Source organism: Oceanobacillus neutriphilus (assembly GCF_014645515.1).
Lineage (GTDB): Bacteria > Bacillota > Bacilli > Bacillales > Amphibacillaceae > Oceanobacillus > Oceanobacillus neutriphilus.
Genome location: NZ_BMLW01000011.1, coordinates 173,014 through 218,033, shown reverse-complemented (window position 1 = coordinate 218,033; position 45,020 = coordinate 173,014). Strand labels below are relative to the sequence as shown.

Below are 45,020 nucleotides of genomic sequence, written 5' to 3'. Positions count from 1 at the left end.
GTAAAGATTGTTTGCAGGATAAATATATCGATGATGAAGGGGTGCGTGTTGGTGAAAACCCTAAGACTAATACTCTTAGGGTAAGGTTTCCTAACGATTTAGTTTTAGAACTTGTTTTTTTAAATCTTCATCAATATAATCCTTGAAACGGTATCTTTTTAATGGAATCCTTCTAGATTTAATAAGTTTAACTGGGCGCTTAAAAACAAAAGAAAAATCACTAAAAATGGCATCGAATTGAACTTCTAGCCAGTCAGTTGTAATATTTTGATATTCACTTTCCAAAATTAAAAAATTAACACGTTCTTGAGAATTTGCTTTTAAAATAATATCATCATTTAAAGTGGGAAAAGTTTCAACAATATTATCTAAATATACTGTATTGAAGCTTTGGTTTACTTCAATAAAAACTTGTCTTCCTCCATTTATGTATTTGAAATTATTAACACCTATATCGTGAGGTGATGGATTGATAATATTGAATGAAACAATAATACCTTTTTGATTTACTGTTGGTCCATCATGTGCAAATTTTAATTCGGAAAATTTTGCTAATCTTAGTACATTAGAAATTAATAACCTTCTTCTTTGAGTATAAGATTGGACGAATAAAACACTAACGGAAAATATAAACGTGAGTATCGACACAATCGGAACAATAACTTCTCTGATAAATTCTGCAGACATATGTAATCACCTCCTTTTATATAACTAATTCGACAGAGAAGGATAATTTCCTTTATAAAATGTAAAATAAAAGAATCATTTAGAAGGATTTTCCTGTTTCATTGTCGAATAGTATTAAAATTAAGATGAAAAAGGAGGAGTTTAAAATTAAAGTTGCATTTAAATTTAAAGATGGATTAGAACATGTGGTGGATTACGGGGAAAACCCAACTGGCGGAGGTGACTTTTTAGGATACATCACTTCTGTAAAAGGAACTAAAACGCCAATTGAAATAGTGCATGATGATGAGGCGATAACCAAAAGAACCTGGGATGAATTGTCATCTATAGAATTTATTCTTTCATAAAAGACAATATTTTTAAGACATCTCATAATGAGGTGTCTTTTTTCATGCAATAAAAAGAGAAATAGAAGGGGGACAATTAAATATGGACAAGGAGATGATTAGATGGGTGGTTTTAATTTGCAATATTTAGAGGCAACGCATATGTATTTATTTGGAGGAGTAAAGTTTCTCCACTTTTTATTATTATTAATGGCATTGGATATTATCACAGGTCTTTTCAAAGCCTGGAAGAATGGTAACTTATGGAGTAGAAAGAGCCTGTTTGGATATGCACGTAAGGTGCTTGTATTAGTTGTAATCGTATTGGCTAATGTAGTAGATCAGATACTCGGTTTAGGTGGAGCGGTAGCTTATGCTACGGTTCTTTTTTATATCGCAAATGAAGGCATTAGCATCATTGAAAACCTTGCTGATATGGACGTAATAGTACCAAAAGCATTAGCAGAGAAGCTGCATAGCATTGATAACTCTGACAAGTCTATTGGCAAGGAAATCAAAGAAGAATTTACAAGCAAGGATAAAGAGTAGCTGCGGCTGCTCTTTTTAATTTATAAGGAGGTTTTATATATGGCAACATGGAGAAACGATTATATCAAAAAGAATCAATATTCCCGGCCAGGATTAAAATTGACTAATCACGCAAAGGGAATTATCCATTATACAGCTAATCCGGGAGCAACAGCTGCGAATCACTGGAATTATTTTAATAATTTAAGTGATAGGTATGCTTCTGCTCATATTTTCGTAGATAAAAGTGAGGCTATTTGCATTATTCCTTTGGACGAGGTGGCATATGCAGCCAATGATGGAACATATAGAGGTGTTCCGGCACTTAAACCCAATGCTAATTATAAATCAATCAGCGTAGAGATGTGCCAGGAGCCAGATGGATCTTTCCATCCAAATACGATTGCTCGCACAGAGGATGTTTTTGTGGAACTTTGTAAAATGTATGGTTGGGATCCAATTAAGGATATTGTCAGACATTACGACGTAACGCATAAAAACTGCCCGGCGCCTTGGGTATCTAATCCAAGTGAATTTATTAAATTTAAAAAGCGCGTTAATGACAAACTTGGTGGTAAAAAGGTTTCCAAACCAAAGAAAACTCAAACAGGATCCAAACAGATTATTAATTCTAAAGCCAATCTGTCTGTAGATGGTAAGTGGGGCAATTCAACTACTCTTGCATTACAAAAGGCGCTAGGTACGCCACAGGATGGATTTATTAGCAAACAACCTAGAAATTCTGTCACTCAATCCTTGTACGGCAGTACAGTGCAATTTGGTAGTGGTGGAAGTAATGTGATTGTAGCATTGCAAAAGAAAGTTGGCGCTACGGCAGATGGGAAACTTGGACCTGGTACTATAAGATTGTTACAAAAGGCGTTAGGCACGCCACAAGATGGCGTGTTAAGTCGCCCGTCTATGGTTGTTAAGGAATTACAGCGTAAATTAAATGCTGGCACGTTTTAAGTATAAAAATAAGCCCTCATTCGAGGGTTGTACATAGTTCCAGTATATGCTATAATTTAAATTACATATCCCCCTAGCTTTTTAAGGCAGTCGCGAATGTCTTATCGCAAAGCGAAATGCGTCCACCGGAGCGCTGAGGGACTTTATAATTTGTGGAGGAAATGATCACTCTGAAACAGATTATTAAGAATTTCCGGTGTACATAATAAGCCCTTCACTCTTGTGAGGGGCTATACATATTAAATGTAACAAGCTTCTTCGCAAAAGGCATCCGCGGTTTCTTCGTCGTTTGCAACAGCATATAACTTCCAACCCATAGTTATTTTTTCAAAAGCTTCTTCTTCCCAACACCAAATTACATCTGTTGAATTATACATTACATAGTATTTATTCATTTTAATTCTCCTTATTTAAACAATTTCCTTATCGTCTTTCCTGCAGCACGACCTGTCACACGCCTGCCAATACGTTTCCCGACCTTACCTTTTCTTACACTATCAACGTCATTCCAGATACGGAGAAACTTATATATGCTTGATTTTAGGCTCATGATATCACCTCTTGTATATTAAATGTTCATTATGCTATAATCTAGGTGTAGTCGCTCCCGGCTAGGGGAGCGTGGATTGAAATATTTTTGTGAAAAGGCACTCAATAATGGGTGTCTTTTTTTATATGCTGATTGTGTTGCCCATGCCGTCTTCCCAGCCGTCAACACCATTACCATTATCTAAATCCTTAATGATTCTTTCTTGATCTTCAAGATCAACAGGAGATATTGTTGCTAAAACATCTCCCGTATTCTCGCTATCATATTCAACAACAGTAAATTCATGCAAATCCCCATCAAATGGAACTTCGACCACTTCATACTTAACGCCATTTTCTTCTCTTTGCCATACTTTCATTTATAACATCTCCTTTTAGTTTTTGAGGATGTATCTTAGCCTCTTAATTATATTATAACCGATAACGGTTATTTGGTCAATCACCTTTTGTTATTTTTTTAGGATTTTCTTGATTTTTATCTAAAATCCACGTCTTGCCAATCTTTACAGCTTTAACTTTACCATCCCGACAAAGTTTTTTAACGTGATCGGGAGAAAATCCCCATAATTCACCTGCTGTTTCTACGCCCATTATTTGTTCTAATACATTTTGATTTTTCATGTTGCTACTCCCTCCGTATCGTTATAGATAAATGTTAACCGATAACGGTCTAGCAGTCAATGATAAATAAGTTAACTGATGAATATCATTTCCGTTTATTATACCAAACCAACGGATCCAGCATTTCGATATTTCTTATCTCTTCAAGACTGCAACTTGCTTCTCTTCCATCTATTATCTGCAGGTGTATCTTGTTGCCGCCATATCCAGCCACTTTACAAATTACGTCGTTATAAAAGCTTCCGTTACGTAATATGTTAGCTTGTATTGCAACGGGATAGTCTGATGCAAATGCTCTATACAGCACTTGAGATATTTCTACTTCAGACATTTCCTCTTTGCCTTCAATTTCAGTAAGTTCACTCTCCATCTTTTTTAGCGCATCCGTCTGATCAGCAAGTATCATACCCTGCCACTTTAAAATACCTCTGTCTGTATATCCAAACATTTCAGGTGTGAAGCGAGTTATAGCGAACTCTTCCACTTATATTCATCTCCTTTATTACTAAAAAATAACAGTACATTTGTTCTTGTTTTGTGTTATATTAATATTATAACCAGAACAAACATTCGTCAAACGGTAATTTATGGAGGTGGGTCAGATGATTGGATTTTTGATTAGTGCGATGGAGAATAAAGAAAAAGTTATGATTTATTATATGGACTCTGAAGGCGATGTTAGCCAAAGGATTATTAGAATAGTGGATATAGGTGATGCGAAGGTTCTTGCATATTGCTATTACAGAAAGCAAGTACGTAGCTTTAAAATAAATAATATTTTATCATGTGGTCAGCCGAAAAGGAGTGTTGGAGCATAGTGGAAAAGCCAGCGTTAGATTTTGACCAAATAGAGCTTAAAGGGATTAGGATATCGGATGCTTACGAGTGGGGAACAGAAGTACAAATTAAATATTTTAATGATAATGAGTTTAAAGAAATCACCTGTAAAATAGATGAACCAATAAACATCTGGGATATGATTATTAAATGTTCTAACAGTGATGGGAAATTAGAAATTCCATTCAATTGGATAATCCAGGTAGAAAGTGTATAAAAAAAGAGGGGATAAACCCCTCTTACTGTTCTTCCATTTCTTCTTTACTCATAAAAATCATTTCAAATTCTGTATCTTCCCCAACTTTACCATTAATCGGATCGACACCTCCATTTATAACTTCGTACGGAGCTTCAAACGTCAAGTTAATGCTTTCTGGAAGGCTATCATCTTTTAATGGTACAATGAAGTAGCCCTCTTGCATTACCTGTCCATGATAAGTCATAACAGCCTCGTTTTCAGACATTATTCCGTACTCTGGATATACTTGTTGTTTGTCACTAGTTACGATATGTGAAGTCCCGTTAAAATCAATCTCCATATCTGTAGTGTTTTCAGCCTCTGTAAAAATAAGTAATGCTCTTGAGTGTTCTTTCCCAGCAAAACGTTCTTCCCATTGTGCTTCTTCACTTAATTCAATGTCGACAAGAGAGACGGTCATATTTAAAAGAAAACCATCAAAGTCAATTTTATAAAAACCTGGCTCTTGGTCTTCGTCTTCGCTGTAGTACATACCAACTAAGTCAAACGTGCCATACTCATTTTCGAAAGAATATTCATCTTCTTCAATTGTTTCATTTTCTTCTGTTTCATTGTTTGCTTCTTCTGTATTATCATTTTCTGCTTTTTGGTCCTCTTTTTGTTCTTCCTTTCCCGATTCTGCGTCTGATTCATTCCCGCAAGCAACCAAAAACAATGATAGTAATAATACAAATAGTAATTTCTTCATTTCTAAAATCCCCCTTTTTTATATGTATAGGAAAATTATACCTTATCTTTGTAAGGAATAATATACCTAGTCATTTTCATCCCAATAATAAAGGTCATCTACTTTGCAATCCAATAACTTCGCTAACAAGAATAGATTTTCTACAGATGGCATGCTTTTATTATTAACCCATCTGGAAATAATGTTCGGACTGACATTTAGTTGATTCGCAACCCATTTATTTTTTAATCCCTTTTCCTGTATTATCTTATTAATGTTACTTTTTAAATTCATATGCATCATCCTTATATAAAATTCATCAATTTAGTTCAACTTATATCGAAGTATTTTTGTATCATTTCTCCAACGTTTGCATATAGTTTATTGTACACCATAAATAACAGTTTGTACCACACAACATTTAAGTTGATTTAACAACAAACGAATATACGCACGAACAGTTACCGATGTGAATAGCAAAGCGTATATGCGTACGAATAGGGGTGCGAATATGGATTTATTAGTAGGGGGAGGCTTGGCTGCCTTTACGATTTATGCAGCTGCGAAATGGAATAAATCTGATAAAGATAAAATACAGCACACATTTAGGAATTTAAATTATAAAGTTAAAGACAGGGAACCAAAACATTTTAAAACCCATAATACAGATAAATACACACTATACAGCTATCATGTGCCTTATGGTCTTGTGGATGATGATAAGCTGCAGGTACTGGAGAAGGTGCTTAATAAGCCAGTAAAAATTATCTTCGCTAAAACTAAACTGCATATCAAAGTTTATAAGCAGACTTTGCCTGCGAAGATTGATTATGACTGGCCGGAAACGGAAGGGTGGACTTTACCTATAGGAACATCATTAGATGGCCCCGTAATACATGATTTTGATAAGATACCTCATATGACAATAGCTGGAATGACCAGGCAAGGAAAAACTGTTCTTCTCAAATTAATAACAGCACATTTAATTAATAATCATCCTGATGATGTTGAATTTTATGTGATTGATCTAAAAGGTGGATTGGAGTTTGCACAGCATAATTATAAACAGATTAGATCAATTGCAAGTAATACATTGGATGCATTTAATTTACTGGATAGTTTATCTGATGAAATAGAAAGAGATATGGCATTTTTTAAATCAAAAGGGTACACCAATGTATTAAATACAAATATAAAAAAACGTAAATTTATCATAGTGGATGAAGGCGCAGAGTTAGTACCGCACAAGTACATGGATAAGGATGAAAAACTTGATATAGATTATTGCCAGTACGCGTTATCCAACATCGCAAGAGTAGCTGGGGCCCTTGGATATCGTTTAATCTTTGCCACTCAATACCCCACAGCTGATACTTTGCCCCGTCAAATTAAACAAAATGCTGATGCAAAGATTAGCTTTAGATTGCCCACAGAGGTTGCAAGCCGAGTAGCATTAGATGAGCAGGGAGCAGAAGCGTTAAATAATGTTGGGAGAGCTATTTATCGCACTGCTGACAAACACGTAATACAGGTGCCATACGTGGCTGATTCAGATATCAAAGGGAGGTTTGTTGACTATGTTAGCACAGATGAAAAGGCAACAGAGAGACGAACAGATACTGTTATCTTTGGATAGTTTGACATATGCCACTCGGGAACAGCTACAGGTAATAAATAACCTTGGTGGTGATCGTAATGCACAACGCATTTTATCCAGGATGGAAAAAGATAAATTATTGCTTGTTTCACGGATGGAGAAAAATATTTATTATTTGTCCAATAAAGGAAAACAAATTATCGGTTCAAATCAGGGACAATTAAATAAGAAAGAAGTTGTTCATGTTCTTATGCGGAATGATTTATATATAAAGTTAGGGATGCCCTCTGACTGGAAAAAGGAAAGGCCAGTTAAATGGGGAAATAATAAATTAATTCCAGATGCTACTTTTAAAAAAGCTGGGGAGTATCAATTTGTCGAGGTAGATAATCAGCAAACAATGGCAACTAATATCGATAAGATAAAAAAGTATAAAGATCTTTCTCAAATGATATTTAAGCAATACAATCATCGTCCGACTGTTATTTGGTGTGTTGCATCTGAATTGAGGAAAAAGAAGATAAAAGATCTATGTGAAAAGCATGGATTGAAGTTTCAGGTGTATTAAAAAAGAGAGGGATTATCCCTCTCTCTGTGATACCATAAATGATACTGAACCATTAAAAATATATGTTTATCCAATCCTTTTATCTATTGATTAAATGTATATAAATCAATATTAATGATACATTTTAAATGCATTAGATTACTGCTTAGATGTATCCCTCCGTCTCCATTTTTTAGAATGCTTCATGCTCGAAGTAAGAGTTAGGTAAAACATTTCTTGTTGTTCATTAAAGCAGTGAATAATAAGGAGTGTTTTTTTGTTGCTTATCATTACCAAAAGTATCTACAGAACGTCACAAACATCGAAACTATAAATGCCCCATTTAACTTGCTTTAGTTTACTTTTTAATGTGTTAAGTGTAATATATAATTATAAAAGTGCATATACTATTATTATTTATTCACAAAGGTGGTAGTTGTATGTGCAATCATGAGGAGGAAAAAGATATGGTTATGCCTCAAGAACAACTAAAAAGAAATTTAAATGACGATAAAACAAAAGACAAAATTAAGAATGCATCCAAATATCTCTCCAAAAAATATGAAAAATCTATAGAAAAATTAAGTAAGAGTTGATTCCAAGTTGAAAAAAGAATTTATTCAATTAGATTTTGATGATATAAGGTGTTTACACGATGAAGCTATTCAAGTTTTCGGAGGGGTATACGGAGAAAATGAACCGGGATATATTGATTATATGGCTGAGAAACCTTTTTAGTATTCGTATGGTCAAGAATTATACCCCGGTATTTTTATGAAAGCGGCTTGTTATTTAGAAGGATTCGCAACACATCAATATTTCTCTGATGGAAATAAGAGAACTGGCGTTATGTGCTGCATTACTTTCTTACTTATTAATGGTTACGAAATTGATGTAGATGATGAAAGTTTAGAACTTTACCATGTAGCAATGAAGGTATGTGATGACAGTATACCCCGTCAAAAACGATGGGGGATAGAGGAAGTAGCAGTATGGCTGCAAAAAAACTGTATTAAGAATATGGACTTTACATAGGGCTGTCTATAGGATGGCTTTTTATTTTGTAATGAGAAAATAGTAACAAAAAGTAATTTGATAAATACAAAAAAACCAGAAACAATTCCTTTAATTCCAATACTCAAGTTATATTGTTAAATAAACAATTTAAAAATAGGATGGACTTTTTTGCATTGCCTTGGCTCAAAATCAGGCTGAGAAGGTTATCTTAAACTTTAAATAGAAAAGAGGAGATATGTTGAAAGTCAGATTAAGTCCTTATAATCCCGAATGGATAAATGAATATAAAAAAGAATGTAAGCGGTTAAAAGAACTGTTTGGAGAACTTGTTATTCAATTTGAGCACTTTGGCAGCACCTCGATTGTTAATATGAAGGCTAAATCAGTAATCGATATGATGGTTATTGTTAAAAATATTGATAAAGTTGATCAGTTTAACTCGCAATTGAGGAAATTAGGATATGATATAGCTGGAGAATGGGGCATTGAAGGCAGAAGATTATTGCGAAAAGGTGGCGAGGACAGAACACACCATATACATATCTATCAAGAAGGCAATAGGGAGATAGACAGACATTTGATATTTAGAGATTATTTAAGAATACATAAGGATGAAGCTATTAAATATAGTACATATAAAGAGCAGTTAGCAATGAAGTATCACGATACAAAAGAATATAGTAAAGCAAAAAGAAGCTATGTAAGTGAACTGGAGCAGAAAGCTTTGGAATGGCATAAAAAAGAGAAAGAGTACGAGTGATAAAATTTGGATGAGGCACAGGAGCTTATGGTGGGGACTATATGGTTAATATTAGAGAGATCATCACTTCTAATTATCTGCACGCAGAAAGCTATAAAGAATTAAAAGCAAGGTACTCCTCTGCAAAAAAATATAAACTCTATGCATCTGAAAACAATCCGGCATATCTATTGAAAATATATGATATTTGGAAAAAAGATAGAGTTAAACATGAATTTGAGCTATTAAACAAACACTATCAGAATAAAGTCTTATGCCAAAAAGCAAAGCTGTTTGGATACAGCGAAAAAGAGCAGATATGCTATCTGATTCTGCCTTATATTAAAGGAAAAAGCGGTGATGCAGCTTTACCTGAACTGGGGGAGCATTCACAGTATAAAATCGGCTTGCAAGCCGGGAGGGAATTAAGAAAAATTCATTTATTAACACCGGACTCTACATTTAACTGGTAACAAAAAAGATTGCGCAAATATCATGATAAATTAAAATCCTGTGAAGAATATGGCTTGACCTTTTACAAACAAAAATGTATAGAGGATTATATCAATATAAATATCTATTTGTTAAAGGACAGTCCAGTCGTTTTCCAGCATGATGATTTCCACCCTCAAAATATTATTATTAAAAATGAAAAGTTAAACGGAATTATCGATTTTGATTCATTCGATTGGGGAGATCCATGGGAAGAGTTTTTTAAGCTGCCGAAATATACAATACAGACAAGCACTTATTTTGCTAAAGGGCAGGTAAAGGGATATTTTGATCATAAAATTCCAGATTCATTCTGGAGGAAGTACAATTTATTTGTTGCTTTAAACCAGCATGCAAGTCATATAAGCGGTTACTTGAGAGGTGATTTAAAAGCTGTGCAGGAGAGAACGCGATTTATCGTTGAATCACATGATTTTAATAATAATAATCCGCCCGAATGGTTTGTGAGATGCCGTATTTGACATTCTGCTATGGACAGAGTTTATTAGAAAACTTGGTTGTCACCAAGCTTTTAGATGACAGCCTTCGTTACACTTATGCAGTAAGAAAGTTTATGCTTTTTTAACTGTTAAAAAATCCTCCTTCTAACAAGGTTGTCAGCAGGAGGAAAATCCGTTTCTTAGGTTTCATTTGGTTATTCGATCCCTTTTGATGGTCCTGATAAAGGGATGTTTATTTTTTAAATTAATCTAAATTCTCAACTGCATAATCCGCTTCTTCTTGAGTGAATTTTTCACCGTAATCTGAAGTTAACTGGTCTCTGATTGCTTCATGTGACATATCCATTGTCTCTTGATAGCTTTTGGCCGATTCCAATGCGTTTTCATTCCAATTTGCTTCTATATTATCCACAGCGTACTGCGCTTCTTCAGCAGTGAATTGATCGCCGTATTCAGAGATTAATTGTTCGTATATACCTGCTTTAGACATATGCATAATATCGCTGTAGCTTTCTGCTGAGTTCAAGGCATTTTGATTCCAATCCGCTTCCATGTTGTCAATTGCATATTGAGCTGCTTCTTCTGGGAATTGATCGCCATACTCGGAAGTAAGCTGATCAAAAATGCCTACTTTTGACATACTCATTAAATCTGAATAGCTTTCTGCGGAATTTAACGCAGAGGTGTATTCGGTCGGAACATCATCTTCTGTATCTGTTTCTTCCTCTTTTTCTTTCTCTTTATGAGCGCTTTCTTCCGTATCTTTTGAATTGTTCGCTGCTTCGGTTTTTTCAGAATCCGTGCTCTCGTCGTCATCGGTGCTCTCTTCCATTTTGCTTGAAGTATCTTTTTTCTCTGAATCTGTATTTTCACCCTTATCTTTATTATCCTCTGTTAGCTTTTCTTCCTCGTTCTGATCAGTTGTTTCGTTTTTCTTATTTTCTGCTTGAACAGATTTTACCTCATCATCGTCTGCAGCAGTATCATCATCAAGAGTAGTGCCGATTGCTCCAATAACGAAAACAACGATTATCCAAAACCACCATTTCTTAAAAATAGGCTTTTTTCCTTTCTCTTTCATAATTAACTCCCCTTTTCTGATTAAATATTACCAGTTATATACTTAGCATAATCATATTTATTTAGGAAGTCTAGATAAAATTTAGAAAAACCTAGAAATTTTATGATTGGTTCGTTATACAATGAAGCGTTACGGAGATTGATAAGGGAGTTTACATTCTATAAGCAGCTAAAAATGTTCAGCTCTTCTAAAGTTCCGTAGGACTATTTAGCAAATAATTCCCCATGTTATCTATACTGTTCTCTTTCAAATTCAGTATAAAATTCTCCTGTTTCAGCATTAAACAGGATATATTTCATATTTTTTAATGCTTTGTCCCATCCAATCACTTTAATTAACGTTATTCCATTCCTGTCATCAGTTGTAATTCCGAAGTTGTAACCTTTTGCAAAAAAGTCACCTGGATATAAATCTCTTATTTCTTTTGCTTTTTTTAAAAGCTCAGGACTGTCATATTTGATATCTGATAAATCCATATAAAAATTTTCTGGGTAAATAACTTCTTCATCGGGTAGTTGTACATTTTCATTAATTTTTGCGTCATGTATGTTTACCAGATAACGATCACTTGTATTAGGTACTGCAAACGTTATGTTCCAAAATCTTCGTTTCCCATCACCCCGGTTGGTTCTTCATCATTATCAACACTGGTACCATCAATTAATTTAGCGTCTTCATTCCATTTCACAGCATCTGAATAAGCTAACTCAATCGCTTCTTTTATCGTTAAGGAATGGCCTGATTCTTTTGAAGAACTCACTTGGCTGTTGGAACTGTTGAGAATTAAACAAAGACAAATAAATAAAAACAGGCAGATTTTTTTCATGAGCTATACCTCGGAAGTTTTATTTGTTATATTCACTTAATATGAGATTAATCCTTTAATTATGAAATAAATCGTTCGATAAAAAATTAGGCAATACACTTGGCTGCTGACATTTATCAGATATAGTCCCGTATTCATAGAAAATGAATTCAAATCAGCAGTAAAATTGATAAAATAATGCAGTGAAATTCTGAATGTTGGAGATGCTTTTTAAGATTGCAGACTTTCAAAAATAATACTTATCTAGTGACTGGCCGGCATGTGTGGTAAAATAATTTAACAAGCATAGTATCTAAAGACAATCTAAGAGATCATCTGAACAACAAAAAATATATTTATTAAGGTAAAGGGAGGTATTTCTATGGATAAAAAAGTTTATGAAGAATTCGCTGAATCGCTCGTAAGTACGTATAAAATCCCGGGCGCAATTGTTGCATTGAACAATGATATATACGAAAAAGGGTTCGGTTACCGGGATAAGGAAAATGAATTGCCTGTAACGGCTGATACGGTTTTTGGAATTGGCAGTGTTACAAAGTCAATGACCAGTATCGCGATTCTCCAGCTGCAGGAAAAGGGAGAACTATCTGTCAACGATTCTATTAAAAAATATTTACCTGAGATTACGTTTAAGGGAAGTGATGAAATAACGCTTCATCACCTGATGACTCATACAGCCGGTATCCCGCCATTAGACTCGCTCTTTTATGCAAATAAGCAGTCAATGGAGAAGGATGGCTCGTTCGATATACAGATTAAATTAGGCATGCCTCTTGACTGGGAGCAGGACAGCATTGATACATATGACGAACTTATAGGTTATTTAAATAACCTGTCATTTGATCTGCTTGACCAGCCGGGGAAATCATTCAGCTATTCTAACGACGGCTATGCTCTGCTCGGTATCATTATTGAACGTGTTAGCGGGCAGCCATATGAACGTTATATAGAGAAAAATATCTTTGCTCCTCTCGGTATGGAAAGCAGCTTTGTTAATCCAGATCAATTGGATGAACAGGCAGCACGCCAATATGATATGGACCCGACCGCTGAAACGCCGGCAATTGAGTATTCACCTGAATGGTGGGATGCCCCGGCGATGTGGTCGGCCGGTTATGTTAAATCAACTGCGAATGATATGCTTCGTTATAGCGGTGTCTTTTTAAACAAAGGTAATGGTATTCTAACGGAAGAAAGTCTTACTGCTATGACTACTTCATATATTGAAATAGAGCCTGGCCGGTATTATGGCTATGGGGTGATGATTACATCTGACTATTTTGGTACAACACTTATTGAACATGGCGGAGGGATAAAGGGAGTAACGGCTCATTTCGCAGTGCTGCCTGATAAAAACGTTGCCGCTATCTGTCTCACGAATATTGCTGGCGCACCTGCAGAGGCTCTTTTAAGGGGAGCTTTGCAAAGTGAAATGAATATTGCACCTGATAAAAAAGCTGTCCAATATAACAATTACACGCTTAGCGAGACGGATCGCCAGGCCATTACCGGAGTCTATCAATCGAATGAAGGACAGAAAATTAAAGTCTATGAAAAAGATGAAGCGATTTTTGTGGAGACTCAAGGGGCAGAAATACCAACGCGCGCTGTTGGCAGCAAAGCAGTGACAATTACAATGCAAGGTACGGAGTTCCTGCTGCAGTTTAAAGACGGCCGTCTTCACTTTGGGTTTAGGCAGCTTGTAAAAAGTGAATAGTTTTATATAATATAAATCTAAAAGATACAGAATAAGTATTGAATCAGCAGGGTTGCCTGGAAGTTGAGGCAACCCTGCTTTGTAATAAAAAATGACGGTATCTACCTTACTGATTTATATCAAAAGCACTCATTTTGATATAAATACATCTTAGTCCAATCATTCAAAACCAGACACAAACTGTTCAAAAAATCAGTACAATTCAAAAAAATAATATGCTACACTAACAATAGAAGGAGTTACTTCTTAACTATAAGGTGACATAGCAAAATATTTTTTTAATTAGTATTGTGAATTTATTCACATTTTTATTTTTGTGATCTCTTGTGAATTGTTTCACATAAAATTGGAGGGCCAGACTATGAAAAGAAAACTTGTAATGATTGGTAATGGAATGGCAGGAGTCAGATGTATAGAAGAAATTTTAAAAAGAGATAAAGAAACCTTTGAAATGACGATTATCGGTGATGAACCTTATCCAAACTACAACCGGATTATGCTTTCACATGTTTTGCAGGGAAAGACAGAGGTCTCCGAAATTAATATGAATGATTGGAAATGGTATCAGGAAAATGAGATTGCACTGTTTACCGGAGAAAAAGTAACGGAAATAATAACAGAAGAGAAAAAAATAAAGACGGATAAAGACAGAGTTATACCTTATGATGAATTAATAATTGCTACAGGATCCAGTGCCTTTATTTTACCTGTGCCCGGAAGTGAACTGGAAGGTGTCATCGGCTTTAGAAACATTCAGGATACGGAGTTTATGATTGATACATCAAAGCGCTATAAAAAAGCTGCTGTTATCGGCGGTGGACTCCTGGGGTTGGAAGCAGCCAGAGGATTAATGGACCGTGGTATGCAGGTTCAGGTTGTACACCTGATGCCAAGGCTGATGGAGCAGCAATTAGATAGCCCGGCGGCAAAAATGCTTAAGAAGGATTTAGAAGCACAGGGAATGGAATTTTTAATGGAAAAGCAGACAGCTGAAATCTATGGAGAAGAACGTGTGGAAGGAATCACATTTTCAGATGGTTCTTCTATAGAATGTGATCTTGTAGTAATGGCGGTTGGAATCCGGCCCAATATCGATTTGGCTAAGCAGGCAGGGCTAAATATCAATCGGGGAATCGTTGTGAATGATCAGATGCAGACCTCTGTTCCTTCTATTTATGCAGTAGGCGAATGTGCAGAGCATAACGGCATCACTTATGGACTGGTCGCTCCGCTTTATGAGCAGGGGGTTGAGCTGGCGAAGCATTTAACGGAAGAGAAAACAGCAGGATATCGTGGCAGTATTTTATCTACACAATTAAAAGTTGCGGGCTGTGATTTATTCTCAGGAGGCAAGATTGAAGAGGATGAAAATACAGATGCAATTATCGTTCAGGATCAATTTTCCGGTGTGTATAAGAAGGTCCTTGTTTCAGATAACAAAGTTGTTGGTGTAGTGCTTTATGGTGATGCCTCAGATGGAACCCGGTTATTCAGTATGCTGAAGAGAGAAACTGATATCAGTGCTTTTACAAGTGCAGCTGTTCTGCAAAAAGCAGGAGAGGATGCAGCAGAAGAGATGATAGCTGAGATGAGCCCGGATGAAACTGTCTGCGGCTGTAACGGTGTCACAAAAGGAACGATTGTTCAGGCTATTCTGGAACAGGATTTAAAATCATTTGAGGAAGTAAAAACCTGCACCAAGGCTGGCGCTTCCTGCGGGAAGTGTAAGGGAGTGGTAGAAGGCATCCTTTCCCATACCCTGGGAGACAGCTTTGACCCGGCTGCAGTGAAGACTGGAATGTGTGGATGTACAATGCTGACACGGGATGAAGTTGTTGAAGAAATCAAAGAGAAGGGTCTGCAATCTCCGAGAGAAGTCCGTAATGTACTAGGATTTGCGAATGAAGAAGGCTGTCATGTCTGCCGTCCAGCGCTCAATTATTATATGAGAATGATCAGACCGGGAGAATATGAAGATGACAAAGCTTCCCGTTTCGTAAATGAGCGGATGAACGGTAATATTCAAAACAATGGTACATTCTCTGTTGTTCCACGAATGTACGGCGGTACCACAACAGGCGATGACTTGATCCGGCTGGGAGAAGTTGCAAATAAATATAATGTACCTTTAGTAAAAATTACCGGTGCGAGCAGGGTTGGATTATATGGAGTGAAGAAAGAAGACGTGCCACAAGTATGGGAAGACCTTGGTATGCGATCAGGCTATGCTTATTCCAAATCATTGCGAAATGTAAAATCCTGTGTCGGTGCTCAATTTTGCCGCTTCGGAACGCAGGATTCTCTGGGGCTGGGAATTCGTCTTGAGAAAGAGCTGGAGATGGTAGACACTCCTCATAAAATGAAAATAGGTGTGTCCGGCTGTCCACGTAACTGTGCTGAAGCATTAACAAAAGATTTCGGTGTTGTTTGTGTGGAAAACGGCTTCCAGCTTTATTTTGGAGGAAATGGCGGAACAGAAGTCCGTGAATGTGACTCCTTTACAACTGTGAAGACGGAAGAAGAAGTAATTAACATGGCAACGGCTTATATGCAGTATTATCGGGAGACAGGTATTTATAATGAAAGAACAGCGCCCTGGGTCGATCGAATTGGTGCAGAAAATATTAAGCTTGTTCTTTTAAATGAAAAAGAGAATGCTGCATTGGTAGAACGATTCCGCCATGCAAAAAATACGTATGAAGAAGCATGGAGCAGCACACTGAAAAATGGGAAAGAGATGTATCAAATTGTGAAAAAGTGAACAATGAATTGTGTGAGGGTATAGTACTTTTTACAAAGGGAGGTTCTTGTTATGGAAGCCAGTAAAGAGAAGATAAAAATTATCAAATTAGAGGATTTACCAAAACAAATTGGGAAGGAAATCCATGTGAATGGTGAGGCTATAGCTCTTTTTCATTTGACGAATGGAGAGGTTCAGGCAATCGGAAGCAGATGCCCGCATGCCGGCGGTCCTTTAGCGGAGGGAATTGTTTCTGGAGAGTTTGTATTTTGTCCGCTGCATAACCGGAAAATTTCGCTGGTCACCGGAGAAGTACAGGAGCCGGATGATGGCTGCGTAACTACGTATGAAACAGAAGTAATTGACGGTTATGTACACATAACGGTGTAGCTTATGGAAACGTCAAAGGGATTTGTTTCATTCGTCGGTGCAGGCCCCGGAGATACAGGGCTGGTGACTGAAAAGGGAATTCAATGTTTAAAAAAGGCGGATATCATTTTATATGATCGTCTGGCTAATCCGAGACTGCTGCGCAATGCGAAAGATTCCTGTGAATTTATTTATTGCGGGAAGCTGCCGGAGAGACATACAATGCGGCAGGAAAAGATAAATAAACTGCTCGTTCAATACGCGAGTGAAGGCTGTTATGTTGTCCGCTTGAAAGGTGGCGATCCTTCCGTTTTCGGAAGAGTCGGCGAGGAGGCGGAAGAGCTTGCCGCTTATCATATTGCATTTGAAATAGTTCCTGGTATTACTTCCAGCATTGCGGCAGCAGCCTATGCCGGAATCCCTGTTACTCATCGGGATTACAGCACCAGCTTGACCTTCAGAACAGGGCATACCTGTGAAAGTAATGCAGCTTTGCATGGTGATGGACAGCTGCTGGGAGATACGATTGCCTACTATATGGGTATGAAAAAAATGCTGGTTAATTGCAGAGAATTGATTAAACAGGGAAAGCCTGCTGACACCAAAGTAGCTATTATCCAGTGGGGAACGTTAGGAAAACAAAAAGTGGCCGAGGGGACATTGGAAACCATTCAATCGGTCATTGAAGAAGGACATATTGAAAGTCCGGCTATGATGATTGTTGGCGATGTTGTAGAGCTTAGGAAGAAGCTTATCTGGTTTGATAAGAAAAAGTTCAGTGGAAGAAGAATTCTTATTGCCAAAGCATCTGGAAATACATTTGCCTTGGAGGATTATTTTACAGAGCTCGGAGCAGAAGCTTATTCCTTTCCAATATGGAAGCAAAAGGTTCATACATTTTCGGAGGAAGAATTAAAAGCAATCATGAAGTCGGATCGGCTGGTTTTTACGAATGTATATAGTGTTGATATTCTTTTTGATCAATTCTGCCAGGCTCATTATGATATTCGTAACCTTCCGCGCAGCATCGTATATCAGACGAAAAAAACAAGAAAAGCATTGGCTGCAAGAGGGATTTTGGCAGTAAGTTCACAGGATAATGATATATCCTCCATAACAATTGGCTCGAAAACAGACACAAGTCATACAAAGGAAACATTTCCTACTCATGAATGGCTGGTTGATAAACGTTTTGATGAAATAAACAAACGAATGTTAACGGAGGATGATTGGGAAACAGTTATTTTTCCAAATAAAGCTGCAGTAACCAGCTTTAAAGAAGAGTTAAAGAAGCTTGAGATGTATCATCTATTGGATATTCAGTTTGCATATATAGGAGAATCTGTTAAGAAATACGCGATGGAGCAAGGGTTCAGTGTTATTGATGAAGCGGTTCAGTCGGAATTAAAACGAATGAATTGGAGGGATTAACATGTTTGATGCAGTAGTTTATATTGGTCATGGAAGCCGTCGTGAAGAAGGGAATACTCAATTTAAGAGGTTTATTGAATCAGTTATGGCAGATATCGATAATCCGAATCAGGAAATAGCTTTTTTGGAGTTAACAAAACCAACGATTTCAGAGACGCTTGAAAAATTAATAGCTCAGGGGGCGAAACGTTTTTTGATTGTTCCAGTGCTTCTTTTTTCAGCTCTTCATCATAAATTGGATATTCCGGAAGAGTTAGGCTTTATTCAAAGAAGGTATCCTTTTGTTTCGTTTAAAATGACAGAGCCCTTTGGTACGCATCCATATATGGTTGACCTTGTAATTAAACGCATTAAAGCTGAAAAAAACGAGCAGAATACAGCAATTTTGCTTGTGGGCAGAGGAAGCAGTCATCTTGGACCTATTCAAGGATTGCAGCAGATTGGAAGAAAAGTTGAACATAAATTGGGTATTCCTGTGTATGCAGCTTTTCTGAAGCTTGGCAAGCCAAGTATGGAGGAGGCAATGGCATTTCTTCCTTATAGATATAAAAAAGTCTATGTGATGCCTTACCTGTTATTTACGGGTCTGCTGCTTGAAAAAATAAAACAGACTGTCTTCTACTCAAAGGATACCTTTGATATTTGTCAAAACTTAGAATTTGATGAGCTGATGAAAAAAACATTAATCAAACGGATGGAGGAAGCACGAGATGGAGAAGCTGTATCCGGTAATGATGAACCTGAACGGCAAGAAGGCAGTGATTATCGGAGGAGGAAAAATAGCTCTGCGTAAAGCAAAAGGACTGGCAGGTACAGGGGTTAAAATAGTAGTAGTCAGTCCGGGTATACGGGAAGAATTATTTAAACTGCATGATGTGGTGTGGAAGCAGAAAGAATTTGAAGCAAAAGATATAAAAGGAGCACATCTTATTTTTGCAGCGACAGATAACAAAGCAGTGAATGAATATGTTTGTCAGTGTGCTGAGGCGAATCAGTGGGTCAATGATACGAGTAAAAGCGAACGATCTGATTTTATTACTCCTGCAGTGATCAGACGGGATAAGTTCATCCTGGCTATTTCCACGTCAGGTGCCAGTCCGGAGCTTGCCAAAGAATTGAAAATAGAATTGGAAAACCGCTATGACAACAAGCTGGAGTATACTGTAGACATGTATGCAAAGAGGAGGAATAAAAAATGATGGAGACAATAACCACTTTCAGTAACACCGCTGTTTCTAAGGTGAAACAATTGAATCATAGTAAAAGTAAGTATCTCATGATGACCATGCTGGCAGGCTTTTTTGTAGGACTCGGTATTATTTTGATTTTTACTATCGGCGGTATGCTTGCTCCAACAGATTTCGCCGGGACATCTATTGTAATGGGGTTATCCTTTGGGATAGCGTTGAGTCTGGTCATTATGGCTGGATCTGATTTATTTACAGGAAACAATATGATTATGACGATTGGCTTTTTAACAAAAAAAACAAAGATTTTAGATGTGCTGCGTATTTGGGTATTCAGTTATTTTGGTAATTTTGCCGGAGCGATTCTTGTGGCCGGATTATTCTTTTATTCTGGACTTGCAACAGGAGGAACGGCCGATTTCATTATTTCCTCAGCAGGAGCAAAGATGAATGGAGCGTTTATGGAGCTGTTTGTCCGTGGTATCCTGTGTAATATTCTTGTCTGTCTGGCAGTATGGTGCTCTGTGAAGCTGAAGGATGAAACGGCAAAGCTTATTATGATTTTCTGGTGTCTATTCGCTTTTATCACATCTGGATTTGAGCACAGTGTGGCAAATATGACCGTGTTGACTACTGCTTTAATGATCCCGCATCCGGAAACGATTTCCCTGGCCGGGCTTGCTGCAAACTTAATTCCGGTATCATTGGGTAATATTGTCGGCGGAGCTGTTTTTATTGGAGCTGCTTATTGGTATGGAATTACGCAGAAAAATTCAAATGTGCAATCTGAGTCTGCTGTTGATCAGAAATTTAAGAAAGAAGCATAGGTATTTAAGAAAAGGTATGTTGCCCATTGTAAAGTGAGTATCATATCTTTTTGTGTTGCAGGAAACGATAGATTATTACTTATACGTGTGCTGTTCAGGCAGGAGTTATAGCAATTATGTAGAAATGATTAAAGAGAGGAAAAACAGGTTGGCATACTTCTAGAATGGGAGGAGATAGCATTGATTAATGAACAGGAAGTATTGTTTAATCAGCTTTCTGCATATCGGGCAGATGTTTTGACGGCTGTGGAAGGAATGTCAAGTGAGCAGGCAGAGGTAATACCCGAGAATTTTAATAATAATATCCGCTGGAATCTCGGGCATATTTATTTGGATCAATTTCTGTGGATTGAGACATTAACGAAAGAGGCCTCTGAAGCAACAAAGTATTTTAATAAGTGGTTCGGTTTTGGAACATCTCCTGAGGATTTCACTTCAGAAACACCAGCGTTTGAACAGCTGGTGAGTTTATTAAGAGCGCAGCCTGATGTAATTAAAAAGCAATATAAAGACCGGTTGACCGAAGAATTCGCACCGATTGATATGGGGATGTTTACGATTGAGCAGGTACTAATTCGTACTATTTTCCATGAAGGGATGCATTTGCAGGCAATTATGGATATTAAAAAGTGTATCGGGCAGCATGATTAGCGAAGCATGATAAAGGCATTTCATCTATAAATACATCAGTTCAATAAAAAGGATATAGTATATTTTGAAGGGTTAATATGCTATATCCTTTTTAATCAGTTTAATGGATTAAGCTGTCTATTTATTATTTCTTATATAAGAAATAAACGTCTCAGTAAGCCGTTTTTTTTCGTTATTTTTATTAGCTAATCCTGCAAATTGAATTTCATCATTAAATGGATACCCTATCGGAACAGCAGTAATTGTTTTCGTTTGTATATATGGATCATCCTGCAGCATTAAATCAGAAGCAATGCTGATCCCGAGACCTGCTGATACAGAACGGAAAAGAACACTGGGGTTCTTTGTCGTAAACAAAATATTTAACGGCCCTTGGCTTGCTTCAAACTTTTCAATATTTACATTATAAAATTCCCGGTCGAATAAAATAAAAGGTGAATCCTGAATATCCTCCAGGGTTAATGACTCCCGAAAAGCCAGCTTGGAATCAATAGGTACAATTGCTTTAAAGCTGCTGGAGAGAAATAACGAATAGACCTCCATGCCGGAATCAATTTTATGGTAATCCATTAAAGAAAACAGACCGATATCAATCTTCTTTTTTTGTACAAGATGAAAAATCTCATCATTCTCAGCCTCGATAATATTAACCTCGATTTGGGGATTATCCTTTCTGAAGTTTGAGAGGGCGCGTGGAACAACTGTCATAAATAGAGAGGGAGTTGTTGCCACCTTTAACGTTCCCCGCAGTGTTGCCGATAAGGAGCTGGCAGTTTGTCTCAACTTTGATTCGGATTCCAGGATTTCTAAGATAATCGGGATAAGTTTTTTTCCATTTTCTGTTGGCACCGTACCGCTTCTTGAACGGATAAAAAGCTTATGGTCTATCTCTTTTTCAAAGCTTGCAATCGATTGGCTTAAAGCAGATTGACTGATATGCAGCGCTTCAGAGGCATGTGTGATGGACTCATATTCTAATACAGACTTGATATACTGTAATTGTTCAAAGTTCAATCTGATCATTCCTTTAATATAAGTTTTACTAATGTAAATATCATTAATTTTAATTATACAACAATATTTCTGATGGATATAATTAATATATACTGTTTTTTAAGAAAGTGGTGTTTGTTATGTCGGAGAAACTTTGGACAAAGGATTTTATGTTAATTACACTAGTGAATTTCCTTATGTATATTATTCACTATTCTCTTATTGTTACTGTGACTGTATTCACAATGGAAGAGTACCATGCAAGTGAAGGAATGGGAGGCTTAGCAGCTGGAATATTCATTATTGGTATGTTGGTTGGGCGTCTATATTCCGGTAAATATATTGACCAATGGCAGCCCAAATATATTTTAATGATTGGTCTGATTGCTTCCATTGCTACCATATCGCTATACTTCACCATTCATAGCCTGGCAATTCTAATGATTGTCCGTTTCTTACATGGAATTGCTTTTGGTATTTCATCTACCTCTACTGGGGCGATTGCTTCCAAAATTGTTCCTGAACCTCGTAAAGGGGAAGGAATTGGTTACTACGCATTAAGTACAACTGTAGCATCTGCAGTCGGACCGTTTGTTGGTATTTTAATTAATCAGCGTCTTGGATTTGAGATGAACTTTACTTTTTGCCTGTCAATTATTACAGCGGCATTTTTAATTGGCCTGACAATTAAAAAAATCAACGTGGCTCCTCTGCCGGAACACAATGATCAGAACATGTCTGCACCGGCAAAAGGGCTGGAGAAATATGTGCAGAAAGAAGCATTGCCGATCGCTCTCGTTGCAGTATTTGTAGGAGTCGCCTATGCAAGTGTACTTTCCTTCTTAACTGCATATGCGCAGGAAATTAATCTTGTTTCTGTTGCCAGTTTTTTCTTTATGGTTTACGCCGTAAGTACACTGGTTTCACGTCCATTTACTGGGAAAATATTTGACCGTTTTGGAGAAAATAAAGTCATGTATCCATCCTTTTTATCCTTTATTATCGGTTTAGGATTATTAGCAACAGCAACGAATGAGATCTTACTATTATTATCCGCTGTTTTTATCGGTCTGGGGTATGGAACAATCATACCAAGTTCTCAGGCAATTGCTGTAAAAGCTGCTCCAAAAGAAAAGATCGGTTTAGCAACCTCAACCTTTTATATGCTTGCAGATTTAGGAGCAGGATTTGCTCCATTTCTTTTAGGCATGCTGATTCCATTTTTAGGATATCGTAATTTGTATTTAGCGATGGGCTTATTAGTTGCCGGGATTATAGTTTTATACTATTTTCTGCATGGCAAAAAAGCAAAGCAGGCGAAAACGGTAAAACAAGAAACGGCAGCAAGCGAAGAAGGCTGGGCGAATTAATTTTTATTAATTATTTTATCCCCTTCATCATTTCAAAATGATGAAGGGGATTTTTAACTTTATTCTTTTTCAGGTTGTTTTACATAATACGTCGAATATGATTTTTCCAGATTAGGGTTTCCTGTCTTCGAAAATCGCAATGTTTTTTTGTTCCTTTCCCCCACGATTTATAGACAGTTACAGATGGCTTTAAATGATGCTCTTTGGCATATTTTTTTAAAACCTGCAGAAAGTTATTCAATTTTGACAGATTAAGATTAATCGCTCTTTCTAAATAATTTATTTTTTGAAACGCCAATCCTCTACTTGCTTAACTGTTAGCTGATCCATTTGTATCAAAACATTAATTGGACTGATATAACCTTTGTCAATGAGCTCTGCAGAGGCACTTTTATAAATTTTTTCTTCTAACTGGTCCCGATTCATTTGAAATCATCCTCCATTTATCCATTTAAATTATAATTGTTATTTTACCAAAGAAGAATTAGCCCAATCGAGCTTTTTATATTTTTTCGCAAATTATAATTTTCCTCAATTTAAGATGAGTACCGCTTTAAAACGTTAAAAACCAGGTCCTTAGATACAAGATTAGCTTCGTATGTTTCTGCACAATTATCACCTTTCTCCTAATTGTGGCAATTCATAGGTAATGAACTCCGTTATTATTACCGTTCCGAAATAAATTTGAAATAAGAATGTAAGTTTATAAATGGTCATAAGAAGGAATACTTAATCTAAGAGTTATATTCATAGAGAAGTTTTTAATAAAAAAAATCTATTTTAATGGAGGGTGTGTACCATGAAAGGGATTATTCTCGCCGGAGGAAGCGGAACACGTCTATCTCCAAGTACGGATAGTATTAATAAGCACCTGCTGCCAGTATTTGATAAGCCGATGATTTATTATCCATTATCTGTCCTGATGCTTGGCGGTATTAAAGAAGTGATGATCATTAGTACACCGGAAGATACGGAGCGCTTTGAAAGGTTATTAGGAGACGGATCTTCATTGGGTATTCAAATTGTCTATAAAGAACAGGCGGAGCCAAAAGGAATCCCGGAATCTTTTCTGATTGCAGAGGATTTTATTGACAAAGATGCTGTCACGTTGATTCTTGCAGATAATATTTTCTTTGGCCAGGGCTTTACAACATTATTGCGGAATGCAATCAAAAAACATAAGCATGCAACCGTGTTTGGTTATCGTGTGAAGGATCCAGAGCGTTTTGGAGTGGTCGAATTTGATCATCATCAAAATGCCATTTCAATCGAAGAAAAGCCGGAGGATCCTAAGTCAGATTTTGCGGTTACAGGTTTGTACATCTATGATTCTAGAGCTGTTCAAATTGCGAAAAAGCTTAAACCCTCTGAGCGCGGTGAATTAGAAATTACAGATTTAAATAAAGAATATTTAAAATGGAATCAGCTTCATGTGGAGCTGTTAGGAAGAGGATTTGCCTGGATGGATACTGGAACACAGGAATCCTTATTTGATGCAGCTGAATTTATTAAAACAACACAACAGCGGCAAGGTTTCAAGATTGCCTGTCTGGAGGAAATTGCTTTCTATTTAGATTACATTTCCCGGGATATGCTTTATGAAAAAGGAAAATCGATGGAGAAAACAGATTACGGACAATATTTAATGGAAATTGCAAACCGGAAGCATAACCAGCAATACTGGGATGCTATCGATCATCATCCAATGTTAGGACTGGCCGGAAATGAGTAAGGCTATCTTAATTACAGGCGGAGCCGGATTTATCGGCTCTAATTACATCCAATATTATCAGAAGAAATATCCTGACCAGCAGTTAATTAATATTGATAAACTGACCTATGCCGGTTCATTAAATAATTTAGAAGAAATAGAAAATCAAGAGAACTATCATTTTATTCATGGAGATATTGCGGATATCAATACAGTGGCAGCAATTTTCAAAGAATACGATATTGAAGGTGTGATTCATTTTGCTGCTGAGTCTCATGTAGACCGCTCTATTAATGATGCCAGTCCATTTATTAATACAAATGTAGTAGGGACGTTGAATCTTTTGCAGGCTGCGAGGGCAGACTGGGAGGCAAAAGGAGCGCTTCAGGAGCGCCGGTTTCATCAAATATCGACAGATGAAGTCTATGGATCTTTAGGAGAATCTGGAATGTTTACGGAAGAGACTCCTTATGATCCAAGAAATCCGTATAGTGCATCAAAAGCCGGGGCGAATTTTTTAGTAAAAAGCTTTGGTTACACGTATGGTATGAATGTTATTATCTCTTCCTGCTCGAATAATTATGGTCCGAGACAGCATGAAGAGAAGCTGCTGCCGACGATTATCCGGCATGCTTTAGCAAATGAGCCGATACCGATTTACGGTGACGGAAAGAATATAAGGGATTGGTTATTTGTTGAGGATCATTGTCGAGCGATTGATATGATTTATCATCAGGGCAAAACCATGGAGATATATAATGTTGGCGGGAATAACGAACAGGAAAATATGAAAATTACAAATTTGATTTGTCATTTATTAGATGAACAAAGACCAGATTTACTTCAAACTTACCGTTTGGAGCATTTTTCTGATTTGATTACCTTTGTTGAAGATCGGAAAGGTCATGATAAAAGGTATGCTATTGATGCAAGCAAAATACAAAGAGAATTAGGCTGGCAGCCTGAGGTAGATTTAGAGGATGGACTGAGAAAAACTGTGGAATGGTATTTACAAAAATGGAAAACGAACGTACCGATTTAATTTCTGTAGTGATTCCAGTCTATGGCTGTGAACGCTGCCTGATCGAGCTTGCAAACCGAATTATTCAAACAATCCAGTCCATTCCAGCAGATTATGAAATTATTATGGTAAATGATGCGAGCCCGGATCACGCCTGGGAAACAATTCTTAAACTCCATCAAAAAGATAAAAAAATAAAGGGAATTAACCTGTCCCGTAATTTTGGGCAGCATCATGCAATAACAGCAGGTCTTGATTTTACATCCGGAGATTGGGTAGTCGTGATGGATTGTGATCTGCAGGACCGCCCGGAAGAAATTGCGTCGCTGTATGAGCGGGCAATGGACGGCTATGATGTTGTTTTTGCGCAGCGTGTGCAAAGGCAGGATAAAAACTTGAAAAAATTCACGTCCAAGTCTTTTTATAAAGTCTATGATTATTTTACAGGGAAGAAGACAGACGCTTCGATAGCGAATTTCAGTATTTCCCAGAAAAAAGTAGTAGAAAGCTTTCGAAAGCTGCGTGAGCAGAATCGTTATTTTCCGTTTTTTATTCAGTGGATGGGATATCAGCAAACAAAAATAGAAGTGCAGCATGATGCCAGAAAAGAAGGAAAGTCATCCTATCAATTGAAAAAATTATTTGCTCTGGCAACCGATGCGATTGTTTCTCAATCGAATAAACCACTGAGACTCTCGATTGGTGTCGGATTTCTGATGGCTTTTGCTTCTTTTATCTATGCGTTATATCTGTTTTTCCGCTATTTCTTTTTGGATGAGCCTGTTCAAGGCTGGACCAGTGTGATGGTATCCATCTTCTTTATTGGCGGTTTGATATTTTTCCAGCTTGGAATTATTGGTCTCTATCTTGGAAAAATTTTCAATGAAGCGAAAAACCGTCCCATCTATTTAATTAAAGATATAAAAGGTGAAGTTCAAAAAGTTCAACAAAAATGACGTATTGAAAAAGCAAGTCAGGTAGAGAGGAAGAGGAGAATGAGTAAATATTTAGAACCGACGCCCTGGGACAGCCGTAATTTCCCGCTTGCAACCTATCAATTGACCGAATATAGTGAAGCTGCATTACAGGAATCGACAGATGTTGAGGGACATTTTACCATTAAGGTAAATCCGCTTGCAGATAAGGCATTACTGCATAAATATGGTTTTTATTATGCAGATACGTTAATGGAGCCTTATTGTTACCGTGATAAATTTTTAAAAGAGCGGGCTGGGAATGTATCCTTTCATGAAAATTATAATGCAGATGATATATTAGCTATTGCCGAAGAAGCATTTCAAGGCGGCAGATACCACCGTGATTTTCAAGTGCCGAATGAGATGGCTGATCTCCGCTATCGAAATTGGGTGAAGGACCTGATGGAGCAGAAGCTGATTCTTGCTTATAAACAGGAGGGGCGTGTGAAAGGCTTCTTCGCTTATCAGGAAGAAAATATTCTGCTTTTGGCAATGCATAAAGATATCCGGGGGCAAGGATTTGCCAGCCCTTTTGCAGCTGCCTGCGTTAAAGAGCAGTTTGAACGAACAGGTAAGGAGCAGCTGATTACATCAATCTCTCCCAGTAATCCGGCATCATTAAATGTCTTTATCGGGTTAGGATTTCGATTACGGGCGGGTAAGGATATTTATCATAAAGTGAATGGTTCCTTCTATTAAATAGGAAACTAAAATGAAGTGTCAGGGGGAGAGGAACTTGGGCTATTTTTATATTGCCGGAACTATTCTATTTACTGTCTATGGACAATTGATTATAAAGTGGACAATGGATCGGCAGGGGGAACTGCCGGACGGCTTATTCGATAAATTTACGTTTTTATTTCAGCTCGTCTGGAATCCCTGGATTCTATCCGGTTTTATTGCAGCGTTTTTAGCGGCATTAAGCTGGATGGCAGCAATGACGAAATTTGATATCAGTTACGCTTATCCATTTATGAGCCTTTCTTTTGTTCTTGTATTTATTTTATCTGTTCTTTTATTTGGAGAACCGGTCAGTACACAGAAAATTATTGGCTTTGCTTTTGTCGTAATAGGTATTCTGATAATGAGGTGATACCATGATACCATTCAATAAACCATGTTATATAGGAAATGAAGATGCAGCAATTCGTGATGCAATATTAAAACAGAAATTATCAGGAAACGGTACTTATGGGAAGAAGTGTATACGCTGGCTTGAAGAAAATATGGGCGTTAAAAAAGCTATGCTCACCCCCTCCTGTACGGCAGCACTGGAAATGACAGCATTACTGACAGAGGTCGGGGATGGAGATGAAGTGATTATGCCTTCTTATACCTTCGTTTCGACAGCAAATGCGTTTGCTCTTAGAGGGGCGAAAATTGTCTTTGTCGATGTCGAACCAGGAACAATGAATGTCGACCCGGAGCAAATTGCAGCAGCAATCACAGAAAAGACGAAAGTAATTGCAGTTGTTCATTATGCAGGTGTTTCCTGTGATATGGACAGCATTATGGAGCTTGCCGAAAAGCATAAGCTGTGGGTTGTCGAGGATGCAGCGCAAGGTTTAATGAGCTTTTATAAAGGAAAAGCTTTAGGAACCATTGGACATTTGGGAACGATCAGCTTCCATGAAACTAAAAATTATGTGTGCGGCGAAGGAGGGGCGTTATATATTAACGATCCTTCCTTCATGGAGCGCGCAGAGATTATTCAGGAAAAGGGGACGGACCGCTCCCAGTTTATCCGTGGAGAAGTGGATAAATACACCTGGAGAGATATTGGCTCCTCGTATCTGCTCAGTGAGCTCAATGCAGCTTATCTTTCTGTACAGCTGGAGCACGCAGAAGCAATAAATAAAAATCGTCTGAGTACATGGGAGATGTATCAGGAAGGATTGACATCTCTCGCTGAAACCGGAGTAATAGAACTGCCTTCTATCCCGGAAAACAGAAAGCATAATGCACATCTTTTCTTTATCAAAACAAGGGATGCAGATGTTCGCGGGCAGCTGATCCATTATTTAAAGAAACGTGACATATTAACCGCAACACATTATGTTCCGCTTCATTCTTCTGTCGCGGGGAAAGAATGCGGCAACTTCTCTGGAGAGGACCAATATACAACAATAGAAAGTGAACGTTTATTACGGCTGCCACTTTACTATGGAATAAGTAAAGGGGATGTAGAGTATGTCATTCAAAGCATTCAGCAATTTTATGCGCAATAAGTGGATATGGCTGGGGTGCCTTATTATACTTGCTTACTTATCTCCTTATGTCATTTATGGTGAAGATGTACATATTAGAGTCCATGATAATATGGACTCTAATATTGTCTGGTATAAAGTACTGGCTGAGAGCGGCTCTATTTTCACTTTAACTGACGTGCAGCTTCCTTATGCAATTGACGGACTTCCGCGCAGTGCTTTGCCCTCTGCATTTGATGCAGCACTTTGGCTGTATGTTCTGTTCGAACCAATCACAGCTTATACTATCAGCCAGGCTATTATGCGCTTTGCGGCGTTTTTTGGCATGTATTTATTATTAACACGCTTCGTTGTGAAAAAAGAGACGACACCCTGGATAACGGTTGGAGTTTCGCTTGCTTTTGCTATGCTTCCCTACTGGCCGTCAGGTGTTCTTTCTATTGCAGGCATGCCGCTTGCTTTATATGTCTTTTTAATGATTCGGAAATACAGAACAAAAGCTCCGAAGCATACGTGGGTATTGCTTCTGCTGATACCGTTTTTTGCGAATTTTGTCCTCAGTTTCGTTTTCTTTCTTGCAGTAATCGGTGTCTTATGGCTGATTGACCGAATCCGTTATAAAGAATGGAATTGGACTTTTTTTACTGCCCTGGCAATAATGGCGGGTATTTTTCTGATGAAGGATTATTTATTAATTACATCCATGTTTTTTGACGACAGCTTTACATCACATCGGGAGGAGCTTAGCTTGAGCGGCAACACCTTTGAACGGAGCTATGAATTGGCATGGGAGAACTTTTTATACGGTCATACCCATGATGAAGCAGTTCAGGCCTATATTATTGTTCCGGTTATATTACTGGCCGTCTTGCTCGCTTTGTTTAAAAACCGGCAACCAAAGTGGCTATTCTCCCTGTTTCTAGTTAATTTAGTGTTGTCATTCTGGTACGCATTCTGGTACTGGGAGGGCTGGCAGCCGCTGAAAGAGAATATTTCTGTTTTAAATACATTTAATTTTGCACGGCTTCACTTTATGGATCCGCCAATTTGGTATATTGCCTTTGCGCTTGCTTTAGGCATCCTCTGGAGGTTTAAAAAAATCGGGAAGATGGTCGTGGTTGCACTTATCGTTATGCAATGTGTCATGCTGTTCGGTCTGACAGAAGAGTTTAAATATCGGGAAGCAAATACCCCGACCTTTAAGGAATTTTACTCAGAGGACTTATTTACCTCCATTAAGGACTATATTGGAGAGGATCCAAGTGATTACCGCGTAGTAAGTATTGGCCTGCATCCAACAATAGCCCAATATAATGGGTTTTACACGTTAGATACGTATAACAACAGCTTTCCGCTCGAATATAAGCATGCCTTCCGAAAGGTGATTGCCGGCGAGCTGGACAAAAGCCCGACCTTGGAAAACTATTTTGATACCTGGGGCGGAAGGTTATACATGTATGTGGCAGAGCAGGGTAAGAATTATATGTTTACGAAGAATAAAAATGAGCCTATCCAAGATCTAGCTATTGACACAGAAGCTTTAAAGAAGCTAGGAGGAGAATATATATTATCCGCTGTTCCGATTGAAAATGCAGAAGATATCGGATTGTCTTTGGAGGAAACTTTTGAAGAAAAGGATTCTGTATGGGAGATTTATTTATATCACGTAATGTAACTGGATTGTAATATTATACTTGAAAGCATTCGTATGACAGGCTTGGACAGCTTTTTCCTCTTGGGGTGATACAAAACTGTAATATTTCGATAATCTTTCTGCAATCTCCAGATGTTACACTGCACTAGGAATTTATATTGTGTTAAATTTATCCTATGATTCACAAAACTGCATAATAAAAAGGGCTATCATGCTTTTTTAAGAGAGAGACCTATGTAGTAGTGATGCAGGAACAGGGGGAAAAGAATTGAAGAAATCATTTTTGCTAGCAATAGTAATGGTAGTTGGTTTCATGAGTTCCAGTATTGTACCAGTTCAAGCAGAAACTGCTGATGATCTCGAGGGAGTTCGTGATCAGCGTTCAGAAGTCAAGACGGAGTTGTCTGATTCTGAGCAACAAATTGCTTCAGTGTTAGAAGAATTGGAGCAGTTAAAGAGTGAAATTGCAAGTACAGAAGCAGAATTAGAAGAAAAGCAGCAGGCGATTGATGAAACAGATCAACAGATTGATGCTTTATTAGAAGATATTTTTGTATTAGAAGATGAAATGACAGAGCTTGAAGACAAGATTGAGGAACGTTTTGAAATATTAAAAGACCGTATGAAATCTGTTCAGCATTCCGGTGGGGACATTAATTACTTAGAGGTGCTCTTCGGTGCACAGAGCTTTGAAGATTTTATTTCCCGGGCAAATGCAGTCAATAAAATTGCGGATTCAGATGCATCATTGATTGAACAGCAGGAGGAAGATATAGCTTCCTTAGAGGATAAGCGTTCAGAAGAAGTAGACAAGATGGCTGATTTGAATGATTTAAAAGATGAGCAGGCATCTGCAAAAGAGAGTGTTGAACTGGCATTGGCAGATAGTAATGCACAAAAAGATGAACTGGAAACGAAGCAGTCTGATTTAGAATCACTTGTTGCAGAGCTGGAGATTACTGATTCTCAATTGGCATCTTTGGAATCTGACATACAAGCGGATATTACTGCTGAAGAGGAAAAAGTAAAAGAAGAAGAAGCAGCTAAGCTTGCAGAAGCTGAGGAAAAAGCAGCGGCGGAAGAAGAAGTAAAAATACATCAGGAAAAAGAAACAAGTGTAGCAGCAAAAACAATAACAAAAGATTCTGAAGAGGAAGCTGAAAAAGAAGAAGCTCCTAAGGAAGAACCTAAAGAAAAAGCTTCAGAGCCAAAAGAAGAGAAGAGCTCAAGCAATGAAGAAAAAAAGGTTAAAGAAGAAACAGTAGCAGAGAAAGACGCGCAGAGCTCTGGAAAATCATTTACAGTATCATCAACAGCATATACGGCTGATTGTTCCGGATGTACCGGAATTACTTCAACTGGATTTGATTTAAAACAAAATCCGGGCGCAAAAGTAATCGCAGTTGACCCAAGTGTTATTCCGCTCGGCAGTATTGTCGAAGTGGAAGGCTATGGAGTAGCTGTAGCACGAGATACTGGCGGAGCAATTAAAGGTAATAAAATTGATGTTTTCTACTCAGATACATCTCAAGCACACAGCTGGGGAAGAAAAGATGTTAAAGTAACGATATTGGAAAGATAAATAAAAGCATGTGTCCTGTAATAAAAGGACACATGCTTTTTTATGTTATATAAATGCATCATCCAACTACAATACTTTGAATAAAAGCAAAGTATCCCATTATGACAAAGAGAAGCGATGCCAGAAAAGAAAGTGCGGGATGTCTCTTCGTTTTAAAAATGTAGATGCTGACCGAAAGACATATTGCAGCTAAGCCGATAAAGAAGAAAACAGATCCGTCGAATACTAAATTTATTCCTGCGCCATCCATAGATCCATCATAAAACATATTCAATATTGGAGCATAACCGCTGTGCTCGACAAGATTTTCAATATGAAGCGGCGGTGATTGCTCATTCATAATACCTGTCAGCAATAAGATGAATAAAATAATAAAGAATTCCACCCGTATCCAGGGCTGTGCCTGAAAGGATGCATCAGCCTGTAAACGCCGTTTCATCCAAATCCCGTTAAATATGGCATATAGCAATAACGGGATAATAAATAATTGTTTTAAAAATAAGCTCTGTCCATAAGAAACGAGGAGAGCATCACCATATTGTCTCAAGTCAACAGTGAATTGTGCTAATAGAATACCACTGAGAACGACTATGACAAAGCAGATCAACGCAAACGGATGATAATATTTTATAAAACGCAGCCAGTCAATAGATTTTGGTGCCAACCAGCTGACCATGATCAAAGTTCCAACCCAGGCACTTACCGCAAACATATGAACCGAATGCGTTACTGCTCCCGGCACCCCTTCGAATGACCCTGCATGACTGGCCCAGCCAACTCCAATTGCCGTCAGAGCTGTGAAAATAACCCCAGTCCATGCCGTTTGTTTACTGCTTGTATCTTTAACAAATGCAATATAAACACTGAAAAGAACGCAAATAATAAATAAGAATAACCAGGCATTTCCAATGCGAAAGGATAATAAGACAGTTTCAAAGCCAGAGCCTAATGAAGTCCGCTTGGCAATATGGCTAATTAGCTGAATGAGCGGAATAAATGCAAATAAGGCAATACCCCAAATCGCTGCCAGCTGCAGGTTGGAGGACACTTTGATCTTAATAGAAGAAGTGGCAGGAAGCAATCTGATCAGAAAGCTTCCTGCTAAAAAGGCAAGACAAAGATATAAGAATGTTTCCGTTAAGATGGTTAGATAGAACATACATTACTTCTTCCTTTTTAGTAATACAATGGCTACAACAGCGATAATTGCAACAAGCAAAATAGTAATTAACAGGGTATTTGAATTACTATCCTCAGATGTGTCTTGAACATCACTTTCAGAAGCGGCTTCGTTTTCATCAGCCTGATCTTCAGCTGCATCCTCATCTTTCTGTCCTTCTGTAGTTTCTTCAGACACTGTTTCCTCTATGTCCACATCAAATGAAAGGGAATCCTCCATAGGGTGACCATCCACGCCAATAATATCCCAGCTGAGGGTATATGCTCCATTTTCTAAAGGCTCTGTAACATCAGCAGATAATTCATCATCATTCACAGTAATATTATCAAGCGTAATCTCCGTTCCATCCTCTTTCTGTAACTCCAATACAGCACTTTCTTCAATCACTGTTTCAAAATTTAGTGTAATACTATCTAAAGCTTCTGTTACTGTTGACCCGTCCTCTGGATCGGATGTATCAAGATGTGTATGTGCAAAGGCAGGGCTCGCACTGAATATAAATAATAAGGTAACTAGAGCTAAAGCTCCTGTAAGTTTTTTCATAATGTTTTTTCTCCTTTTCATTGAATTAAATATAATTTCTTCAAACTTAAGCTTACAAAAGAATAAGGCGAGTAACAAGTCTAATCCAAATAAAATAATCACATTTTTATAAACTATGAACAATTGATGACAATGCTTTTTCTGGTAAACTGTAGTAGACTATTAAATATAACTTAATTTTACAAGGGGGATAATAATGAGTAGTTTTCCCAATACGGAAGAAACAATGTCATTAATTAAAGATTTGGTTACCATACCAAGCCCGTCCGGCTACACGAAGGATGCGATTCAATTTATTGAACAGCGGCTGGAGAAAAGCAATGTGGAGACGAAAAGAAACCGGAAAGGCGGTCTGATCGCAACACTGCCGGGGACAAATACGTCTAAACATCGCTTCCTGACAGCGCATGTAGACACATTAGGTGCTATCGTCAAAGAAATAAAATCAGATGGCCGCTTAAAATTGCAAGTCATTGGCGGCTTCCCGCTTAACTTTGTGGAAGGGGAATACTGTACCATTCATACAGTAAGCGGAGAAAAATTTACAGGTACCATTTTAATGCACCAAACTGCTGTCCATGTATATCGAAAAGCCGGTGAGCTGAAAAGAGATACAGAAAATATGGAAGTACGTATTGATGAAGTGGTGAAGAGTGAGGAAGATACCCGAAATCTGGGTATTGAAATTGGTGATTTCATCTCCTTTGATCCGCGGGTGGAAAAAACAGAGTCCGGCTTTATTAAATCCCGGCATTTGGATGATAAAGCAAGTGCTGCTATCCTGATCAAAGTGATTGAAAAGCTGGTAGCGGATCAAAAGGAACTGCCATATACAACGCATTTCCTCTTCTCGAATAATGAAGAAATCGGCTATGGCGGCAACTCTAATATTCCCCCGGAAACAGTAGAATACTTAGCAGTAGATATGGGAGCTATCGGGGATGGCCAAAGAACGGATGAATATACAGTATCGATTTGCGTAAAGGATGCTTCAGGTCCATACCATTACGGTCTCCGCAATCATCTCACAGAAATTGCGAAAGCCAACGAAATTAAGTATAAATTAGATATTTATCCTTATTACCAATCCGATGCATCCGCAGCCATTCATGCCGGCCATGATGTCATTCATGGACTGATTGGCCCGGGAATTGATGCATCGCATGCATTTGAACGTACACATGAATCGTCTCTCAAGCACACGGAGAATTTAGTTTATCATTATGTACAGTCAGAAATGGTAGAGGCATAATAGAACGAAACAATAAGATCGGGGTACTTTTACCTGGTCTTATTTTTTTGTGAATAAAACATCAACGGACGTTTATTAACTATCTTACCTCTGTAGAATAGTGCTTTCTGAAAATAAAATTTAAACAGGTGAAATCCTTTGTACATAAGGATTCCTGAAAAAAACAGATTATTATTTACAAATAACACGTTGACTTTTTAAAATTTATGTTATAGGGTTAGTTACATAAGTAATTAACCAATTAAGGGATGAGGCTAATGAAAAAGGAATTGGATGAAAACAAACCGATTTTTCTGCAGATAAAAGAACAAATTGAAGATTCTATTATAGACGGCTCATTAAATGGAGGAGAACGTGCACCTTCCACAAATGAGTTTGCTAAATTTTATCAGATTAATCCGGCAACTGCCGGTAAAGGAATCAATGAGCTTGTCTCAGAAGGTATTTTGTTAAAGAAACGGGGCGTTGGCATGTTTGTAACAGATGAAGCAAAAGGAATTGTGATTGAAAAAAGAAAACAGACATTTTATGAAAATTATTTACTTCCAATGAAAAGAGAAGCACAGAAGCTGGAAATGGATAGGCAAGAGTTGATCAATATGCTTAACCGGGAGGATGAAGCTAATGGAAATTAAAGTAGATCAGTTAAGTAAAAACTATGGAGAAAGTTATGCTTTGGATCAGGTCTCCCTTACTTTAGAGGAGAATAAAATTTATGGCTTATTAGGGAGAAATGGAGCGGGAAAAACGACATTTATGGATATTCTAAGCGGACAGATTTTAGCATCGGCAGGCAGTATTTCTATTGATGGAGAGATCCCTTTTGATAACCAGCGGTTAACAGAATCCATCTGTTTGATTAAAGAAGCAAATAATTTCAGTCCAGAACTGAAGATAAAACAAGTATTGAAGATCTATTCTTACTTTTATCCAAATTGGGATCAGGAAATGGCAGAGGAATTATTAGAGATTTTTAATTTAAAGCAATCAGCTAAGATAAAGACATTATCCAAAGGAATGGAGTCTGCATTAGGTATTACAGCAGGGTTAGCGAGCAGAGCGCCAATTACGGTATTTGATGAACCTTATATCGGCATGGATGCTCCTTCCCGGAAAAAGTTCTATGAAATATTATTGGAGGACTATCAGGAAAATCCGCGGACAATTATCTTTTCGACACATTTAATTGATGAGGTCAGTTTAATGTTCGAGGAAGTCATTATTTTAAGGGAAGGTACTGTTATTTTACAGGAAAGCGCAGAAGATTTGCGGGCAAAAACAATTGCAATTTCCGGACCAAAGGAGCAGGTAGATGCCTTTTTAGCGGATAAAGAAATTATTCAGCGTAATGACTTAGCCGGCAGCTCCATGGCCTATGCTTTTGGCAGCAAAAAAGAAGCAGCTGCTGCAGGCCTTGAAGTAGAGGGTGTACCAGTCCAGGAATTAATGATTCATTTAACGGAGAAGAAGAAAGGAGCATAATCCATGAACAATCAAATAAAAGGTATGTTTTACGCTTATTCGACGGAAGTAATTCGTACAGCTAAAATCTTTTTTGCTATTTTTATAGGGTGTATTATGGCATCAGCTATTATCTGTTATTTATTACTAGGAGCTGTCGATGATTTTAAAATGTATTTCGCTATCCCATTTGGAACTTATTTTAATGTAGGTGTTGTGGGAGTTCTGCTCGTGAAAAACAGTGTTCCATTTGGATTAAAGATGGGAGCAACCCGTAAGAACATGTATCTTATGCATTTATATTTTATCGCGGCTTACTCTTTTACTATGGCATTTTTAGGAAGCACCCTTCAGCAGGTAACCGAATGGATGTTCAGGGCGGTCGGGATTACAAACTATATTTATGTTCATCCAGCGATGCTATTAACAGATAACTGGGTGATGCGGATTGTAGTAGATACACTTGTGATGTTTTTTATTATGGCACTATTATATTTAATTGGATTAATTTTTTACCGTACCGGTCTGGCAGGTGCAGGGAGTTTATTAGGAGTTCTGCTGGTTGTTATACTATATGGGGTCTTTGAGGGCTGGATGATTCAATCAGCTGTTGACCTCTTCACCAATGTTACAATTATGACTTTTGTGATGATATTTTTAATTGGTATTGTGCTTTATCTGATAGGTTTCCCGTTTATGAGGAAAATTACTATAGTGAATAGGCGTTAAGAAAAAAGGAGCTGTCATCAAAATGCAAGTTAAGCATTTGATGACAGCTTCTTTTTAAAAGCTTTATATTATATTGTTAAAGAAGTAAATACTTATTATTTTAAATTAGGGTTCTCAGATTTTGCCTCATTAACCCGGGATTTCCGAAAGCCGCCGGCAATATCTGCCTGCTTAAATTCTTTAGAGTAGTGGACCTCTTGAGCGTCCGCAATGTCTCTTTTTTTTGCTGGCTGATATTGTGTATTTCTCATGAATAATCATCCCTTCCATTAATGTTGTTCTACTACGTATTTTCCCTGTTTAAGTGAATTAAAACATAAAACATATCCATTATCAGGCTGAAATTTTATCAGTCTATTACTAACTTCCAAAATACCATTTGTATTATCTTTACTGGAATAAATTGATTGATCATGTTAAAATTTAATTAACCGATCAAAAATTGCTTATGATATTTGTGCAGAGGAGAATGAAAAACATGAAAATTGAAACCGTACTTGGTTTATCAAAGCTTGATAAAGCGATTATTATTATAGGTGGTCCGCTTCTTGGAGCAATTATTGGCTGGTTTATTCAAATTATCTCGAGCTGGCTGATTAAGGTTCCTTTTGTTCCGTTTGGTCCGTTCTTTGAATGGATCGTATCCTGGAATAGCTCCTGGGTATCTATTATCGGCGTAATTGTTGGTTTGATTGCGGGAATTCTTTTTGCACTGTATGCCTTTAGTGAATCATTAAGAATGACGATTACTGATCAAGAAGTTACAATGAAGAAGTATGATAAAGAAGTACAATTGCAAAAAAGTGAAATTTCGGCAATTTATATGGATAGAAAAGATATTGTCGTTTTAGGTCAAAAAGGGGAAGAACTGTATCGTGCACAAACGGATGTAAAGCCACTTGAAATAGAAGCTGCTTTTTTGGAACACCGGTTTCCCTGGAAGCCTCAGGATCCTTATCAATCTGATTATCAGCGCTGGGTTCCGGAGCATCCTGATTTCCCGGCTTCGATGAACAGCCTGCTTTTAGCAAGAGAAAAGGCGCTAAAGGAAGATGATGAAAAAGAAGCTGCTATATTACGCAATGATTTAGCAGATGAGGGAGCTGTTATTCGTGATGATGACAAACGGCAGTATGTTCGAATGATAAGAGGGTGATATGACGTGACGAAGGAAAAAACATTTATATCAGAAGCACGGAGAGAACAAATTTTAAAGGCGACCATTGATGTGTTGAATGATATTGGCTATGTGAAATTAAGTCTTGCTAAAATAGCAAAACAGGCAAAGATTAGCACGGGATTAATTTCTTATCATTTTGCAGATAAAGAAGAGCTGATCCAGCACACACTAAACTATTTAATCGGTGCACAGCTCGAATTTATTGAGGAACGTGTAAAGAAAGAGGCAGATATTTATCAGCAGCTGATGGCTTATATAAAAGCAACACTCGCATATCAAGATGAACATGTTGAAAATAATGTTGCACTGATTGAAATCATTTTTAATGCCCGGACGGAGGATAATATTCCCTACTATAAATTAAATGAAGAAGAAGAGGATCCGCTTTACCTGCGCTTAGAAAATATTTTGGCAGAGGGACAGCGGAAAAAGGTATTCTCATCTGATTTTCAGCCAAAAGCAACAGCTATTCTTATCAACGGTGCTGCGAGTGAGAGTATGCTCCTGCAAAGTGAAAGTTTTGATATAGAAAATTATCAGCAGGAGTTAATTAGAGTGGTTGCAAAAATAGTTAAATAAATGCTGGAGAGTAAAGGGAAGTTCCTCAAATATGTACTCTTTTTTATATCCTTTTAAAATAAGACACGTCACCAAAAGCGAAAGAACCTATATCTGCTGAAGTGGAATAATTAACAGAAACAGGTTCTTTTCGGTTGTCAGCATTATTTTATCACATCCCCACGTAATAATAAATCTGGTTCTAATCATAAAGACTTAGTGCTGGGAGTGCAAAATGGTGGAATTGGATTTCTTTCGTGAAAAATGATTGTATAAATGGAGTTTCCGCTGGCTAATTTCCTTTTTTAAATACAAAATAGCATTCATATTGAATTTTTAAACATTTTTTATACAGCAGAAAAATGAGCAGCCGCTATATACCTAACCTGGTACCACAGAGTAGTCTTATCCGTATTTTTTCTGAACTAGAAAGCAAAAACCTCGAATTCGTTTATTTCTTAGCGAATTCGAGGTTTTATTATATATTCTTTGATTTAAATAACATATAGGTAAACGCACAAGAAGTGGAAAATACTTCCCAACAGAATAAAAATATGAAAGATCTCATGGAATCCAAAATAACGGGAACGCAGGAATTCTGGTTTTAACCAGTAAATAATTGCTCCGACTGTGTAGAATATTCCTCCAACAATTAAGCAGGTTAATCCGCCAGTTCCGATAATTGGAGCAAGCGAGCCGCTATAAAATATTGCAACCCATCCCATTAAAACGTATAGGAGGGTTGATAGCCAACGTGGCGAATGGAACCAGATTAATTTAAACAAAACGCCTAGCAGAGCTAAACCGCTGATAACCCAAAACAATACCCATCCGATTGTTCCTTGTAAGGCAATAAGACAGAGCGGGACATATGTACCAGCGATGAGTACATATATCATGGAGTGATCCATCCTTCTAAAAAAGGCAATTGTTTTTGGTCCGGCAATGACAGAATGGTAAACAGTTGAAGCTGTATATAACAAAATTAAACTAATACCAAATGCGGCGACAGCACCCACATCTAAAGGTGTACCTACCCGTGCTGCTTTAACAACAAGTAATATTAGTCCAACGATAGATAAGACAATCCCGATAAAATGGGTAAAGGCATTCATCGGTTCCCTAATAAATTTGTGCAAATAAAACATCTCCAATCACGCATGTAGTTTCAAATACTATGTAATAAATATATACCTATTTCATCAAGTAGTCAATGTTTGATTTTTGAATAGAGTTGCCTATAATAAAATGTAGAAACAATAAAATAAGTACATGAATTGATTGATATATAGGAGAAAAAAGAAAAGCCCGAAGAAGGAAGGTCAGCTTATGAATATAAAAAAGCAATTAGAAGGACTGCGTTTGGAAAACCAGTTAAATGCAGAGGAAGTACCTGATTTGGATTTATATATGGATCAGGTCATTCAGCTTTTTGAAAGTAAATTTTCTTCTGCAAAGCGTTACGAGGAGGATAAAGTATTAACGAAAACAATGATTAATAATTATGCAAAGGCTAAATTATTCTTTCCCATAAAAAATAAAAAGTATTCTAAAGAGCATCTGCTGCTGATTAGTATGATTTATCAAATGAAAAGTGTTTTATCTATTAAAGATATCGGGAAAACATTTGAAGAGGTAAATCAAAGAATGCAGAATGATGATTTTGATCTGGAGAATTTTTATAACAATTATGTTCATTTAATGGATAAAAATGTTACTAACTTTAAAGAGTACATAACAGAACAGGAGGAAATATTTGCAACAGAATTAGACAAAAATATAGTGAACGATGATTACTTGCAACAACTATTACTGATTACAAGTTTGACAGGGATGAGTAATTTTTACCGGCGGGCAGCTGAGAAGCTGGTAGACCGATTAGAACAGGAAGGAGAGGAAGAACAATGAAACTGAGTATTTTAGATCAATCACCTCTATTTGCGGATGCTGATGGGAGGCAGGCATTAGAAGAAAGTATTGAATTGGCTGTTCTGGCCGATAGTTTGGGATATGAACGATATTGGATTGCAGAGCATCATGATACTCCAGTATTAGCCAGCCCTGCTCCGGATATCTTATTAGGAATTATCGGAAGCAGGACAGAGCGGATCCGCATTGGTTCAGGAGCTGTACTTTTACCGAATTATCGTCCATATAATATTGCAGAACGCTACCGGATGCTGGCTGCAATGTATCCGGGCAGAGTCGATTTAGGATTTGGACGGGCTCCAGGTGGGTCAGCGGAAGCTTCTATTGCACTGGCAGGCAACTTTTTAGAAAAGGTTAAAGCAATGCCGGATTATATTGATGAGCTGCTTCATTTCCTGCAAGAGGATTTTGCTCCAGAGCATCTTTATTCAAGAGTGACAGCTACACCTGTACCAGATATTCAGCCGCAGCCATGGCTCCTGGGAACCAGCCAGAGAAGTGCCCAGCTTGCTGTCACCAAAAAACTACCCTATGTATTTGGTCATTTTATGGGGGCAGATAATGGACCGGAAATTGTCGCCGGTTATCTGAGACAAGCGGAGAACCCATCTGCTATTGTCGCTGTATCTGTTCTTTGTGCAGAAACGGAAAAGGAAGCAATAGAATTAGCTGAGGAAACAAGACACAGAAGAGAAGAGCAGTCTTCGTCGCCGCAGATAGATCAGGATGAACAGGCAAGATTTGCTGATAAACAGATTGTCGGCGATATAACGCTTGTTCAGGAAAAACTGGCCGCACTTCAGGAATCCTATCAATGTGATGAAATCATGGTGCTTACAATGGCACCGACCTATGAAGCGAGAAAATACTCTTATAAGAAACTGGCATCCATCATGAATTAAACTACTTCTTGACCAGGATGCTTACAAGCTTTTCCCTAAAAATCTTAACACTTGTTTTCAAAATGAAATAAAAATCATAGCCAGCGGCATGGTAGAATATATTTTAATGAAGAAGACAAGCTTATATGGAGGATATTATGGGACAGTGGGTTACATCCATTATGGAGCAATTTGGCTATTTAGGAATTTTTCTGATGATGACTTTAGAGAATTTATTTCCGCCGATACCATCTGAAATTATCCTTCCTTTTGGGGGATTTATGACAACATCCAGCACATTGACCTATATAGGTGTATTATCTGCTGCTACGTTTGGAGCACTTATTGGAGCGATGCTGCTATATTGTATAGGCATGTTATTAGATGTTGGGCGGCTGGAGAAAATAGTTGACCGGTATGGACATATATTACGATTAAAAAGATCTGATATTCATAAAGCGGATGAATGGTTTGATAAATACGGCTATTGGACAGTATTTTTTTGTCGGATGGTCCCGCTTTTAAGGAGCTTGATTTCTATTCCGGCGGGTATGGGAAGAATGAATTTCGGGATTTTTATTCTTTTAACAGCACTCGGTTCTATTATTTGGAATAGCATTTTAATTGGTATTGGAGCAGTTCTGGGAGAAAATTGGCATCATGTTGCTGCATTTATGGATGTCTATTCTAATATTGTATATGCTTTTATCATTGCAGGGCTCATACTTTGCATTATTTGGTATATTAGAAGACGAAGGAAAGAAAAACTGTAGGAGCAAAATGGTGTTCCTGCAGTTTTTTGATGAAAAAATTTTGTTGACAAAAGAACGTACGTTTGGTTAACTATATTTAGATTCTCTTCTTGGTAAGTCCTCTACTAAAACTTAAGGATGTGTTTCCATGATTTATCCTCGAAAAGCAACAACATTATTCCCTCAAATATGCGAAAACGGAGATGTTTATAAGAATGCTTTTCCTAAAGAAGAGCCTTCCCGACTGTTGGACTTGAAGGCTGATTATACCTTTCGAAGGCTTTTTGGTAATGAATGTAATAAAAATATTATGATTGCCTTTTTAAACGCTTTTTTTATCAAGCTCAAAAGAGCACAGGTTCACGATTTTAAATTTCCAAGTTGGGAAGCGGCTGGAGATGAAAAATCAAATTTAACAATGCTTGTTGAAACAGAAGATAAAGAATCAATTTATGTAGACATTCTTTTTCCGGATAAAGACGCCGCAGAGAAGCAATCCTTATATTTTTGGTCAAAAATATATCGCCGTCAATTTGAAACAGACTCAGATTTAAACGAACAACATCCGGTAATTACCATAAGTATTATGAATTTTGAGTTATTCCATGAAAGTGATGAATTTCATAGTGTATTCAGGCTGGCGGATAAAGAAGAAAAAATTGCCTTAACCAACATGCAGGAAACTCAATTTGTAGAGATTCCCAAGCTCCTCCAAAGCTGGAAGGAAGGGAAGTTAAATCCGGAGGAAAACCATTTGGCAAGATGGCTATTATTACTTGCGGCGGTTGATGATAACAAAAATTATTTTCACCTGGATATTTATAGAGAGTTAGAGAAGATTGCAAAGACTGATAAGGATTTAGAAGAGGCTATGAAAGCCTGGAGAAATATTAGCCGTGCAGGGGAAGAAAAATTGGCATCCAAAGACCTGCGCAAGCAAATATTAGAACAGCAATTACTGCAGGAGATAGGAATATTAGAACAAAAAAGAAAAACAGCTGAAGAAAGAGCTGAGCTTGCAGAGAAAAATTACAATAAGTTAAAAAGGCAGTATGAGCAGCATAAATTAAAAATAGCAGAAGAAAAAATGAAAAAAATGGAAGCAGAGGAAGAGGCTTTGCTTGCCAATCGTGAGGCGGCAAAAATAGTTATCCGCTATGGAAACGTCGTTGCACGTAATTTATTTGCACAAGGAATGGATAGTGCCTTTGTCCAGAACATAACTGGACTGTCTGATAAAGAAGTAAGTAAGCTGAAACTGCAAATTGAAGAAGAGAATATGAAAGAATTATTTTGATACTTACAGCATAAAAAGGATGCTCAAAACGTTCTAAAAAGATAAACAACGAGGTAATAGCCAAACCGTCCACGCCTCCTTATTTTATAAGATCTGCTTCGCTCCCAGTGAGCATATAGCAATTTAAAAGAAAAAGAAGCAAAGTCTTTAAGCAGCTTTGCTTCTTTTCTTAAAAGATAAGAAAGTATATAAAAATGCTGAAGTCAGCCGCTGCAACGGGTTTCATGGGGTGAGTAATCGCAACCCCAGAAATACACTACGCTTTCCGTGGGCCCCGAGCTCATCTCCTCGAAAAAAAGAAGAGCACTTTTTTTCTGCGGGGGCATACAGGACGTATGTCAGTTCGGTGTTGCGACAGGACGTCGCGAACTTAACCGAACTTCCAATTCTGTTTTTGCGCATTCCCACAGGAGTCTCCGTGTATTTCTTCTGGGACTGCGATTACTCGTCCCATCGAAAACCGTCGCTAAAATTAGCTTTATTTCTTTGTAAAAAAGTAAATAAAACATATTTCTTCTTAGATGGAAGCGAAGGGAAGTCGACTCCTGCGGGAAAAGCAACAGGTGAATACCCCGCAAGAAGTGGTCTTCTTCTGAGGAGGCTGAGGCGTTGCCCGCG

The 45,020-nt window shown here is 37.5% G+C and carries 56 protein-coding genes and 1 pseudogene; 40 read left to right on the top strand and 17 right to left on the bottom strand.

Annotation, left to right across the window (positions count from 1 at the left end):
- Positions 1 to 90: 90 nt before the first annotated feature.
- A complete protein-coding gene (locus IEX29_RS18525; RefSeq protein ID WP_188736045.1) occupies positions 91 to 687 on the bottom strand; it encodes a hypothetical protein in 597 nt (198 codons plus the stop codon).
- A gap of 101 nt (positions 688 to 788) precedes the next feature.
- Between IEX29_RS18525 and IEX29_RS18520 the strand changes: the two genes are divergently transcribed.
- From IEX29_RS18520 to IEX29_RS27145, 3 genes are all read left to right on the top strand, one after another.
- Positions 789 to 1,034 carry a hypothetical protein gene (locus IEX29_RS18520; protein WP_188736043.1) on the top strand — a complete coding sequence of 82 codons (246 nt, stop codon included), beginning with the start codon at positions 789 to 791 and terminating at the stop codon, positions 1,032 to 1,034.
- A 102-nt stretch (positions 1,035 to 1,136) separates the two neighbouring features.
- A complete protein-coding gene (locus IEX29_RS18515) occupies positions 1,137 to 1,562 on the top strand; it encodes a phage holin family protein (RefSeq protein ID WP_188736042.1) in 426 nt (141 codons plus the stop codon).
- A 39-nt stretch (positions 1,563 to 1,601) separates the two neighbouring features.
- Positions 1,602 to 2,510, top strand: coding sequence for a peptidoglycan recognition protein family protein (locus tag IEX29_RS27145; RefSeq protein ID WP_188736041.1), 909 nt, complete (start codon positions 1,602 to 1,604; stop codon positions 2,508 to 2,510).
- A 239-nt stretch (positions 2,511 to 2,749) separates the two neighbouring features.
- On the opposite strand, the gene IEX29_RS18505 is transcribed toward IEX29_RS27145, so the two are convergent.
- From IEX29_RS18505 to IEX29_RS18485, 5 genes are all read right to left on the bottom strand, one after another.
- Entirely contained in the window at positions 2,750 to 2,905 is a 156-nt protein-coding gene (locus tag IEX29_RS18505; protein ID WP_188736040.1) for a hypothetical protein, read from the bottom strand.
- 11 nt (positions 2,906 to 2,916) lie between these two features.
- The gene (locus tag IEX29_RS18500) at positions 2,917 to 3,060 is read right to left on the bottom strand and encodes a hypothetical protein (protein WP_188736039.1); all 144 of its coding nucleotides are present in this window, start codon (positions 3,058 to 3,060) and stop codon (positions 2,917 to 2,919) included.
- A gap of 121 nt (positions 3,061 to 3,181) precedes the next feature.
- Positions 3,182 to 3,418: a biotin/lipoyl attachment domain-containing protein gene (locus IEX29_RS18495; RefSeq protein WP_188736038.1), complete on the bottom strand. Its 237-nt coding sequence runs from the start codon at positions 3,416 to 3,418 to the stop codon at positions 3,182 to 3,184.
- A 76-nt stretch (positions 3,419 to 3,494) separates the two neighbouring features.
- Positions 3,495 to 3,680, bottom strand: a complete 186-nt coding sequence (locus tag IEX29_RS18490) for a helix-turn-helix domain-containing protein (RefSeq protein WP_188736037.1) — start codon at positions 3,678 to 3,680, stop codon at positions 3,495 to 3,497.
- An 85-nt stretch (positions 3,681 to 3,765) separates the two neighbouring features.
- Positions 3,766 to 4,164 (bottom strand): hypothetical protein, encoded by a 399-nt coding sequence (locus tag IEX29_RS18485; RefSeq protein ID WP_188736036.1) that lies wholly within the window; start codon positions 4,162 to 4,164, stop codon positions 3,766 to 3,768.
- Between the two features lie 118 nt (positions 4,165 to 4,282).
- Here IEX29_RS18485 and IEX29_RS18480 point away from each other — a divergent pair, with 118 nt between their 5' ends.
- The gene (locus IEX29_RS18480; protein ID WP_188736035.1) at positions 4,283 to 4,498 is read left to right on the top strand and encodes a hypothetical protein; all 216 of its coding nucleotides are present in this window, start codon (positions 4,283 to 4,285) and stop codon (positions 4,496 to 4,498) included.
- On the top strand, positions 4,498 to 4,734 hold the full coding sequence (locus IEX29_RS18475) for a YolD-like family protein (protein WP_188736034.1): 237 nt from the start codon (positions 4,498 to 4,500) through the stop codon (positions 4,732 to 4,734). Before IEX29_RS18480 ends, IEX29_RS18475 begins: the two co-directional genes overlap by 1 nt.
- A 22-nt stretch (positions 4,735 to 4,756) precedes the next feature.
- On the opposite strand, the gene IEX29_RS18470 is transcribed toward IEX29_RS18475, so the two are convergent.
- On the bottom strand, positions 4,757 to 5,464 hold the full coding sequence (locus tag IEX29_RS18470) for a hypothetical protein (protein WP_188736033.1): 708 nt from the start codon (positions 5,462 to 5,464) through the stop codon (positions 4,757 to 4,759).
- A 66-nt stretch (positions 5,465 to 5,530) separates the two neighbouring features.
- Positions 5,531 to 5,737, bottom strand: coding sequence for a helix-turn-helix transcriptional regulator (locus IEX29_RS18465; RefSeq protein WP_188736032.1), 207 nt, complete (start codon positions 5,735 to 5,737; stop codon positions 5,531 to 5,533).
- A gap of 217 nt (positions 5,738 to 5,954) precedes the next feature.
- Here IEX29_RS18465 and IEX29_RS18460 point away from each other — a divergent pair, with 217 nt between their 5' ends.
- The 8 genes and pseudogenes from IEX29_RS18460 (at position 5,955) to IEX29_RS26815 (ending at position 10,317) form a co-directional block, all read left to right on the top strand.
- Entirely contained in the window at positions 5,955 to 7,079 is a 1,125-nt protein-coding gene (locus tag IEX29_RS18460) for an FtsK/SpoIIIE domain-containing protein (protein ID WP_188736031.1), read from the top strand.
- Positions 7,072 to 7,608: a replication-relaxation family protein gene (locus IEX29_RS18455; RefSeq protein WP_229720282.1), complete on the top strand. Its 537-nt coding sequence runs from the start codon at positions 7,072 to 7,074 to the stop codon at positions 7,606 to 7,608. Before IEX29_RS18460 ends, IEX29_RS18455 begins: the two co-directional genes overlap by 8 nt.
- 446 nt (positions 7,609 to 8,054) lie before the next feature.
- Positions 8,055 to 8,183 (top strand): hypothetical protein, encoded by a 129-nt coding sequence (locus IEX29_RS27085; RefSeq protein WP_268239092.1) that lies wholly within the window; start codon positions 8,055 to 8,057, stop codon positions 8,181 to 8,183.
- 7 nt (positions 8,184 to 8,190) lie between these two features.
- Positions 8,191 to 8,325 (top strand): hypothetical protein, encoded by a 135-nt coding sequence (locus IEX29_RS27080; RefSeq protein WP_268239090.1) that lies wholly within the window; start codon positions 8,191 to 8,193, stop codon positions 8,323 to 8,325.
- A gap of 27 nt (positions 8,326 to 8,352) precedes the next feature.
- Positions 8,353 to 8,622: pseudogene (locus tag IEX29_RS18450) on the top strand (type II toxin-antitoxin system death-on-curing family toxin); the annotation flags it as partial.
- A gap of 220 nt (positions 8,623 to 8,842) precedes the next feature.
- Entirely contained in the window at positions 8,843 to 9,364 is a 522-nt protein-coding gene (locus IEX29_RS18445) for a GrpB family protein (protein WP_188736071.1), read from the top strand.
- Between the two features lie 41 nt (positions 9,365 to 9,405).
- Complete coding sequence (locus IEX29_RS26820) at positions 9,406 to 9,816, top strand: protein kinase family protein (RefSeq protein WP_204799048.1); 411 nt, start codon at positions 9,406 to 9,408, stop codon at positions 9,814 to 9,816.
- Positions 9,817 to 9,924: 108 nt separating this feature from the next.
- Positions 9,925 to 10,317 carry an aminoglycoside phosphotransferase family protein gene (locus IEX29_RS26815; protein WP_229720281.1) on the top strand — a complete coding sequence of 131 codons (393 nt, stop codon included), beginning with the start codon at positions 9,925 to 9,927 and terminating at the stop codon, positions 10,315 to 10,317.
- Between the two features lie 223 nt (positions 10,318 to 10,540).
- Here IEX29_RS26815 and IEX29_RS18435 read toward each other — a convergent pair whose 3' ends face one another.
- From IEX29_RS18435 to IEX29_RS18425, 3 genes are all read right to left on the bottom strand, one after another.
- A complete protein-coding gene (locus tag IEX29_RS18435; RefSeq protein WP_188736028.1) occupies positions 10,541 to 11,377 on the bottom strand; it encodes an Ltp family lipoprotein in 837 nt (278 codons plus the stop codon).
- Between the two features lie 227 nt (positions 11,378 to 11,604).
- Positions 11,605 to 11,853 carry a hypothetical protein gene (locus IEX29_RS18430; RefSeq protein ID WP_188736027.1) on the bottom strand — a complete coding sequence of 83 codons (249 nt, stop codon included), beginning with the start codon at positions 11,851 to 11,853 and terminating at the stop codon, positions 11,605 to 11,607.
- A 113-nt stretch (positions 11,854 to 11,966) separates the two neighbouring features.
- On the bottom strand, positions 11,967 to 12,137 hold the full coding sequence (locus IEX29_RS18425; RefSeq protein WP_229720280.1) for a hypothetical protein: 171 nt from the start codon (positions 12,135 to 12,137) through the stop codon (positions 11,967 to 11,969).
- Positions 12,138 to 12,564: 427 nt separating this feature from the next.
- Between IEX29_RS18425 and IEX29_RS18420 the strand changes: the two genes are divergently transcribed.
- From IEX29_RS18420 to IEX29_RS18385, 8 genes are all read left to right on the top strand, one after another.
- Complete coding sequence (locus tag IEX29_RS18420) at positions 12,565 to 13,920, top strand: serine hydrolase domain-containing protein (protein ID WP_188736025.1); 1,356 nt, start codon at positions 12,565 to 12,567, stop codon at positions 13,918 to 13,920.
- 361 nt (positions 13,921 to 14,281) lie between these two features.
- On the top strand, positions 14,282 to 16,681 hold the full coding sequence (gene nirB, locus IEX29_RS18415) for a nitrite reductase large subunit NirB (RefSeq protein ID WP_188736024.1): 2,400 nt from the start codon (positions 14,282 to 14,284) through the stop codon (positions 16,679 to 16,681).
- 51 nt (positions 16,682 to 16,732) lie between these two features.
- Entirely contained in the window at positions 16,733 to 17,050 is a 318-nt protein-coding gene (nirD, locus tag IEX29_RS18410; protein ID WP_188736023.1) for a nitrite reductase small subunit NirD, read from the top strand.
- A gap of 3 nt (positions 17,051 to 17,053) precedes the next feature.
- Positions 17,054 to 18,460 carry a uroporphyrinogen-III C-methyltransferase gene (cobA, locus tag IEX29_RS18405; RefSeq protein WP_188736022.1) on the top strand — a complete coding sequence of 469 codons (1,407 nt, stop codon included), beginning with the start codon at positions 17,054 to 17,056 and terminating at the stop codon, positions 18,458 to 18,460.
- A gap of 1 nt (position 18,461) precedes the next feature.
- Positions 18,462 to 19,253 carry a sirohydrochlorin chelatase gene (locus IEX29_RS18400; protein WP_188736020.1) on the top strand — a complete coding sequence of 264 codons (792 nt, stop codon included), beginning with the start codon at positions 18,462 to 18,464 and terminating at the stop codon, positions 19,251 to 19,253.
- The gene (locus IEX29_RS18395) at positions 19,171 to 19,659 is read left to right on the top strand and encodes a precorrin-2 dehydrogenase/sirohydrochlorin ferrochelatase family protein (RefSeq protein ID WP_188736018.1); all 489 of its coding nucleotides are present in this window, start codon (positions 19,171 to 19,173) and stop codon (positions 19,657 to 19,659) included. Before IEX29_RS18400 ends, IEX29_RS18395 begins: the two co-directional genes overlap by 83 nt.
- Positions 19,656 to 20,474 carry a formate/nitrite transporter family protein gene (locus IEX29_RS18390; RefSeq protein WP_188736017.1) on the top strand — a complete coding sequence of 273 codons (819 nt, stop codon included), beginning with the start codon at positions 19,656 to 19,658 and terminating at the stop codon, positions 20,472 to 20,474. The genes IEX29_RS18395 and IEX29_RS18390 overlap by 4 nt, the downstream gene beginning before the upstream one ends.
- Positions 20,475 to 20,654: 180 nt before the next feature.
- The gene (locus IEX29_RS18385; protein ID WP_188736015.1) at positions 20,655 to 21,125 is read left to right on the top strand and encodes a DinB family protein; all 471 of its coding nucleotides are present in this window, start codon (positions 20,655 to 20,657) and stop codon (positions 21,123 to 21,125) included.
- Positions 21,126 to 21,242: 117 nt separating this feature from the next.
- On the opposite strand, the gene IEX29_RS18380 is transcribed toward IEX29_RS18385, so the two are convergent.
- On the bottom strand, positions 21,243 to 22,139 hold the full coding sequence (locus tag IEX29_RS18380; protein WP_188736013.1) for a LysR family transcriptional regulator: 897 nt from the start codon (positions 22,137 to 22,139) through the stop codon (positions 21,243 to 21,245).
- 119 nt (positions 22,140 to 22,258) lie between these two features.
- Between IEX29_RS18380 and IEX29_RS18375 the strand changes: the two genes are divergently transcribed.
- On the top strand, positions 22,259 to 23,488 hold the full coding sequence (locus tag IEX29_RS18375) for an MFS transporter (RefSeq protein ID WP_188736010.1): 1,230 nt from the start codon (positions 22,259 to 22,261) through the stop codon (positions 23,486 to 23,488).
- A gap of 279 nt (positions 23,489 to 23,767) precedes the next feature.
- Here IEX29_RS18375 and IEX29_RS18370 read toward each other — a convergent pair whose 3' ends face one another.
- The gene (locus IEX29_RS18370) at positions 23,768 to 23,914 is read right to left on the bottom strand and encodes a hypothetical protein (protein WP_188736009.1); all 147 of its coding nucleotides are present in this window, start codon (positions 23,912 to 23,914) and stop codon (positions 23,768 to 23,770) included.
- Positions 23,915 to 24,287: 373 nt separating this feature from the next.
- Between IEX29_RS18370 and rfbA the strand changes: the two genes are divergently transcribed.
- The 8 genes from rfbA to IEX29_RS27140 all read left to right on the top strand — a co-directional run bounded on the left by rfbA (position 24,288) and on the right by IEX29_RS27140 (position 32,640).
- Positions 24,288 to 25,220, top strand: a complete 933-nt coding sequence (gene rfbA, locus IEX29_RS18365; protein ID WP_188736007.1) for a glucose-1-phosphate thymidylyltransferase RfbA — start codon at positions 24,288 to 24,290, stop codon at positions 25,218 to 25,220.
- Entirely contained in the window at positions 25,213 to 26,241 is a 1,029-nt protein-coding gene (rfbB, locus tag IEX29_RS18360; RefSeq protein ID WP_188736005.1) for a dTDP-glucose 4,6-dehydratase, read from the top strand. The genes rfbA and rfbB overlap by 8 nt, the downstream gene beginning before the upstream one ends.
- Entirely contained in the window at positions 26,202 to 27,176 is a 975-nt protein-coding gene (locus tag IEX29_RS18355; RefSeq protein ID WP_204799050.1) for a glycosyltransferase family 2 protein, read from the top strand. The genes rfbB and IEX29_RS18355 overlap by 40 nt, the downstream gene beginning before the upstream one ends.
- A 39-nt stretch (positions 27,177 to 27,215) precedes the next feature.
- Positions 27,216 to 27,896, top strand: coding sequence for a GNAT family N-acetyltransferase (locus tag IEX29_RS18350; protein WP_188736004.1), 681 nt, complete (start codon positions 27,216 to 27,218; stop codon positions 27,894 to 27,896).
- A gap of 37 nt (positions 27,897 to 27,933) precedes the next feature.
- The gene (locus IEX29_RS18345; RefSeq protein WP_188736002.1) at positions 27,934 to 28,290 is read left to right on the top strand and encodes an EamA family transporter; all 357 of its coding nucleotides are present in this window, start codon (positions 27,934 to 27,936) and stop codon (positions 28,288 to 28,290) included.
- A gap of 4 nt (positions 28,291 to 28,294) precedes the next feature.
- Entirely contained in the window at positions 28,295 to 29,425 is a 1,131-nt protein-coding gene (rffA, locus tag IEX29_RS18340) for a dTDP-4-amino-4,6-dideoxygalactose transaminase (RefSeq protein WP_188736000.1), read from the top strand.
- Positions 29,388 to 31,079, top strand: coding sequence for a DUF6044 family protein (locus IEX29_RS18335; RefSeq protein WP_188735998.1), 1,692 nt, complete (start codon positions 29,388 to 29,390; stop codon positions 31,077 to 31,079). Before rffA ends, IEX29_RS18335 begins: the two co-directional genes overlap by 38 nt.
- Before the next feature lie 247 nt (positions 31,080 to 31,326).
- Complete coding sequence (locus IEX29_RS27140) at positions 31,327 to 32,640, top strand: PcsB-like coiled-coil domain-containing protein (protein ID WP_308423655.1); 1,314 nt, start codon at positions 31,327 to 31,329, stop codon at positions 32,638 to 32,640.
- A 58-nt stretch (positions 32,641 to 32,698) separates the two neighbouring features.
- On the opposite strand, the gene IEX29_RS18325 is transcribed toward IEX29_RS27140, so the two are convergent.
- Complete coding sequence (locus tag IEX29_RS18325; protein WP_188735997.1) at positions 32,699 to 33,799, bottom strand: CopD family protein; 1,101 nt, start codon at positions 33,797 to 33,799, stop codon at positions 32,699 to 32,701.
- Positions 33,800 to 33,802: 3 nt separating this feature from the next.
- Entirely contained in the window at positions 33,803 to 34,363 is a 561-nt protein-coding gene (locus IEX29_RS18320) for a copper resistance CopC family protein (RefSeq protein WP_188735995.1), read from the bottom strand.
- Positions 34,364 to 34,559: 196 nt separating this feature from the next.
- Between IEX29_RS18320 and IEX29_RS18315 the strand changes: the two genes are divergently transcribed.
- From IEX29_RS18315 to IEX29_RS18300, 4 genes are all read left to right on the top strand, one after another.
- Positions 34,560 to 35,615: a M42 family metallopeptidase gene (locus IEX29_RS18315; protein ID WP_188735993.1), complete on the top strand. Its 1,056-nt coding sequence runs from the start codon at positions 34,560 to 34,562 to the stop codon at positions 35,613 to 35,615.
- 257 nt (positions 35,616 to 35,872) lie between these two features.
- Positions 35,873 to 36,250, top strand: a complete 378-nt coding sequence (locus tag IEX29_RS18310) for a GntR family transcriptional regulator (RefSeq protein ID WP_188735990.1) — start codon at positions 35,873 to 35,875, stop codon at positions 36,248 to 36,250.
- Entirely contained in the window at positions 36,240 to 37,097 is an 858-nt protein-coding gene (locus IEX29_RS18305) for an ABC transporter ATP-binding protein (protein WP_188735988.1), read from the top strand. The genes IEX29_RS18310 and IEX29_RS18305 overlap by 11 nt, the downstream gene beginning before the upstream one ends.
- A gap of 3 nt (positions 37,098 to 37,100) precedes the next feature.
- Positions 37,101 to 37,805: a hypothetical protein gene (locus tag IEX29_RS18300; RefSeq protein WP_188735986.1), complete on the top strand. Its 705-nt coding sequence runs from the start codon at positions 37,101 to 37,103 to the stop codon at positions 37,803 to 37,805.
- A gap of 95 nt (positions 37,806 to 37,900) precedes the next feature.
- Here IEX29_RS18300 and IEX29_RS18295 read toward each other — a convergent pair whose 3' ends face one another.
- Entirely contained in the window at positions 37,901 to 38,056 is a 156-nt protein-coding gene (locus tag IEX29_RS18295; RefSeq protein WP_188735984.1) for a YfhE family protein, read from the bottom strand.
- Positions 38,057 to 38,283: 227 nt separating this feature from the next.
- Here IEX29_RS18295 and IEX29_RS18290 point away from each other — a divergent pair, with 227 nt between their 5' ends.
- The gene (locus tag IEX29_RS18290; RefSeq protein ID WP_188735982.1) at positions 38,284 to 38,961 is read left to right on the top strand and encodes a YqeB family protein; all 678 of its coding nucleotides are present in this window, start codon (positions 38,284 to 38,286) and stop codon (positions 38,959 to 38,961) included.
- Positions 38,962 to 38,967: 6 nt separating this feature from the next.
- A complete protein-coding gene (locus IEX29_RS18285) occupies positions 38,968 to 39,564 on the top strand; it encodes a TetR/AcrR family transcriptional regulator (protein ID WP_188735980.1) in 597 nt (198 codons plus the stop codon).
- A 473-nt stretch (positions 39,565 to 40,037) separates the two neighbouring features.
- Here the strand turns inward: IEX29_RS18285 and trhA are convergent, their stop codons facing one another.
- Complete coding sequence (gene trhA, locus IEX29_RS18280) at positions 40,038 to 40,682, bottom strand: PAQR family membrane homeostasis protein TrhA (protein ID WP_188735978.1); 645 nt, start codon at positions 40,680 to 40,682, stop codon at positions 40,038 to 40,040.
- A gap of 190 nt (positions 40,683 to 40,872) precedes the next feature.
- On the opposite strand from trhA, the gene IEX29_RS18275 reads away from it, so the two are divergent.
- From IEX29_RS18275 to IEX29_RS18260, 4 genes are all read left to right on the top strand, one after another.
- Entirely contained in the window at positions 40,873 to 41,451 is a 579-nt protein-coding gene (locus IEX29_RS18275) for a DUF1836 domain-containing protein (RefSeq protein WP_188735976.1), read from the top strand.
- Positions 41,448 to 42,374 carry an MsnO8 family LLM class oxidoreductase gene (locus tag IEX29_RS18270; protein ID WP_188735974.1) on the top strand — a complete coding sequence of 309 codons (927 nt, stop codon included), beginning with the start codon at positions 41,448 to 41,450 and terminating at the stop codon, positions 42,372 to 42,374. Before IEX29_RS18275 ends, IEX29_RS18270 begins: the two co-directional genes overlap by 4 nt.
- Before the next feature lie 137 nt (positions 42,375 to 42,511).
- A complete protein-coding gene (locus IEX29_RS18265; protein WP_188735972.1) occupies positions 42,512 to 43,126 on the top strand; it encodes a DedA family protein in 615 nt (204 codons plus the stop codon).
- 127 nt (positions 43,127 to 43,253) lie between these two features.
- Positions 43,254 to 44,402, top strand: a complete 1,149-nt coding sequence (locus IEX29_RS18260) for an Rpn family recombination-promoting nuclease/putative transposase (protein WP_188735970.1) — start codon at positions 43,254 to 43,256, stop codon at positions 44,400 to 44,402.
- Positions 44,403 to 45,020 lie beyond the last annotated feature (618 nt).

Coding starts and splice junctions, on each gene's coding strand:
- IEX29_RS18265 (WP_188735972.1), top strand. CDS start 42,512: ATGGGACAGTGGGTTACATCCATTATGGAGCAATTTGGCTATTTAGGA.
- nirB (WP_188736024.1), top strand. CDS start 14,282: ATGAAAAGAAAACTTGTAATGATTGGTAATGGAATGGCAGGAGTCAGA.
- IEX29_RS18495 (WP_188736038.1), bottom strand. CDS start 3,418: ATGAAAGTATGGCAAAGAGAAGAAAATGGCGTTAAGTATGAAGTGGTC.
- IEX29_RS18465 (WP_188736032.1), bottom strand. CDS start 5,737: ATGAATTTAAAAAGTAACATTAATAAGATAATACAGGAAAAGGGATTA.
- IEX29_RS18525 (WP_188736045.1), bottom strand. CDS start 687: ATGTCTGCAGAATTTATCAGAGAAGTTATTGTTCCGATTGTGTCGATA.
- IEX29_RS18460 (WP_188736031.1), top strand. CDS start 5,955: ATGGATTTATTAGTAGGGGGAGGCTTGGCTGCCTTTACGATTTATGCA.
- nirD (WP_188736023.1), top strand. CDS start 16,733: ATGGAAGCCAGTAAAGAGAAGATAAAAATTATCAAATTAGAGGATTTA.
- IEX29_RS18500 (WP_188736039.1), bottom strand. CDS start 3,060: ATGAGCCTAAAATCAAGCATATATAAGTTTCTCCGTATCTGGAATGAC.
- IEX29_RS18430 (WP_188736027.1), bottom strand. CDS start 11,853: ATGGATTTATCAGATATCAAATATGACAGTCCTGAGCTTTTAAAAAAA.
- cobA (WP_188736022.1), top strand. CDS start 17,054: ATGGAAACGTCAAAGGGATTTGTTTCATTCGTCGGTGCAGGCCCCGGA.
- IEX29_RS18390 (WP_188736017.1), top strand. CDS start 19,656: ATGATGGAGACAATAACCACTTTCAGTAACACCGCTGTTTCTAAGGTG.
- IEX29_RS18395 (WP_188736018.1), top strand. CDS start 19,171: ATGGAGAAGCTGTATCCGGTAATGATGAACCTGAACGGCAAGAAGGCA.
- IEX29_RS18435 (WP_188736028.1), bottom strand. CDS start 11,377: ATGAAAGAGAAAGGAAAAAAGCCTATTTTTAAGAAATGGTGGTTTTGG.
- IEX29_RS18490 (WP_188736037.1), bottom strand. CDS start 3,680: ATGAAAAATCAAAATGTATTAGAACAAATAATGGGCGTAGAAACAGCA.
- IEX29_RS18350 (WP_188736004.1), top strand. CDS start 27,216: ATGAGTAAATATTTAGAACCGACGCCCTGGGACAGCCGTAATTTCCCG.
- IEX29_RS18310 (WP_188735990.1), top strand. CDS start 35,873: ATGAAAAAGGAATTGGATGAAAACAAACCGATTTTTCTGCAGATAAAA.
- IEX29_RS18400 (WP_188736020.1), top strand. CDS start 18,462: ATGTTTGATGCAGTAGTTTATATTGGTCATGGAAGCCGTCGTGAAGAA.
- IEX29_RS18320 (WP_188735995.1), bottom strand. CDS start 34,363: ATGAAAAAACTTACAGGAGCTTTAGCTCTAGTTACCTTATTATTTATA.
- IEX29_RS18295 (WP_188735984.1), bottom strand. CDS start 38,056: ATGAGAAATACACAATATCAGCCAGCAAAAAAAAGAGACATTGCGGAC.
- IEX29_RS18270 (WP_188735974.1), top strand. CDS start 41,448: ATGAAACTGAGTATTTTAGATCAATCACCTCTATTTGCGGATGCTGAT.
- IEX29_RS18275 (WP_188735976.1), top strand. CDS start 40,873: ATGAATATAAAAAAGCAATTAGAAGGACTGCGTTTGGAAAACCAGTTA.
- rfbA (WP_188736007.1), top strand. CDS start 24,288: ATGAAAGGGATTATTCTCGCCGGAGGAAGCGGAACACGTCTATCTCCA.
- IEX29_RS18355 (WP_204799050.1), top strand. CDS start 26,202: ATGGTATTTACAAAAATGGAAAACGAACGTACCGATTTAATTTCTGTA.
- IEX29_RS18260 (WP_188735970.1), top strand. CDS start 43,254: ATGATTTATCCTCGAAAAGCAACAACATTATTCCCTCAAATATGCGAA.
- rfbB (WP_188736005.1), top strand. CDS start 25,213: ATGAGTAAGGCTATCTTAATTACAGGCGGAGCCGGATTTATCGGCTCT.
- IEX29_RS18370 (WP_188736009.1), bottom strand. CDS start 23,914: ATGAATCGGGACCAGTTAGAAGAAAAAATTTATAAAAGTGCCTCTGCA.
- IEX29_RS18305 (WP_188735988.1), top strand. CDS start 36,240: ATGGAAATTAAAGTAGATCAGTTAAGTAAAAACTATGGAGAAAGTTAT.
- rffA (WP_188736000.1), top strand. CDS start 28,295: ATGATACCATTCAATAAACCATGTTATATAGGAAATGAAGATGCAGCA.
- IEX29_RS18325 (WP_188735997.1), bottom strand. CDS start 33,799: ATGTTCTATCTAACCATCTTAACGGAAACATTCTTATATCTTTGTCTT.
- IEX29_RS18420 (WP_188736025.1), top strand. CDS start 12,565: ATGGATAAAAAAGTTTATGAAGAATTCGCTGAATCGCTCGTAAGTACG.
- IEX29_RS27085 (WP_268239092.1), top strand. CDS start 8,055: ATGGTTATGCCTCAAGAACAACTAAAAAGAAATTTAAATGACGATAAA.
- IEX29_RS27145 (WP_188736041.1), top strand. CDS start 1,602: ATGGCAACATGGAGAAACGATTATATCAAAAAGAATCAATATTCCCGG.
- IEX29_RS18505 (WP_188736040.1), bottom strand. CDS start 2,905: ATGAATAAATACTATGTAATGTATAATTCAACAGATGTAATTTGGTGT.
- IEX29_RS18515 (WP_188736042.1), top strand. CDS start 1,137: ATGGGTGGTTTTAATTTGCAATATTTAGAGGCAACGCATATGTATTTA.
- IEX29_RS18480 (WP_188736035.1), top strand. CDS start 4,283: ATGATTGGATTTTTGATTAGTGCGATGGAGAATAAAGAAAAAGTTATG.
- IEX29_RS18300 (WP_188735986.1), top strand. CDS start 37,101: ATGAACAATCAAATAAAAGGTATGTTTTACGCTTATTCGACGGAAGTA.
- IEX29_RS18375 (WP_188736010.1), top strand. CDS start 22,259: ATGTCGGAGAAACTTTGGACAAAGGATTTTATGTTAATTACACTAGTG.
- IEX29_RS18335 (WP_188735998.1), top strand. CDS start 29,388: ATGTCATTCAAAGCATTCAGCAATTTTATGCGCAATAAGTGGATATGG.
- IEX29_RS18315 (WP_188735993.1), top strand. CDS start 34,560: ATGAGTAGTTTTCCCAATACGGAAGAAACAATGTCATTAATTAAAGAT.
- IEX29_RS18290 (WP_188735982.1), top strand. CDS start 38,284: ATGAAAATTGAAACCGTACTTGGTTTATCAAAGCTTGATAAAGCGATT.
- IEX29_RS18470 (WP_188736033.1), bottom strand. CDS start 5,464: ATGAAGAAATTACTATTTGTATTATTACTATCATTGTTTTTGGTTGCT.
- IEX29_RS26820 (WP_204799048.1), top strand. CDS start 9,406: ATGGTTAATATTAGAGAGATCATCACTTCTAATTATCTGCACGCAGAA.